The 54,745-nt window shown below is 61.7% G+C and carries 58 protein-coding genes and 1 pseudogene (2 of these 59 only partly in view); 25 read left to right on the forward strand and 34 right to left on the reverse strand.

Translation table 11 applies throughout. The features are described from left to right. Nucleotides 1-351: the 5' portion of an ABC transporter ATP-binding protein/permease gene (locus tag DZG07_RS22820; protein WP_119821047.1), read on the reverse strand. 1,485 nt of this gene lie to the left of the window's left edge; the window shows 351 of its 1,836 coding nt (coding positions 1-351); it begins with the start codon at nt 349-351; its stop codon lies off the left edge, out of view. 178 nt (nt 352-529) lie between these two features. Here DZG07_RS22820 and DZG07_RS22825 point away from each other — a divergent pair, with 178 nt between their 5' ends. The 3 genes and pseudogenes from DZG07_RS22825 (at nt 530) to DZG07_RS22835 (ending at nt 2,202) form a co-directional block, all read left to right on the forward strand. Further along, nucleotides 530-838: a hypothetical protein gene (locus tag DZG07_RS22825; RefSeq protein WP_091916582.1), complete on the forward strand. Its 309-nt coding sequence runs from the start codon at nt 530-532 to the stop codon at nt 836-838. 106 nt (nt 839-944) lie between these two features. Then, nucleotides 945-1,722, forward strand: a pseudogene (locus DZG07_RS22830) (ABC transporter substrate-binding protein). Between the two features lie 72 nt (nt 1,723-1,794). Beyond that, entirely contained in the window at nt 1,795-2,202 is a 408-nt protein-coding gene (locus tag DZG07_RS22835; RefSeq protein ID WP_119821049.1) for a hypothetical protein, read from the forward strand. 13 nt (nt 2,203-2,215) lie between these two features. Here DZG07_RS22835 and DZG07_RS22840 read toward each other — a convergent pair whose 3' ends face one another. From DZG07_RS22840 to DZG07_RS22850, 3 genes are all read right to left on the reverse strand, one after another. Further along, nucleotides 2,216-2,770, reverse strand: a complete 555-nt coding sequence (locus DZG07_RS22840; protein WP_119821051.1) for a GreA/GreB family elongation factor — start codon at nt 2,768-2,770, stop codon at nt 2,216-2,218. Between the two features lie 149 nt (nt 2,771-2,919). Then, on the reverse strand, nt 2,920-3,375 hold the full coding sequence (rnk, locus tag DZG07_RS22845; protein ID WP_119821053.1) for a nucleoside diphosphate kinase regulator: 456 nt from the start codon (nt 3,373-3,375) through the stop codon (nt 2,920-2,922). 325 nt (nt 3,376-3,700) lie between these two features. Continuing rightward, entirely contained in the window at nt 3,701-4,237 is a 537-nt protein-coding gene (locus tag DZG07_RS22850) for a GNAT family N-acetyltransferase (protein ID WP_119821055.1), read from the reverse strand. Nucleotides 4,238-4,584: 347 nt separating this feature from the next. On the opposite strand from DZG07_RS22850, the gene DZG07_RS22855 reads away from it, so the two are divergent. Further along, a complete protein-coding gene (locus DZG07_RS22855) occupies nt 4,585-5,040 on the forward strand; it encodes a DUF2214 family protein (RefSeq protein ID WP_119821057.1) in 456 nt (151 codons plus the stop codon). Here the strand turns inward: DZG07_RS22855 and nth are convergent. Next, the gene (gene nth / locus DZG07_RS22860) at nt 5,034-5,807 is read right to left on the reverse strand and encodes an endonuclease III (RefSeq protein WP_119821059.1); all 774 of its coding nucleotides are present in this window, start codon (nt 5,805-5,807) and stop codon (nt 5,034-5,036) included. The genes DZG07_RS22855 and nth overlap by 7 nt on opposite strands. 22 nt (nt 5,808-5,829) lie before the next feature. Here nth and DZG07_RS22865 point away from each other — a divergent pair, with 22 nt between their 5' ends. Beyond that, on the forward strand, nt 5,830-6,324 hold the full coding sequence (locus tag DZG07_RS22865; protein WP_091916566.1) for a DUF2244 domain-containing protein: 495 nt from the start codon (nt 5,830-5,832) through the stop codon (nt 6,322-6,324). 9 nt (nt 6,325-6,333) lie between these two features. On the opposite strand, the gene DZG07_RS22870 is transcribed toward DZG07_RS22865, so the two are convergent. Continuing rightward, on the reverse strand, nt 6,334-7,149 hold the full coding sequence (locus DZG07_RS22870) for a class I SAM-dependent methyltransferase (protein ID WP_119821061.1): 816 nt from the start codon (nt 7,147-7,149) through the stop codon (nt 6,334-6,336). A gap of 114 nt (nt 7,150-7,263) precedes the next feature. Here DZG07_RS22870 and DZG07_RS22875 point away from each other — a divergent pair, with 114 nt between their 5' ends. From DZG07_RS22875 to DZG07_RS22890, 4 genes are all read left to right on the forward strand, one after another. Then, on the forward strand, nt 7,264-8,154 hold the full coding sequence (locus DZG07_RS22875) for a bifunctional helix-turn-helix domain-containing protein/methylated-DNA--[protein]-cysteine S-methyltransferase (RefSeq protein ID WP_119821062.1): 891 nt from the start codon (nt 7,264-7,266) through the stop codon (nt 8,152-8,154). An 84-nt stretch (nt 8,155-8,238) separates the two neighbouring features. Next, nucleotides 8,239-9,150, forward strand: coding sequence for a ribokinase (locus DZG07_RS22880; RefSeq protein ID WP_119821064.1), 912 nt, complete (start codon nt 8,239-8,241; stop codon nt 9,148-9,150). Nucleotides 9,151-9,163: 13 nt separating this feature from the next. Further along, nucleotides 9,164-10,615: an amidase gene (locus DZG07_RS22885; protein WP_119821066.1), complete on the forward strand. Its 1,452-nt coding sequence runs from the start codon at nt 9,164-9,166 to the stop codon at nt 10,613-10,615. Between the two features lie 44 nt (nt 10,616-10,659). Continuing rightward, the gene (locus tag DZG07_RS22890; RefSeq protein WP_119821068.1) at nt 10,660-11,070 is read left to right on the forward strand and encodes a hypothetical protein; all 411 of its coding nucleotides are present in this window, start codon (nt 10,660-10,662) and stop codon (nt 11,068-11,070) included. Between the two features lie 27 nt (nt 11,071-11,097). Here the strand turns inward: DZG07_RS22890 and DZG07_RS22895 are convergent, their stop codons facing one another. Continuing rightward, complete coding sequence (locus DZG07_RS22895) at nt 11,098-11,565, reverse strand: YbaK/EbsC family protein (RefSeq protein WP_162931702.1); 468 nt, start codon at nt 11,563-11,565, stop codon at nt 11,098-11,100. A gap of 84 nt (nt 11,566-11,649) precedes the next feature. On the opposite strand from DZG07_RS22895, the gene DZG07_RS22900 reads away from it, so the two are divergent. Further along, complete coding sequence (locus tag DZG07_RS22900) at nt 11,650-12,264, forward strand: LysE family translocator (RefSeq protein WP_091916624.1); 615 nt, start codon at nt 11,650-11,652, stop codon at nt 12,262-12,264. A gap of 40 nt (nt 12,265-12,304) precedes the next feature. Here the strand turns inward: DZG07_RS22900 and DZG07_RS22905 are convergent, their stop codons facing one another. From DZG07_RS22905 to DZG07_RS22915, 3 genes are all read right to left on the reverse strand, one after another. Next, complete coding sequence (locus DZG07_RS22905; RefSeq protein ID WP_119821072.1) at nt 12,305-12,592, reverse strand: GIY-YIG nuclease family protein; 288 nt, start codon at nt 12,590-12,592, stop codon at nt 12,305-12,307. Between the two features lie 309 nt (nt 12,593-12,901). After that, nucleotides 12,902-13,174 (reverse strand): hypothetical protein, encoded by a 273-nt coding sequence (locus DZG07_RS22910; RefSeq protein ID WP_162931703.1) that lies wholly within the window; start codon nt 13,172-13,174, stop codon nt 12,902-12,904. A gap of 567 nt (nt 13,175-13,741) precedes the next feature. Next, the gene (locus DZG07_RS22915; protein WP_119821076.1) at nt 13,742-14,683 is read right to left on the reverse strand and encodes a nucleoside hydrolase; all 942 of its coding nucleotides are present in this window, start codon (nt 14,681-14,683) and stop codon (nt 13,742-13,744) included. A 125-nt stretch (nt 14,684-14,808) separates the two neighbouring features. Between DZG07_RS22915 and DZG07_RS22920 the strand changes: the two genes are divergently transcribed. Together DZG07_RS22920 and DZG07_RS22925 are read left to right on the forward strand one after the other, a co-directional pair. Continuing rightward, on the forward strand, nt 14,809-15,234 hold the full coding sequence (locus DZG07_RS22920) for an Hsp20 family protein (protein WP_119821078.1): 426 nt from the start codon (nt 14,809-14,811) through the stop codon (nt 15,232-15,234). A gap of 71 nt (nt 15,235-15,305) precedes the next feature. Then, nucleotides 15,306-15,563, forward strand: coding sequence for a DUF1150 family protein (locus tag DZG07_RS22925; protein ID WP_119821080.1), 258 nt, complete (start codon nt 15,306-15,308; stop codon nt 15,561-15,563). Nucleotides 15,564-15,637: 74 nt separating this feature from the next. Here DZG07_RS22925 and ptsN read toward each other — a convergent pair whose 3' ends face one another. From ptsN to lptC, 6 genes are all read right to left on the reverse strand, one after another. Next, nucleotides 15,638-16,102 carry a PTS IIA-like nitrogen regulatory protein PtsN gene (gene ptsN / locus DZG07_RS22930; RefSeq protein ID WP_091916545.1) on the reverse strand — a complete coding sequence of 155 codons (465 nt, stop codon included), beginning with the start codon at nt 16,100-16,102 and terminating at the stop codon, nt 15,638-15,640. A 71-nt stretch (nt 16,103-16,173) separates the two neighbouring features. Further along, the gene (raiA, locus tag DZG07_RS22935) at nt 16,174-16,758 is read right to left on the reverse strand and encodes a ribosome-associated translation inhibitor RaiA (protein ID WP_091916543.1); all 585 of its coding nucleotides are present in this window, start codon (nt 16,756-16,758) and stop codon (nt 16,174-16,176) included. A gap of 244 nt (nt 16,759-17,002) precedes the next feature. Next, the gene (gene rpoN, locus DZG07_RS22940; protein ID WP_119821082.1) at nt 17,003-18,517 is read right to left on the reverse strand and encodes an RNA polymerase factor sigma-54; all 1,515 of its coding nucleotides are present in this window, start codon (nt 18,515-18,517) and stop codon (nt 17,003-17,005) included. 186 nt (nt 18,518-18,703) lie between these two features. Next, complete coding sequence (gene lptB, locus DZG07_RS22945; protein ID WP_091916539.1) at nt 18,704-19,516, reverse strand: LPS export ABC transporter ATP-binding protein; 813 nt, start codon at nt 19,514-19,516, stop codon at nt 18,704-18,706. Beyond that, complete coding sequence (locus DZG07_RS22950) at nt 19,516-20,055, reverse strand: LptA/OstA family protein (RefSeq protein WP_244537949.1); 540 nt, start codon at nt 20,053-20,055, stop codon at nt 19,516-19,518. Before DZG07_RS22950 ends, lptB begins: the two co-directional genes overlap by 1 nt. A gap of 40 nt (nt 20,056-20,095) precedes the next feature. Continuing rightward, the gene (lptC, locus tag DZG07_RS22955; protein ID WP_091916622.1) at nt 20,096-20,812 is read right to left on the reverse strand and encodes an LPS export ABC transporter periplasmic protein LptC; all 717 of its coding nucleotides are present in this window, start codon (nt 20,810-20,812) and stop codon (nt 20,096-20,098) included. 395 nt (nt 20,813-21,207) lie between these two features. Between lptC and sppA the strand changes: the two genes are divergently transcribed. From sppA to DZG07_RS23000, 9 genes are all read left to right on the forward strand, one after another. Beyond that, on the forward strand, nt 21,208-22,164 hold the full coding sequence (sppA, locus tag DZG07_RS22960; protein ID WP_091916535.1) for a signal peptide peptidase SppA: 957 nt from the start codon (nt 21,208-21,210) through the stop codon (nt 22,162-22,164). A gap of 75 nt (nt 22,165-22,239) precedes the next feature. Then, a complete protein-coding gene (locus tag DZG07_RS22965) occupies nt 22,240-22,524 on the forward strand; it encodes an integration host factor subunit beta (protein WP_091916534.1) in 285 nt (94 codons plus the stop codon). Between the two features lie 49 nt (nt 22,525-22,573). Next, nucleotides 22,574-22,894 (forward strand): DUF1049 domain-containing protein, encoded by a 321-nt coding sequence (locus DZG07_RS22970; protein ID WP_091916533.1) that lies wholly within the window; start codon nt 22,574-22,576, stop codon nt 22,892-22,894. Between the two features lie 45 nt (nt 22,895-22,939). Further along, a complete protein-coding gene (locus DZG07_RS22975; protein WP_119821084.1) occupies nt 22,940-23,905 on the forward strand; it encodes an ornithine cyclodeaminase family protein in 966 nt (321 codons plus the stop codon). A gap of 68 nt (nt 23,906-23,973) precedes the next feature. Next, nucleotides 23,974-25,047, forward strand: a complete 1,074-nt coding sequence (locus DZG07_RS22980; protein ID WP_119821086.1) for a class I SAM-dependent rRNA methyltransferase — start codon at nt 23,974-23,976, stop codon at nt 25,045-25,047. Beyond that, nucleotides 25,044-25,898 carry an RNA methyltransferase gene (locus DZG07_RS22985; RefSeq protein ID WP_119821088.1) on the forward strand — a complete coding sequence of 285 codons (855 nt, stop codon included), beginning with the start codon at nt 25,044-25,046 and terminating at the stop codon, nt 25,896-25,898. Before DZG07_RS22980 ends, DZG07_RS22985 begins: the two co-directional genes overlap by 4 nt. After that, complete coding sequence (gene lspA, locus DZG07_RS22990) at nt 25,895-26,389, forward strand: signal peptidase II (protein WP_119821090.1); 495 nt, start codon at nt 25,895-25,897, stop codon at nt 26,387-26,389. Before DZG07_RS22985 ends, lspA begins: the two co-directional genes overlap by 4 nt. A gap of 91 nt (nt 26,390-26,480) precedes the next feature. Continuing rightward, complete coding sequence (locus tag DZG07_RS22995; RefSeq protein ID WP_119821092.1) at nt 26,481-28,769, forward strand: response regulator; 2,289 nt, start codon at nt 26,481-26,483, stop codon at nt 28,767-28,769. A 217-nt stretch (nt 28,770-28,986) separates the two neighbouring features. Beyond that, a complete protein-coding gene (locus DZG07_RS23000; RefSeq protein WP_244537948.1) occupies nt 28,987-29,820 on the forward strand; it encodes a GNAT family N-acetyltransferase in 834 nt (277 codons plus the stop codon). A gap of 20 nt (nt 29,821-29,840) precedes the next feature. Here the strand turns inward: DZG07_RS23000 and DZG07_RS23005 are convergent, their stop codons facing one another. Both DZG07_RS23005 and grpE read right to left on the reverse strand, forming a co-directional pair. Next, a complete protein-coding gene (locus DZG07_RS23005; RefSeq protein ID WP_119821093.1) occupies nt 29,841-30,473 on the reverse strand; it encodes a trimeric intracellular cation channel family protein in 633 nt (210 codons plus the stop codon). A gap of 103 nt (nt 30,474-30,576) precedes the next feature. Continuing rightward, nucleotides 30,577-31,242 carry a nucleotide exchange factor GrpE gene (grpE, locus tag DZG07_RS23010; RefSeq protein WP_091916620.1) on the reverse strand — a complete coding sequence of 222 codons (666 nt, stop codon included), beginning with the start codon at nt 31,240-31,242 and terminating at the stop codon, nt 30,577-30,579. A 515-nt stretch (nt 31,243-31,757) separates the two neighbouring features. Between grpE and DZG07_RS23020 the strand changes: the two genes are divergently transcribed. Continuing rightward, complete coding sequence (locus DZG07_RS23020; protein ID WP_091916524.1) at nt 31,758-32,780, forward strand: fatty acid desaturase; 1,023 nt, start codon at nt 31,758-31,760, stop codon at nt 32,778-32,780. A gap of 59 nt (nt 32,781-32,839) precedes the next feature. Here the strand turns inward: DZG07_RS23020 and DZG07_RS23025 are convergent, their stop codons facing one another. The 7 genes from DZG07_RS23025 to cysG form a co-directional block, all read right to left on the reverse strand. Then, on the reverse strand, nt 32,840-33,460 hold the full coding sequence (locus DZG07_RS23025; protein WP_091916522.1) for a DJ-1/PfpI family protein: 621 nt from the start codon (nt 33,458-33,460) through the stop codon (nt 32,840-32,842). Between the two features lie 183 nt (nt 33,461-33,643). Next, nucleotides 33,644-35,251, reverse strand: a complete 1,608-nt coding sequence (locus DZG07_RS23030; RefSeq protein WP_119821097.1) for a GMC family oxidoreductase N-terminal domain-containing protein — start codon at nt 35,249-35,251, stop codon at nt 33,644-33,646. Between the two features lie 97 nt (nt 35,252-35,348). Next, the gene (locus DZG07_RS23035; protein ID WP_119821099.1) at nt 35,349-35,879 is read right to left on the reverse strand and encodes a DUF934 domain-containing protein; all 531 of its coding nucleotides are present in this window, start codon (nt 35,877-35,879) and stop codon (nt 35,349-35,351) included. An 11-nt stretch (nt 35,880-35,890) separates the two neighbouring features. Then, complete coding sequence (locus DZG07_RS23040) at nt 35,891-36,631, reverse strand: phosphoadenylyl-sulfate reductase (protein WP_119821100.1); 741 nt, start codon at nt 36,629-36,631, stop codon at nt 35,891-35,893. Further along, entirely contained in the window at nt 36,606-38,276 is a 1,671-nt protein-coding gene (locus DZG07_RS23045) for a nitrite/sulfite reductase (protein WP_119821101.1), read from the reverse strand. The genes DZG07_RS23040 and DZG07_RS23045 overlap by 26 nt, the downstream gene beginning before the upstream one ends. A 35-nt stretch (nt 38,277-38,311) precedes the next feature. Beyond that, the gene (locus tag DZG07_RS23050) at nt 38,312-38,620 is read right to left on the reverse strand and encodes a DUF2849 domain-containing protein (protein WP_091916512.1); all 309 of its coding nucleotides are present in this window, start codon (nt 38,618-38,620) and stop codon (nt 38,312-38,314) included. Further along, nucleotides 38,617-40,065, reverse strand: a complete 1,449-nt coding sequence (gene cysG / locus DZG07_RS23055; protein ID WP_119821102.1) for a siroheme synthase CysG — start codon at nt 40,063-40,065, stop codon at nt 38,617-38,619. The genes DZG07_RS23050 and cysG overlap by 4 nt, the downstream gene beginning before the upstream one ends. Nucleotides 40,066-40,655: 590 nt before the next feature. Between cysG and DZG07_RS23060 the strand changes: the two genes are divergently transcribed. Beyond that, the gene (locus DZG07_RS23060) at nt 40,656-42,566 is read left to right on the forward strand and encodes a cation:proton antiporter (protein WP_119821103.1); all 1,911 of its coding nucleotides are present in this window, start codon (nt 40,656-40,658) and stop codon (nt 42,564-42,566) included. Between the two features lie 19 nt (nt 42,567-42,585). Here the strand turns inward: DZG07_RS23060 and DZG07_RS23065 are convergent, their stop codons facing one another. The 5 genes from DZG07_RS23065 to DZG07_RS23085 form a co-directional block, all read right to left on the reverse strand. Beyond that, nucleotides 42,586-43,335, reverse strand: a complete 750-nt coding sequence (locus DZG07_RS23065; RefSeq protein WP_091916508.1) for an SDR family oxidoreductase — start codon at nt 43,333-43,335, stop codon at nt 42,586-42,588. A 90-nt stretch (nt 43,336-43,425) separates the two neighbouring features. Next, a complete protein-coding gene (locus DZG07_RS23070) occupies nt 43,426-45,678 on the reverse strand; it encodes a transglycosylase domain-containing protein (RefSeq protein WP_119821104.1) in 2,253 nt (750 codons plus the stop codon). 166 nt (nt 45,679-45,844) lie between these two features. After that, entirely contained in the window at nt 45,845-46,294 is a 450-nt protein-coding gene (locus DZG07_RS23075) for a universal stress protein (protein WP_119822003.1), read from the reverse strand. 130 nt (nt 46,295-46,424) lie between these two features. Beyond that, on the reverse strand, nt 46,425-47,042 hold the full coding sequence (locus tag DZG07_RS23080) for a ribonuclease D (protein WP_119821106.1): 618 nt from the start codon (nt 47,040-47,042) through the stop codon (nt 46,425-46,427). Nucleotides 47,043-47,058: 16 nt separating this feature from the next. After that, nucleotides 47,059-48,438, reverse strand: coding sequence for a M20/M25/M40 family metallo-hydrolase (locus tag DZG07_RS23085; protein WP_119821108.1), 1,380 nt, complete (start codon nt 48,436-48,438; stop codon nt 47,059-47,061). A gap of 397 nt (nt 48,439-48,835) precedes the next feature. Between DZG07_RS23085 and polA the strand changes: the two genes are divergently transcribed. Further along, nucleotides 48,836-51,802, forward strand: a complete 2,967-nt coding sequence (gene polA, locus DZG07_RS23090; RefSeq protein ID WP_119821110.1) for a DNA polymerase I — start codon at nt 48,836-48,838, stop codon at nt 51,800-51,802. Between the two features lie 116 nt (nt 51,803-51,918). Here polA and DZG07_RS23095 read toward each other — a convergent pair whose 3' ends face one another. Beyond that, a complete protein-coding gene (locus tag DZG07_RS23095) occupies nt 51,919-52,644 on the reverse strand; it encodes an alpha/beta hydrolase (RefSeq protein ID WP_245429668.1) in 726 nt (241 codons plus the stop codon). A 189-nt stretch (nt 52,645-52,833) separates the two neighbouring features. On the opposite strand from DZG07_RS23095, the gene DZG07_RS23100 reads away from it, so the two are divergent. After that, nucleotides 52,834-53,277 carry a MarR family transcriptional regulator gene (locus tag DZG07_RS23100; protein ID WP_119821114.1) on the forward strand — a complete coding sequence of 148 codons (444 nt, stop codon included), beginning with the start codon at nt 52,834-52,836 and terminating at the stop codon, nt 53,275-53,277. 22 nt (nt 53,278-53,299) lie between these two features. Here the strand turns inward: DZG07_RS23100 and DZG07_RS23105 are convergent, their stop codons facing one another. The 3 genes in view from DZG07_RS23105 to DZG07_RS23110 are tightly spaced (at most 58 nt apart) and all read right to left on the reverse strand, a layout consistent with a single transcriptional unit that may run on beyond the window. Then, nucleotides 53,300-53,704: a Fur family transcriptional regulator gene (locus tag DZG07_RS23105; RefSeq protein ID WP_091916618.1), complete on the reverse strand. Its 405-nt coding sequence runs from the start codon at nt 53,702-53,704 to the stop codon at nt 53,300-53,302. A gap of 58 nt (nt 53,705-53,762) precedes the next feature. Then, entirely contained in the window at nt 53,763-53,945 is a 183-nt protein-coding gene (locus DZG07_RS24070; protein ID WP_133304793.1) for a hypothetical protein, read from the reverse strand. Continuing rightward, on the reverse strand, nt 53,900-54,745 hold the 3' portion of the coding sequence (locus tag DZG07_RS23110; RefSeq protein ID WP_091916493.1) for a Gfo/Idh/MocA family oxidoreductase. Its footprint extends 327 nt past the window's final position; only the last 846 of its 1,173 coding nucleotides appear in the window; its start codon lies beyond the right edge, outside the window; its stop codon occupies nt 53,900-53,902. Before DZG07_RS23110 ends, DZG07_RS24070 begins: the two co-directional genes overlap by 46 nt.

Genomic DNA, 54,745 nt, shown 5'->3' on the forward strand with positions numbered 1-54,745 from the left:
CACCAGCCCTTCGCGCAGCTTGAGATGGATCATCTGGTTCAGCCAGGTCTGCCCGACATTGAGGATGAGCAGCACGGCGGCGATAACGGCGAAGATTTCGAGCTGATAAAAGAAGCCCTGGAGATCACGCCGCTCGAGCGCATCATAAAATGGCCGGTACCAGCGATTGAGCACGACCTGCCCTACCGCCGTGGCCACGATGACGGCAAAGATGGTGGCGCAGAGCCCCATTATAGTATTGCGCAGCGGCGACGAGCCGAACGCCCGCGTCATCATCATAAGCTGGTCGCGGAAACTTTCGTCGGCGGGCGTCGGTAAGGTCGCGGCCTCTTCTTGTATCTGGTCCGCCATCGTCGCAGATCCTTTCCTCGCAGCATCGGCTTTTGAACATAGTGCGTCGGCATCGCGACGCTATTCAATCCCGGTCTTCACACCGCGATGTGATTGCGCGGAGCCATGGCATCGCGTGGATCGGATCGACGGGCAAAGCGTTACGCCTTCTCCGATCACTCGATCACGGGATATCGCGATGAACACCGCAAATCTGCAACTCGAAGGCCTGTATCTGGCCATCGCTTCGATCAACAACCTGCTTGTCGCCAAGGGCATGGTGAGCGTCGAGGAGATCGACACTGCCCTTCGGCGCGCCGAAGCCAACGCCACCGGCGACGAGCGTGTCGTCGAGGACATGACGCCGGCCAACCGCGATGCCGTGTGTTTTCCGATCCGGCTTCTGCAGGCGGCCAACAACAGCCGGTCCGACCGCAACACGCCGACCTTCTCCGAACTCGCAAAAATGGTCGGGCAGACCAAGGAGCCTTACAACGATCAGATGTGAGGCAAGCTTTTTTCCTGCCAATCAACTTGCCCGACGCGAGGTGTGATGATTTGCTGGCAGTGTTTGGGAACACGAAGCGGCCGCAAGTGCCGCAGAGGAGAAAGCAATGCGTATTTCAGGACGTCTCGCCGGCATTCTTGCAGGTGCCGCAATCACGCTGGCGGCCGGATCGGCCTTCGCCGATGAGCCCATGAAGCTGAAGATCGGCACGGAAGGCGCCTACCCGCCCTTCAACAGCATCGCCGCCGACGGTTCGCTGATCGGCTTCGACATCGACATCTCCAATGCGCTGTGCGCGCAGATGAAGGCGCAGTGCGAAATCGTCACCCAGGATTGGGACGGCATGATCCCTGCCCTGCAGGCTGGCAAGTTCGACGCCATCATCGCGTCGATGAGCATCACGGAAGAGCGCAAGAAGCAGATTTCCTTCACCAACAAATATTATGTCACGCCGCTTTCGGTGGTGGCGCTGAAGGATTCCAGCCTCTCGACGACCGACCCTGCGGCCTATTCCGGCAAGACCGTCGGCGCAGGCCTCGACGACGCAGGCCACCTATGCCGACGAGGTCTACGGCAAGGCCGGTGCCGAGGCGAAGCTCTATCCCTCGCAGGATGAGGCGATGGCCGATCTCGCCAATGGGCGGCTCGACGCGGTGGTGGCCGATAAGTTCGTGCTGGTCGACTGGATGGACAAGACGGGCAAGGATTGCTGCAAGATGGTCGGCGATATCGAGGGCACCAATGCGCCGGCAGGCATCGGCGTGCGCCAGGCGGACAATGAGCTGCGCGAAAAGCTGAATGCCGCCATCGACGCGATTGTCGCCGACGGTACCTACGGCAAGATCGTCCAGAAGTATTTCACTTTCGACATCTATGGCGGTTAGGATTGCTGGCATCTACGGTGTGCGCCGGAGCGGGCACCGTAAACGGACAAAGCGCGGATAAACATTCGAAGCATGACGACATCCAGAAGCGCCAACTTCGCCTGCACCCTGCTGCTTGCCGCCACGGTCTCCGGCCAGGCACGCGCCGAGCCGGTGCAATTGCAGCGCACGATGGCCGACGGCGTCTATCATTGCGAAGTCTATGCGCTCGGGATGTTCATCCATCTCGGCGACATCATTATAAAGGGCCCCACCTATCGCGGTCCGGCATGGTTCGAACCCTTTGCCGGACCGTATAGATATGAAGTGACGCCCTTCGACGAGATCAACTGGTTTGGGCCGCTCGGCGGCTTCACCTCGGGCGGAAACTCCGTCGACCTGACGCAGGTCACCGTCAACACGGAGGAGAAGGCCTCGTTCGACATCATCATGCGTGAGGCGAGCGGTAGTTTTTCCGCCACGACCTGCGAGAAGCGGTAGTCGACGACTGCGCTTATGCGGCGGACGGCCCCGGATCGTCATCAAAGGGTGCAAGAACCCTTTCGATGGGCGTTGCCGGCAATCCCTCGGCGGAATGAACCAGCCGCAATATGGCGCCGCGTGGCTTTGGCACCGAACCGCCAAGGCCTAGCTTCAAACCTTCCGCCTCGCGCTTGGCAGCCTCGGGCTGATAGACGACTTCCTGAACGGTCAGCTTTTCCTCGGTCCCGTCCGCCCTACGGATGGTCATGGACTGCCCTTCGGCAAGGCCCATCAGGGCAAGGCCGCGCGGATTGGTGATCGATAGCACCGAACCGACCAGCCCGCGCAGCTCGTCATGGGCGATGATGCGTGTTTCGGCCGGGCCGTCATCGACGCGGTAGCTGACACGGCTCGACAGCGTGACGACCATCGGTGGGATATCGTCCCGGAACATGACGCTCGCGCCGTCGATCTTGCGCTTGAGGATTTCGGCGATCGGCTCGTCACGCCCGAGGCAGCGCTCCAGCATGACTTCGAGGATCGTGTAATCCTTGGTCGTCAGCAGGCAGGTTTCTCCATTCGACATGGCAAATCTCCAGCCGAACCGTTTTCACCCGGTTTCGGCTTCAAGTGTTGTGCTTGAGTTCGAAAGACGCTCCCCTGGACCGGACGCGATTTGTCCGGAGCAGGGGCTAGAATCCTGCGACGAGATTGCCTGAGCGGTGGATCATGCCGTCACGCCCGGTCCGACGCCGCGGCCAGCGCCGCCGTTTCGGAAGGAGCCGGCGCACCGGGTTTTCTCACGTCGAGCACTTCGAGTTCGTGCGTGCGCCCGTCGCGGGCCGTCCACGAGATCGACTGCCCGGGCGAAAGCCCGATCAGCGCCGTGCCGATCGGGGTGAGGATGGAGATTTTGCCCTGCGCGATGTCGGCATCGCCGGGGAATACCAACGTCACCGTCTTTGCCTCGCCGGTGTCCGGCTTGAACGTCACGGCCGAGCCCATGCGGGCGACGTCGTCGGGAATGGAGCCGTCGGCCACGACGCGCGCGCGGTCGAGTTCAAGCAGCAATTCCTCCGAGACTTCCGGATTGCGCTCTGCCATCGCATTGGCAAAAGCGATGAGCTTAGAATGATCGGAGGCGCCGATCCTGATATTGGGCTTGCGCCGCGCCCTGGTCTTTTCCTGCATTTTATTACCTGTGCTTGTGACCGCGACGGAATCCGGCTCTCGGACTTCGACGTGCGGTGCCGATTTCCGGCAGTATCAATGATGTTGGAAGCGCCGATGCCGCAGATTCAGAAAATGGGATGCTGCGGAAAAGTGTCGTACCGCCCCGCGGCTCGGGGGCGCATGGCAGCCGAGCCGGGGGTCAGCGTCCCGCGATGGGGCACACCCGCTGAAAAAACTTGAATCGTGTTTCGGCTGCGATCGACATGCCACGATAGTCCCGAAACTTCTCATGTAAGTCAAGCAACCGTCCAATCCCTCATTCGACGGGTGCTTGAAAAGGCCCTCACCCTCTTTCGAAGAGCAGCGTCGGCGAGCCCTTGTAAGTCGTCCTCGCCGCCTCGCGATAACCGAATTTTTGCGCGATGCGGATCGACGCGACATTTTCGGGATCGATGATGCAGACGGTTTTCGCCCCGCCGAAATGCCGGTCGGCCCATTCATGCATGGCGCCGACGACCTCCGTCGCAAAACCCTTGCCATGCACGTCGGACACGAAACCCCAGCCGGCTTCGGGCAGGCCTTCGATCGAAGGCTCCATCTTGCGCTTGGCATCCTGGAAGCCCGCCCCGCCGAGAAAACGGCCGGTTCCCTTTTCCTCGACCACCCAATAGCCGAAGCCGAGCAACTGCCAGTGCCCAAGATAGCGCAGCATGCGCGCCCACACGTCTTCGCGCGGCAGCGGCTGGCCGGTGATGAAGCGCGTATGGAGCGGATCGGTCCACATCGCCACGAAACCGTCGAAGTCCGACAGCCTGTGCCCGCGCAGGATGGTGCGGGGTGTTTCGATGACGGGGATTTCGGTGGCGGGCAGATCGGTCATGTCGATTCCGGATGTTTGTAGGGGAAGCCGTAGCATGGGTCGTGGCGACTGAATGAGGCCACGGTGGCGATCAGTTTTCTTCCAGCGGTTACAATAGCGGGCCATCGAGTGACGGCTACACCCCCACCCCTAACCCCTCCCCACAAGGGGGAGGGGGACGATTTCGTCGCCGTTGCCACCAGAAACGGTGAAGATTGGCGCTAAGCGGCGATGCAGCAAATTCCCCTCCCCCTTGTGGGGAGGGGTTAGGGGTGGGGGTCGTCCCGCCAAGCCCGCTTGACCCCACCCTCAATTTCCGTACCTGTACGCAGCAGGCAAATCTCTCCCGGCACCGGAAAGAACCACCCATGGAAACCACCGACCTGCTTCTCGCTATCGTCCATCACATCCTGGTCTTCTCGGTCGCGGCGCTGATTGCGTGCGAATCCGTTCTGACGCGTGGCGAACTGTCCGCCGCTGCCATCAAGCGGCTCGCCGGGCTCGACCGTCATTATGGCATCCTCGCCATGCTGGTCATCATCGTCGGCGTAGGCCGCGTCTTTTACGGCATGAAAGGTTGGGAGTTCTACGTCTACAACTGGGTCTTCTGGGCCAAGATGGTTTCGTTCCTCGCGGTCGGCCTCTTGTCGATCATCCCGACCATGCGCTTCCTGTCATGGAACAGGCAGGCGAGCGCTAACGCGAATTTCACCGTGCCGGCGGCCGAACTCTCCTCGGTGCGATTCTACCTGCGCGCGGAGATGGTCGGCATCGTCCTGATCCTGATCTTCGCCGCTGCCATGGCGCGCGGCTACGGCTACTGAGCAGCCGCCAGCGGCTCGATCGGCACCAGCGGCGCGGGAATATCAGTCGTCTTTTCCGCCGACTTGCAGATGTCGGCGATGACGCACATCGGGCAATCCGGCTTGCGCGCCTTGCAGACATAGCGCCCATGCAGGATCAGCCAGTGATGGGCGTGGCGCATATATTCGTCCGGAATGACCTTCATAAGCCCCGCCTCGACCTGTTCCGGCGTCTTGCCGGGAGCCAGGCCGATCCGGTTGCCGATGCGGAAAATATGCGTGTCGACCGCCATTGTGTGCTGGCCGAAAGCCATGTTGAGCACGACATTGGCGGTCTTTCGCCCTACCCCCGGCAGCTCGACAAGCTGGTCGCGGTTATCGGGAACCTCGCCGCCATGATCGCGAATCAGCGCCTGCGAAAGCGCGATCACATTCTTGGCCTTGTTGCGCCAAAGCCCGATGGTGCGGATGTATTCACCCACCCTCGCCTCGCCCAGCGCCAGCATCTTCTGCGGCGTATCGGCGATTGCAAACAGCGCCCGCGTCGCCTTGTTGACGCCGATATCGGTCGCCTGCGCCGAAAGCACCACCGCCACCAGCAGCGTGAAGGCATTCACATGCTCAAGCTCGCCCTTGGGCTCCGGGCGCTGCACGGCAAAGCGCCGGAAAATCTCGTGCACTTCAGCCGGTGAATAAATACAGGCAGGTTTTCTTGAGGCGCGGCGCGGCTTCGCGCCCGGCTGCGGCTTTTTGGGCTTAACCTGATCTTTGGGCTTGGGGTTCGTCATCGTCTTCCTATAATCTGGAGCGATGAGCGAGACAAACGCCATATCCGCCGCCGATCAGCCCTTCTTTCAGGCGCTGCTGATGCCGCACCGGTCGCTCGGCCGCACCGGCTTCCTGATCCTTATGGGCGCGCTGTCCTTCGGCTGGCTTGCCACCGGCGCCTTCTTCCTGTCCCGAGGCGCATGGCCGGTCTTCGGCTTTTTCGGCCTCGACATTCTCGCCGTCTACATCGCCTTCAAGTTGAACTACCGCGCCGCCCGCGCCCGCGAAGAGGTGACGGTTTCGCGCACCAGCCTCGATATCCGCAAGACAGCACCCTCCGGCCGCATCGAAGACCACCACTTCAACCCGTTCTGGGCGCGATTCTCGGTCGCCCGTCACGACGAGATCGGCATCACCGGCATGGCAGTCGATGGCCAGGGGCAGCATGTGCCGATCGGCAGTTTTCTCAACCCCGACGACCGCGAGAGTTTTGCTAGCGCCTTTTCGCGGGCCTTGGCGAAAGCCAAGGGGCGGTAGCTGCCCGAATCAAAACCGGTACCGCAGCAGCCTGCCGACCCGCCGCAGCGGCGGAAAGAAGTTCCAGAGGAAGATGATCCATTGGGACGACCAGCTCATACGAGAGACATGTTCGGGCTTGTAGGCAGAAACCTCCTCGATCAGCTCGAGACCGGGCGCTGCCTTTTCCAGATCGCGCGGATCGTTGATCGCCCAATGGAGTTCGGCTCCGGTAAGGCGAACCGAAGGCGTGAGGCTCACCAGCTTGAGGCCGAGATCGCTATAGGCGTCGCCGATGATCTCACCGCTCGCCAGATGCGAAACCAGCCGCGTGAACAGTTTTGGTCCCTCCTCGGCCGGCAGATAAGGCGTGATCCCCTCGGCCACCACCATGGCCGGACGGTCGCGGGGCACCTGATCCAGCCAGGCCGGGTCTGTCACTGACGAGGCGACCAGATGGTAGTTTTTGCGTGAGGGATAAAGCTTGCGCCGAAGCGCGATCACTTCCGGGTAATCCACATCGTACCATTCGATCCCGGCGGGTGGATCGATGCGGAAGACGCGCGTATCGAGGCCGCAGCCGATATGCAGCACGATCGCATTCGGGGTTTTGGCCGTGAAATCCATGACCCACTCGTCCAGCGTCTTGGCCCGGATCGCCAGCCCTACGCCGAGATCGTGGTCGACCTTCAGCCTGGCAAAGTCATAGTCGATCTTGCCGACCGCCTCGTCGGCAAAACGGTCCTGAAGCAGCGAATCGGGCTGCCTGCTTTCCAGCGCCTTGCCGTACAAGGTGATGAGCAGGGTTTCCTTTTCCTTCGTCAGGGTGACTTTTTCGCGTCCCATCTTTCCTCCCGATGTCGCGGCCAGTGTTATCTGGCCCCGGCAAGGCACCACGGCAAGTTTCGGGTGGTGCGACGGCCCCGTCTGCACGATATTCACCGGCAAGGAGACAATGTCATGAACGCTCAGACATCGATGAAACTTTCGCCGGTTCTTCAGCGCGAAATCACGCCAGAAGGCAGCGATTACGAGACCGTTCGCCGGGTGATCGAGAAGATCAGCCTCGACTATCGCGACCAGCCGTCGCTGGAAACGCTGGCGGAAGAAGTCGGCGAGACGCCGCCCGGCCTGCAAAAGCTGTTCACCCGCTGGGCCGGCCTGTCGCCAAAGGGCTTTCTGCAGGCGGTGACGCTGGACCATGCGCGCCGGTTGCTCGATTCGGGCATGCCGCTGCTCGAAACAGCCTTCGAAGTCGGCATGTCCGGCCCCAGCCGGCTGCACGATCTGTTCGTCACCCATGAGGCGATGTCGCCCGGCGACTACAAGACCCGCGGTGCCGGCCTCACCATCCGCTACGGCCACCACATCTCGCCCTTCGGCGTGGCACTCATCATGGTCACCGACCGTGGCCTCGCCGGCCTGGCCTTCAACGACGCCGGCAATGAGCGGGCAGCCTTCGTCGACATGTCGAGCCGCTGGCCGAACGCCACATATATAGAAGACATGTCCGCCACCGCGCCCTATGCCGCGCGCATCTTCGACCCGGCGCAGTGGCGGGCGGAAAACCCGCTGCGCGTCGTCATGATCGGCACGGACTTCCAGCTCCGCGTCTGGGACGCGCTGTTGAAAATCCCGATGGGCAAGGCATGCAGCTATTCCGACATCGCATCAGGCATCGGCACGCCGGCGGCCAGCCGCGCTGTGGGTGCTGCGGTTGGTGCCAACCCGCTGTCCTTCGTCGTGCCCTGCCACCGCGTCGTCGGCAAGTCCGGCGCGCTGACCGGCTATCACTGGGGCCTCACCCGCAAGCGGGCGATCCTCGGCTGGGAGGTGGGGCAGCTTTCGTGAAAGGCGTGAGATAGCCCCAGCCTGCGTATTTCAATATCCTTCCAAACGGATTAGCTTCCCGCGAAATTCGCAGGAGGCTTTTTCGTGATCACTGTCATCGGTTCCATCAATCTCGACCTCATCGCCACGGTCGATCGCCTGCCTGCCCCCGGCGAAACCGTGATGGGCAGCGCGTTCAAGACCGCGCCCGGCGGCAAGGGTGCGAACCAGGCGCTGGCCGCGGCGCGTGCCGGCGCGCAGGTGCGCATGATCGGAGCCGTCGGCAAGGACAGCTTCGCCAATGATGCGCTCGCCTGCCTGAAGGCTGGCCAGGTCGAGCTTTCCGGCGTGCGCGAGGTTCATGCAGCCACCGGCACCGCACATATTCTGGTCGAGGCCGCCGGCGAAAACGTCATCGCGGTGGTGCCGGGCGCCAATGCGGCGGTGCTGCCGGGCGACCTTTCAAACGCGGCCCTGCAAAAGGGCGAGATCATCCTTCTCCAGCACGAAATCCCGCTGGCCACCGTCGAAGCCGCGCTCGATGCGGCCCGCGCTGCCGGCAGCATAACCGTGCTCAACACCGCGCCCTTCAACGGCGCGGCTGCGCCGTTCCTCGAAAAGGCCGACTACATTGTCGCCAACGAGACCGAATTCGACCTCTATGGCGAGGTGCTGAAGCTGCAGGGACGCGACCGGCCCGCGCGCATGAAGAATTTTGCCGAAAAGACCGGCCGCACCGTCATCGTCACGCTTGGCGGCGAAGGCGTTCTGGCGGCGACGCCCGACGGGCTCATCCAGGTGCCGGCGCTGAAGATCAAGCCGGTCGACACAGTCGGCGCGGGAGACACTTTCTGCGGCTATCTCGGAGCCGGTCTTGGCTCGGGGCTCAGCCTTGAGGATGCATTGCGCCGCGCTGCAGCTGCCGGTTCGCTCGCCTGCCTGAAGCCCGGCGCGCAGCCGGCGATCCCGCTCAAGGCCGAAGTCGACGCTGCCCTTGCCGGCAACATGCCATCCTGACCGGGAGACCAGATTGAACCGCCCCACAACCAAGCACGCCATTCCACCCGCAGGCGAAATCTGCCGCATGTCCGCCGTCGAACTGACTGAAAAGATCAGGACGCGAAAACTTTCGGTGCGCGAGGTCGTCACCGCCTTTCTCGACCGCATCGACGCGGTCAACCCGCTCGTCAACGCCATCGTTTCGCTGCGCGACCGCGCCGACATTCTGGCCGAGGCCGACGCCGCCGACGCGGCACTGGCGAAGGGCATCACGCCCGGCCCGCTGCTCGGCCTGCCCGTTGCGATCAAGGACCTTGCCCTGACCAAGGGCCTGAAAACGACCTTCGGCTCGCCGATCTTTGCCGATTTCGTGCCCGACGAGGACGATTTCTTCGTCGAGCGCATGCGCAAGGCCGGCGCGATCTTCATCGGCAAGACCAATGTCCCGGAATTCGGCCTCGGCTCCAACACCTACAATCCCGTCTTCGGCCCCACCCTCAACGCCTTCGATCCGGCGCTGACCGCCGGCGGCTCCAGCGGCGGCGCGGCGGTGGCGCTGGCACTGAACATGGTTCCGGTCGCAGACGGCAGCGATTTCGGCGGCTCGCTGCGCAATCCTGCTGCCTATAACAATGTCTTCGGCTTCCGCCCGTCACAGGGGCTGGTTCCTGCCGGGCCGTCAAACGAGGTTTTCCATTCGCAGATCGGCATCGAGGGCCCGATGGCCCGCAATGTCGGCGACATGGCGCTGCTGCTTGGCGTGCAGGCCGGCTATCATCCGAGCGCGCCGCTGTCGCATGACGGCGAAAGCTCCTATCTCGCAGGCCTGCAAAACGGCGCGAAAAGCGGCCGAATCGCATGGCTCGGCGATCTCGGCGGCCGCCTGCCCATCGAAGCCGGCGTTCTCGACCTGTGCGAGTCCGCCTTGCAACGATTTGGTGAAGCCGGCTTCACATCGGAATCGCTGGTGCCGGCGTTCGATTTCGAAGCCCTCTGGCGCGCCTTCGTGACGCTGCGCCAGGCGACCAGCGGCTGCGAACTCAAGCTCCACTATGACGACCCGGCCAAGCGCGCCAGGCTGAAGCCCGAGGCGATCTGGGAGGCCGAGGGCGCAGAGCGCCTTACCGCGCCGCAGGTCCACGCCGCCTCCACCGTCCGTTCGGCCTGGTACAAAACCGTGCTGAACCTGTTCGAGCGCTTCGATTTGCTAGTGCTGCCGACCGCGCAAGTCTTCCCCTTCGACGTCACCACCCACTGGCCAGATAAAGTCGCCGGCCGCGCGATGGACAGCTACCATCGCTGGATGGAGGTTTCGGCTTTCGCCTCGCTCGCCGGCTGCCCTGCCGTCAACGTGCCGGTCGGCTTCGACGATCGCGGCCGCCCCATGGGCATGCAACTGATCGGCCGCCCGCGCGGCGACCTCGCCGTCTTGCAAGCGGCAGCCGCCTATGAGACCACTATGACGTGGGAAAGCGGGGCATAGACGGTTGGCGGCAAAGCCGGCCAGCCCCCGGCCGAAAGGGGGTCATGGCGAAATCTTCGAAGCAGACCCGGCGCCCCAGCGGCACTTTCTGGCAGCGCATGCATGTCAGGCTGGAACTGTTTCGATGGTCCGCCAGCCAAATCGCCGCCGGCCTCGGCGTCCTGGCGTTCATCGGCATTTTCGTGCTGCTTCCGCTTCGTTTCAATAGCCCAGTGGTCAAGCGCGAACAGACCGGCGCAGTCATAACATCGATCGCGGCGATTCCAGACAGGCCTAACCGTTTCGGAAACGGGGTTTCCTATAGATATGCGATCAAGTTGAACGGCACAGACGCGATCGCATTTGTAACCGATGACGCATTACGTCCGCATTCGATCGGTGCAATTGTGGAGGTAGAGCGCCGCACAAGGGCAAACGGCTGGGTGACGTATCATATGTTGCCGATGGGCCTCTGACCGTATCGTGGTGAATACGTAACCACCTCACGCTTGTTTGGAAAAATCCCCGATCTCGCCCTGCGCGGCGCGCAGCCATTCGTCGCGTGAGATCACCAGTGTCGCGGTATTCCTGCCGGTTCCGCAGACGATCTCGTCGCGCTCGAGCACGGCGCGATCGATCAGAACGCGTGTTCCGTTGATCGGCAGGGGGACGATCCCGCCGATTTCCATGTCTATCTTTCGCGCCACATCGGCAGGTTCGGCCATTTTGAGATCGGCGCGGCGCATGCCGAGCGCATCGGCGATCTTCTTGTAGTCGGCCTTGTCCTTCGCCCTCAAGGCGACGATGGCCAGGCCACAGTCGGAGTGCGAAAATGTCAGGCCCTTGACCATGTCCTCCGGATCGTGCGGCAGGATCTCCTTCGCATCGTCGAAGGAGATGAGCGGGGTGTGATTGTGAACCGAAAACACCGCGCCGGCCGTTTCGAGGAATTCCTTGACCAAGGGGCTCATGCGATTCTGCTCCTTCGACTGCGAGACACTGGACATTCCTCGATGCTGATGCTTGTTTTCAAGCAATCGGAGAGGAATACAAAAATGTCGCTCGAAGTCTATGCCGCCTATGTCGTCGCCTGCATCGTCATCATCCTGATACCCGGCCCGACCGTCACGCTGATCATCGCCACCAGCATGCGCCATGGCACGCGCGCCGGGCTGGCCAATGTCGCCGGCACTCAGGCCGGCATCGCCGTCATGATCGCCATCGTCGGCATCGGCCTCACCTCGATGATCGAGGGCATGGGCCACTGGTTCGAGTGGGTGCGCCTGCTGGGTGCCGCCTATCTGATCTGGATGGGCATCCAGATGTTTCGCTCCACCGGCAGGCTTGATGCCAACGGCGTCCCCCAGGCACCGCGCGGCGGCTTCTTCCTGCAGGGTTTTCTCGTCGCCATCAGCAATCCCAAGACGCTGATCTTCTTCGGCGCCTTCATCCCGCAATTCCTCGATCCCACCGGCAACTACGCGCTTCAGATCGTCATCATGGGCACCACCGCCCTGATTTTCGCAGCGATGTCCGATTCCACCTACGCCATCGTCGCCGGCAGGGCCAGCCGCGCGCTGTCAGCCAGCCGCATCAAGCTCCTGTCGCGCATCAGCGGCAGTTTCCTCATCGGCGGCGGGCTGTGGCTGGCGTTCTCGCGGGCGAAGTGAGGGGCTACGCGGTGCATTCCGCTTAACCTGCTGGCAAGCATCAGCCGTTCAGCACTTCATATAGATCGTCCCATTCCGGGTTCATCGCCTCGATCAGTTCGAGCTTCCATTTGCGCCGCCATTTCTTGATGCGTTTCTCGTCCACGATGGCGTCGCCTATGTCGACATAATCGCGATACCAGACCAGCCGCCTGACACCGTATTTCTTCGTGAAGCCGTCCGTCAGCCCCTCGCGATGCTCCCAGACGCGCCGCTCAAGATCCCCGGTCACACCGGTGTAAAGCGTTCCGTTCTTTCTCGACGCCAAAATGTAGACATAGCCGGTCATAGGTAAGGATGTGGCAGAACGAGCGTGCCAGGCAAGAAAATTCTATCAATGATTGCAGGAAATTAGCACACTTACCCGCCGCATCATCCTGGAAGCTGCCCCACCAACATTGACAACTAGCGAAGGCGGAACATGCCGTTCGTCGACCTTGGCGATTAGCGCTGACAACCGTGAAATCGTCATCCCGGGAACCGGAGCGAAGCGCAGGTTATCCGGGATCCATTGGCCGCAGCATCGTCAAGCATGGCCCGGCCCTCGTCTTGGCGCGCTTCAATACTGCAGCGCGAACTCAGTACCCGGCCGTGCTCATCAATAGATCCCGGCTCGCAGTCGCTTCGCTCCCTTGGCCGGGATGACGAAAGGGGAGACGCTTCCAACATTAACCTTGACGATTAACGATGTCAGACCATTCCGTTCGTCATCCTCGGGGCCGGAGCCGAACGAAGTTCGGCGGAGGAACCCGGGGATCCATGCCGGAACCTCGGTGGAATGTGCCGCGGTGCAGAACTGCCAAAGCTGAAGCTTGCGAACTGTGGGAAAGATTTTCGCCTGGTTTTCCGCCAACCCATTGATTTCACTCACGCCACACATTTTTTCACGCCCGCTTTTTCCACACCCATTGAGCATCTTTCATACTCCCAACCAGTTCCTCCCATGGGAACATCGGTCGCGACGGTGATCTGTGGGGAGGAACCGGCGCTTCCGGTTCGTCGCAAACGTAGCGATGAGCCCGGGGAGGTTCCGTCCGAGGGTTCCCCTGCGGGTATTACGGCCCGCGCGTGCTGGACGAGCACATAGGCCCTGCAAACCAAAAGGTTTGCAGGGAGCAGCGGAACGGACGGGAACAGAAATCGCCGGCGGGGCGCGGAAGCTGCGCCACTTACTTTACATTAGGAAGGCACGGCCATGCGCCCCGCTTCCCACCCTCGTAAAGGGAGTTCTTTGACAATGGCCAGACGGTGAAAACCGGGCGTGGCGATGATGAAGCGCGCCCGCGTTTTCTCCCCCTTGAGGGGGAGATGGCGCGAAGCGCCAGAGGGGGTCGTTCATGTAGTACTCGGCGCAAAAGGAGCGTCGGAGCACTGCCGCAGCGACCCCACCCGGCCCTACGGGCCACCCTCCCCTCGAGGGGGAGGGGAAAAGCTGGCGCTACAGCCGCCCCAGCCGCTCAACCAGCAGCGCAAAGAAACCATCATGGTCAATGTCGCGCATGACGGTGGCGTTCTTTTCGCGCTTGGTGACGCCCCACCAGTCGACGACCGTCATGCCCATGGTGAGTTCCGACGCCGTCTCGACCGTGACGTTGCAATGCCGGCCCTTGAAAAGCTCGGGCTTCAGAAGATAGGCAATGACGCAGGGGTCGTGCAGCGGGCCGCCATCTGTGCCGTATTTCTCCTCGTCGAAGCGCTCGAAGAATTCCAGCATCTCGGCGGTGGCGATGCCGACCTTGGTGCCGAGATCGCGGAAGGCGGCGATGCGCTTGCCGGTCGTCAGCGCCTTGTGGGTGACGTCGAGCGGCATCATGACGATCGGCACGCCGGAGCGCAGCACCACGTCGGCTGCCTGCGGGTCGACATAGATGTTGAACTCGGCCGCCGGCGTGACATTGCCGCCCTCGAAGAAGCCGCCGCCCATCAGCACGATCTCCTTGATGCGCGGGGCGATCTTCGGCTCGCGAATCAGCGCCAGCGCAATGTTGGTCAGGGGCCCAAGCGGGCACAGCGTGACGGTGCCGCTGTCTTCCTTCATCAGCGTCTCAACGATGAAGTCGACGGCATATTGCGCCTGCAGCGGCATGGTCGGCTCCGGCAGCTCCGGGCCGTTGAGCCCGCTCTGGCCGTGAACCTCTTCCGCCGTGACCAGCGTGCGCGCCAGCGGGCGGATGGCGCCGGCGAAAACCTTGGTTTCAGGCTTGCCAGCGAGTTCGCAGATCTTGCGCGCGTTCTTCTCGGTCAGCTTCAGCGGAACATTGCCGGCAACGGCGGTGATGCCGAGGATATCCAGTTCAGGGCTTGCCAGCGCAAGCAGTATGGCGACGGCGTCGTCCTGGCCGGGATCGGTGTCGATAATGATCTTTCTTGTGGCGGACATTTCCGTCTTCCCTCATGTCAATGATTGCAGGCTTGAACTTGTTTGCGCGGCGGACCATATCAGGATCATCGGGAAAAATGCCATCCGGGTTTTTCCCTTTTAGGTCGCTCTTAGAGGACACGAAAATGAGTCGCATGACGCCCTTTTCGAGCCCGCTTCTGCTTGGGTTCGATGCCATGGAAAAAACGCTGGAACGCTTGGCCAAATCTGGCGACAGCTATCCCCCCTACAATATCGAGCGCGTTCGCGGGGAAGAAGGCAAGGGCGAGACTTTGCGCATAACGCTGGCGGTTGCCGGCTTCTGCGATGAAAATCTGGAAGTCACAACCGAGGAAAACCAGCTCGTCGTGCGCGGCAGGCAGAACGACGACACGGAACGCGAGTTCCTGCATCGCGGCATCGCCGCGCGGCAGTTCCAGCGGACCTTCGTGCTCGCCGATGGAATGCGGGTGACCGGGGCCGAACTGAAGAACGGTCTTCTGTCGATAGACCTCGACCGCCCGGAGGCCGAAAGACTGGTACGGAAAATAAACATTTCGGTGAAAGACTGATTGTCGCCCGCCGGAACAAACAGCTCTAGAGCGGGTTGGTCACTAGGACGCCCCGCATACAGGAGGCTAATATGACATCTCTTGATCACAGACACGTTCTGACGCAGGCCGAACTCGCCCATCTGGGCGAAGGCACGGTGGCGTATCTGCGCGAAATCGACAGCGACGAGCTGAAGGGCAAGTTTCCGGGTCTTCCGGAAATCGCCTCGGGCACGACGCTTTGGGCGCTTTTCGCCGCCAACGGCCAGCCAATCCTGCTGTCTGACGAGCGCGACCGCGCCCTTGCCGGTGCGATGGAAAACGACCTGACCCCGGTCGCCATCCACTAACCGGCGTCTACGGAATTGCAAAGGGCGGCTGAAAAGCCGCCCCGAGCCAAATTTCACCGAAATGATTTCACGCTTCAGGCAGCGTGCGAGGCCTGCGTATCCGAAAGAAGCGCATGAATGGCCGTCGCATCGCGGGTGCCACGAATCTTGGCAACCGTATCGCCATCGCGCAGGACACGCGCAATCCGAGACAGCGCCTTCAGGTGATCCGCCCCTGCCCCCTCGGGAGCTAGCAGCAGAAACACCAGGTCGACGGGCTGGTCGTCCAGCGCCTCGAATTCCACCGGCGATTCCAGCCGCGCGAAAACGCCGGTAATGCGCTTCACGCCGGCGAGCTTGCCGTGCGGGATGGCGATGCCATTGCCCACACCGGTCGATCCCAGCCGCTCACGCTGCAGGATCGTGTCGAAGACTTCGCGCTCGGGAAGACCGGTAATGCTGGCGGCTCTTTCGGCTAGCAATTGCAGAAGCTGCTTCTTGGAATTCGCTTTCAAGGCCGGCATGATTGCCTGAACCTCGATCAGATCACTCAGATCCATTGCCAAATATCCTTTTCGCTGTCCGCACTGCCGGCAATCCCATAACCGGCAGCGCAGCCAGAAGACGTTGCCTATCCCTGCGCGACTTTTGTCGTCGAGGGGTCGATCCACCCGATATTTCCGTCCGGCCTCCGATAGACGATGTTGACCTGCTCGTTCCCGGCGTTGCGGAAAACAAAGACAGGGCTGTCCTTGGTGTCGAGCTCGATGACGGCGGATGCCACCGACATGGTCTTCAGCGCCACGGTCGATTCGGCGACGATCGCCGGCGCGTAGTCTTCCGGAAGCTCCTCCTCGTCGTCCCCCAGCGGCGCCATGACCGTATAGGCAACATCAGTGACGATGCCATTGGTCGCGCCGGGATTGTGGGACTTCAGCCGGCGCTTGTAGCGCCGCAAGCGCTTCTCGAAACGCTCGGCCGCAGCGTCGAAGGCTGCCGTGGGCTCCTGCGCTTCTCCGGCTGCCTGAAGGGCAATGCCGGTGTCTAGGCGGATCATGCAGTCGGCCGAAAAGCGCGAGCCGGACTTCACCACCGTCACATGTCCGGAAAAGCCGCCATCGAAATATTTATCGATGGCTTCGCCAATCCGTCCTTCGATGCGCGTGCGAAACGCCTCACCGATATCCATGTGCTTTCCCGATATGCGTAAATTCATCTGAAAACTGACCTTCCCTGTTCAGACTTCAAATTTGTTCGAGTTTATACCCGTAGTCGACGCGCACAAGCTACAGGGCGGGTTTCACGCCGAATTTAAGTCCGAACTTTCCGGTTAATCACAAGCCGTCTCCCGACGGAGCATTTTGTCTGCGGGCAACAGCCCGTCCCATGCGGGCGGGCTTCTAGTCACTTCATCAACACTTGTCAATGAAGGCAAAGTCAACGGCAAAAACGGCTGTGAATTAGCGGCCCGCGCTGGCCATGGCGCGCTTTTCGCGCCGCCGCTGCACCGACGAAGGAATATTCATACCTTCCCGATACTTGGCTACAGTTCGCCGAGCGATATCAACACCATCGCGCTGCAAGATATCCACAATGGCGTCGTCGGAAAGAACTTCCGCCGAGGCCTCCTCATCGATCAACTGCTTTATGCGGTCACGCACCGCCTCGGAGGAGTGAGCGTCGCCTCCGCCTGCCGAGGCAATGGCCGCGGTGAAGAAATAACGCAGTTCGAAGACCCCACGAGGGGTCAGCATATATTTGTTGGCGGTGACCCGGCTGACCGTCGATTCATGCATGCCGATCGCGTCTGCGACAGTGCGCAGGTTGAGCGGGCGCAATTGCCTGACGCCGTGAACCAGAAAAGCGTCCTGCTGGCGCACGATTTCGGAAGCGACCTTCAGGATCGTCTTGGCGCGCTGGTCGAGACTGCGGGTCAGCCAGTTGGCGTTCTGCAGGCATTCGGCGAGAAAATCCTTTTCCGCCTGATTCTTTGTCAGCGTCGAAACCTGGGTAAAATAGATTTGATCGACCAGAACCCGCGGCAATGTCTCGGGATTGAGTTCGACCGTCCAGCTTCCGTCGCTCGCAGCGCGTACCTCGACATCCGGCACGATCGTATCGGTGTTTCCGCCGGAAAAGGCAGCACCGGGCCGTGGATCGAGACGGCGGATTTCGGCCAGCATGTCGAGAAGATCCTCCTCGTCGACGGCGCAGAGCTTCTTCAACGTCTGGAAATCGCGGCGGGCCAGAAGATCGAGATTGTTGACGAGTGCCTTCATCGCCGGATCGAGCCGGTCGCGCCGGGCAAGCTGAAGCGCCAGGCATTCGGCGAGATCGCGGGCAAAAATGCCTGCCGGCTCAAAGGTTTGACACTTGCGGAGAACCTCGAGGACATCCGCCTCGCCGACACCCAGCCGCTCGGCTATTTCCTCGACATCGCCGCGCATATAGCCGATCTCATCGAGCGCGTCGGTAAGGTCGTAGGCGATCAGACGGTCAGCGGGATTGACGAAGGCAAAGGAAATCTGTTCGCCGACATGGTCGCGCAGCGTCAACGCCGCAGCTGCCATGTCCTCCATGTCGAACCCTTCGGACGCGCCAAGCGACCCGCTGCTGCCGGAAGCGGATTTCCATTGTGCGGCAAGATCCGGGCCTACCCGATCGCTTACACCAGGGTCGTCTGGGAAGACATTTTCGAGCGAGGTATCGAGCTTTTCCGACATGGCCTCGGCGCTCCATGCCGTATCCGCCTCGGCCCACTCCTCGCCGGCAGAATCATTCTTCTCCAGCCGGTCTCCCGCCGCGTCATCGCGCGGCTCGACGCGGTCGAGCAGAGGATTTCGCTCGATCTCCTCATCGACAAAATGATCGAGCTCGATATGGGTCATCTGCAGCAGTTTTATCGACTGCATCAGTTGCGGTGTCATCACCAGCGACTGTGATTGCCGAAGCTGCAATTTGGCTGCAAGGGCCATTGTTACTCACGCACTCCCGTATCCGTCGAATACGCCCACGACGAATTTCCCCGAACGCATAAAACTGGCCCGGCTTTTGCATGTCAAGGAAAAGGGGAAAGGAAGCCTATTTATTATGCAGCTTGCGGAAGCCGGAGCCGCCTGAAAAAGCAACGTCTCGCGGGATCACGCAAAAAGCACAGAAATTTAGAGCGTGAAGCCTTCGCCGAGATAAAGCCGCCGCACGTCCGGATCGGCGACGATGTCGGCCGCGGAGCCATGCTTCAGGATTTCGCCGGCGTGAATGATGTAGGCCCGGTCGATCAGCCCAAGCGTCTCGCGCACATTGTGGTCGGTGATCAGGACGCCGATGCCGCGCTTGGTCAGGTGGCGCACGAGCTGCTGGATGTCGGAGACGGCGATCGGATCGACGCCGGCGAACGGCTCGTCGAGCAGCATGTAGTTCGGACGGCTGGCCAGAGCCCGGGCAATTTCGAGACGGCGACGCTCGCCGCCGGAGAGCGAAATGGCCGGGGCCTTGCGCAAATGAGCGATATGGAACTCGTCCAAGAGCGCATCGAGATTTTTGTCGCGCTCCTTACGGCTCTTCTCGACCACTTCGAGCACCGCGCGGATATTGTTCTCGACGGTCAGGCCGCGAAAAATCGAGGCTTCCTGCGGAAGATAGCCGACGCCAAGCCTTGCACGACGATACATCGGCATGGAGGAGACGTCGAAGCCATCGATCTCGATGGTGCCCTTGTCCACCGGCACCAAGCCGGTGACCATGTAAAAGCATGTCGTCTTGCCCGCACCATTCGGACCCAAGAGCCCGACAGCCTCGCCGGCCCGAACGCCGAGCGACACGCTGTTGACCACGGTTCGTCCCTTGTAGGCCTTGGTCAGGCCCTGCGCGATCAAGGTGCCCTTGAAGCTCGCAGCATCCTTGCGCAAGGCAGGAGCAGCCGGCGCCGACCGACGCCCCGACAGGCGCGACAAGAGCGATGCAGATTGCGGCATTACTGTTTCTTGGTTCCGGTGGTGGCTCCAGGGGTCGATCCAGGAGTGATCGACATCATGACGCGACCGCTGCCCGAATTACCCTTCTTGCAGCCGTCGACATTGGCTTCGCCGGTCTTCATCTGCACCGTGAGCTTGCAGCCGACGAGCACATTGGGGCCGTCGGACATGACCACCTCGTCGCCCGACAAAACAAGAATCTCGGTCTTCATGTCGAACGTACCGCGATCGCCGGTGGCGACCTGCGTGTTGGATTTGACGTAAACCTTGTCCTCGACCTCGAGCCGGTCGATGTTCGAAGAACCGGTTGCGGCAGAACCGCCATCCTTGGCATAGAAAACCGTCATCTTGCCTGATTTCAGGAGTGTAGGCCCCTGCACGACGGTGACGTTGCCGCTGAAAATCGCCTTGTTTTCGGATTCGCGAACTTCCAGCTTGTCGCTTTCGATCTGAATCGGGTCTTTGCCCGACAGATTCAGGCCGGACAGGCGGCTCTGCGCGCTGTCTTGCGCGAAAACCTGACCCGGAGCCAACGTCATCACCGCAAGGCCCAACACCGCCCCCAGCGGCAGCCTCATTTTATTGCCCCACATTCTGGTCTCCGCTCGCGTTCTCTGCCGTCTTCAACCGGCTGGAATCGATGTTCATGCGCACCCGCTTCTCGAATATTAAAACCTTGCCATTTTCAAGGATCGTCATCGAGTCCGAGTTGATCTTGGCGCCTTTGAGCTGAATATCGACGGGGTCGTCCGTCTTCATTCCACCCTTGCCAATATCCAGATACGCCGATTTGAGCTTCGCCACCATACCGTCAGAGGTGGTAATCGTCATGGCGTCGGTGATCTCGAGCGTGTTCTTGTCGCGGTCATATGTGCCGTGCGGGGCAACCACGGTTGCCCAGTTTTCGGCATCGACCGGCAATTTCGCGTCAATGCCTTCGAGCTTGACGATGCCTTCATTCTGGAATTCCTGAATGGCACGCGCCGCAGTCATCTTGTAAGGCCGGTTGTCCTTGGTGAAGCCATCGAGCTTTGGATTGGCCATCACCAGCTTACCATCGGAATAGGCCGAACCGTCGGCACTGACCGCAACTTTCGCCGGTGTCGCCATGTAGGAATAGCCGACAAATCCCGCAGCCATCAGGACAGCGAGAAGCGGCAATGCGGTCTTGAGAAAGCGCACCCTGTAGGAATGCCGTTGGGCACTCTCAAACGCTCCGCGCCGGGGCTGGGATGGCCCAGATGCCTTAAGCGTGGACGCCGGATGGCTGTCGGTTTCTGTCGGTCGCGCCAACATATTGCCTTCTTGTTTTCCGGTTCGAAGCCGGGCCTTGCCGTATCGCGAATATCCTGCGCGAAGCAGGAAGCATCAAACGATTGAAAACCACGGAATTGTGGCACTAAACTTAAAATCTTCTCCGCATCAACCGGAAGGAAGGGTATCCGGAAATGTGCAAATCTTCGTGAAACTATAGCAAATCCGGGCCTGGAAGCCCATTGAAACGCATAGCCACCACCCGCCGAAAGGCAGCGCCTCTCAGACCTACACAGCAATATGGTTACTTTAATGTGAAATGCCAGCCCATTCGGCTAACCAAAGCAAGACAAGCCGATCCGCCGCAGCGATGAAACCGGTAGCCCTTGCAGGCCGGTTGGATTAAAACGACGCTTTCCCGCTAACACGAGGCTAGCATGGCAACGAGAGCCGACGATCTGATCGACCGCCGTCATTTGCGGCGCAAGCTGACCTTCTGGCGCGTTGCGGCGATTGCCATTGCCGCGATCTGCATCGCGGCAGCGTCGATGTGGTTCTACGACGACGAGTTCGGCGGCACTGCGGCCAACCACATAGCCAAGGTGAAGATCGAGGGAACGATCACCGAGGACGAGGAGCTGCTCGAACGCCTCGAAAAGATCCGCAAGGCAAAATCGGTGAAGGGCGTCATACTGTCGATCGATTCGCCGGGCGGCACCACGGCCGGCGGCGAAGCGATCTTCGACGCCGTCCGCGCGCTTGCCAAGGAAAAGCCGGTCGTCGCGCAGGTCGGCACGCTTGCCGCATCCGCGGGTTACATGATCGCTTCGGCTACCGATCACATTGTCGCGCGCAAATCGTCGATCGTCGGCTCGATCGGCGTCCTGATCCAGTATCCCGATGTCAGCGGCCTGATGGACAAGCTCGGAATCAAGCTGGAAGAAGTCAAATCCTCGCCGCTGAAGGCGGCACCGTCGCCGTTCAGGCCGACCACGGAAGAAGAGCGCACGATGGTTCGCTCGATGATCCTCGACAGCTACGACTGGTTCGTCGGCCTGGTGGAAGAGCGCCGTTCGATGACGCGCGAGCAGGTTATTGCGCTTGCGGATGGCTCGATCTTCACGGGCAGACAGGCGCTGCAGAACAAGCTGATCGATGAGGTCGGCGGCGAGAACGAAGCAATCGACTGGCTCGGTACCAAGGGGGTCGACGTCGATCTCAAGGTCGTTGAATGGAAGCCGAAGGGCAGCGGCTCAAGCCTGTTCTTCAGCAGTTCCATGATGCAGGCGGCCAGCCGCGCCCTCGGCCTGCCCGACGGTGGCGAAGAATTCCTGCGCAAGATTGGTGCGGATCGCTTGTTCCTTGACGGTCTCGTGTCGGTCTGGCAACCTTGAGACTCCGGCGGGCCGGCTTAAAAACGAATAAAATCATCCGCATACCATTACAAACCATTGGCGGGGACCGCGCTCATGATCAAATCCGAACTCGTGCAGATTATTGCCACACGCAATCCGCATCTCTTCCTGCGGGACGTGGAAAACATCGTCAGCGCCATCTTTGACGAAATCACCGATGCCCTGGCGGATGGAAACCGGGTGGAACTGCGCGGTTTCGGCGCATTTTCGGTAAAAAACCGCCCTGCTCGCACCGGCCGCAACCCGCGCACCGGCGATTCGGTCGAGGTCGAGGAGAAGTGGGTTCCCTTCTTCAAGACTGGCAAGGAACTGCGCGAGCGGCTAAACGCCGGCAAGTAAGGCAAAGGCCGTTTCAATCGAAAAAGGCCGGCCTGCACCGGGAATAGATATGCTCAATCGCTTCATGCTCATCGTGGTGTTCGTGCCGATCGCCATCATCCTGATCGCACTGGCGGTGGCCAATCGTGCGCCCACCGCCTTCACGCTGGACCCGTTCAATCCGGGCAATCCAGCGCTGACGCTGCAACTGCCGCTGTTTTTCCTGCTCTTTGCGGCAATTGCCGTTGGCATGATTGTCGGCAGCCTCGCCACATGGCTCAAGCAGGGGCGCTACCGCAAGCTGGCGCGCGTGCGCGGTCAGGAATTGCAGACGATGGCCGATCCGCGACCCATATCCGGCCAAACGAACCTGCCGGCAACAAAGCACTAGACGCGGCAGAGCCCGCGTCGCAGACCCACCACGCAAGGACCAGCAATGCAGATGATTTCGGCGGGCGATGTCGACCGCGCCCTCACCTTTTCCGGACTTGTGGAAACACTGCGCAAGGCCTTTCATGACGGCGCGATCCAGCCGGTGCGTCATCACCACACGGTGGAGCGCCCGACAGGTGCGGCCTCCACACTGCTTCTGATGCCGGCCTGGAGCGACTTCAATGCCGGGGGCGTTTCCGACGGCGGCCATATCGGCGTGAAGATCGTCACCGTTTCGCCTGACAACAATGCAATCGCCAAGCCGGCGGTGATGGGGCTTTACCTGCTTCTCGACGGCACGACCGGCGAACCGCAGGCGCTGATCGACGGGCAGCGCCTGACGCAATGGCGCACGGCCTGCGCTTCCGCGCTGGCCGCCAGCTATCTCGCCCGCGAGGATGCGTCGAAGCTACTGATCGTCGGCGCCGGCGCGCTGGCGCCATTCCTGGCCAAGGCGCATGCGGCGGTTCGGCCGATCAAGCAGGTCAGGATCTGGAATCGCACGCCCGCCAATGCCGAAAAGGTTGCAGCAGATTTGCGCGCTGAAGGCATTGATGCTGCGGCGAGTGCCGACCTGGATGCCGATCTGGGTTGGGCCGACATCGTTTCCTCGGCGACGATCTCGACGACTCCCTTGATCAAGGGCGCGTTGCTGAAGCCCGGCACGCATGTCGATCTGGTCGGCGGATTTACGCCAACCATGCGCGAGAGCGACGACGACGCCATTCGCCGTGCCCGCGTCTATGTCGATACCCGTGCCGGCGCGACCAAGGAGGCCGGCGATATCGTCCAACCACTGGCATCGGGCGTCCTGAAGGCAGAAGACATCGTGGCCGACCTGCACGAACTTGCCCGAGACCAGAAGCGCGGTCGCGAAACCGCCGATGAAATCACGCTGTTCAAGTCGGTGGGGGCCGCGCTGGAAGACCTGGCGGCGGGAATCGCGGTTTATGAGCGCAGCAAGGGCTGAGCGGACGCCATTTCTTGCGATGCGCCGGATGCTGTGGCAGAAGCGCGGCTGCCGCATCTGGAGTGTGCATGAAACCTTCGCGTGACAAACGCCGCGACAAGCGCCCGCAGGCCGATCGCTCTTCGCCGCAGGCCGGCCGAAGCGAACGCCCGGTCGCGCCGCGTCGCAACCCTGACGCTCCCGACGCCAAGCCTGTTCCCGAGCCGAAGGCAGCACCCCGCGTGCTGAAGCGCCGCGAAGGCGCACTGCCGGCCGAACGGCTGCCGGTTATTCTGGAAGTGTCTCCCAACGCCGACTACGCGCTGCTCGACAGCGGCGAAGGCGAAAAGCTGGAGCAATACGGCCCTTATCGCATCGTTCGTCCCGAAGGCCAGGCGATCTGGCAGAAGGCGCTGCCGGCGAAGGAATGGGCCAACGTCGATGCCGTCTTCACCGGCGATACCGACGAGGAAGGCATGGGCCGCTGGCGCTTTCCCAAGACGCCGCTCGGTGAAACATGGCCGATGAGCCATGACGGCATTTCATATCTTGGCCGCTTCACCTCGTTTCGCCATGTCGGCGTCTTTCCAGAACAGGCCTCACACTGGGACCATATGGCAAGCCTGATCCGCAACGCCGGACGCCCGGTCAAGGTGCTAAATTTGTTCGGCTATACCGGGCTCGCTTCGCTGGTGGCAGCACGCGCCGGCGCGGAAGTCACCCATGTCGATGCCTCGAAAAAGGCGATCGGCTGGGCACGCGAAAACCAGCTCATGGCCGGTCTCGGCGAAAAGCCGATCCGCTGGATCTGCGAAGACGCGATGAAATTCGCCGAGCGCGAAGAACGCCGAGGCAATGGCTACGACATCATCCTGTTCGACCCGCCGGCTTATGGGCGTGGGCCCAAGGGCGAAGTCTGGCAGTTGTTCGAGGATTTGCCGGCCTTGACCGATATCTGTCGGTCCATCCTGACGCCGAAACCGCTGGCCGTGGTGCTGACGGCCTATTCCATCCGCGCCTCGTTCTTCGCAATCCACGCACTGATGCGCGACACCTTCGCCGGCATGGGCGGCACCATCGAATCCGGCGAGTTGATCATTCGCGAAAAGGCAGCAGGCCGGGCATTGTCGACATCACTGTTTTCGCGCTGGGTGGCTTCATGAGCGAGCATCGCACCGGCGCGCCGGGTCAGGTCAAGGAAGTCACCAGCCTCGCCAACCCCTTGGTGAAGGACATCAAGGCGCTGGCGCTGAAGAAATTCCGCGACCAACAGAATGCCTTCATGGCCGAGGGCCTGAAGCTCGTCATCGACGCGCTCGATCTCGGCTGGTCGATCAAGACGCTGGTGTTCGCCAAGGCCGGGCTCGGCAACCCGACGATCGAGAAGGTCGCGGCGCGCACGGTAGCTGCCGGCGGGACCGTTCTGGAAGTCTCCGAAAAAGTGCTTTCGGCAATCACCCGGCGCGACAATCCGCAAATGGTGGTCGGTGTGTTTTCGCAGCGCTACCTGCCACTCAAGGACGTTCGCCCCAGGGATGGCGACGTCTGGGTGGCGCTGGATCGCGTGCGCGATCCCGGCAATCTCGGCACGGTGATCCGCACGGTGGACGCCGTCGGCGCCAAGGGCATCATTCTGGTCGGCGAGACGACCGACCCCTTCTCCGTCGAAACAGTCCGCGCCACTATGGGCTCGGTCTTCGCCGTGCCTGTGGCGCGCGCCACGACCGAGGCATTTCTGGCCTGGCGCAAAGGGTTTCCCGGCCTTGTCGCCGGCACGCATCTGAAAGGCGCGGTGGACTATCGTTCAGTCGATTTTTCCGGCCGTCCCGTTCTCTTGCTGATGGGCAACGAACAGCAGGGCCTTCCCGACAGCCTGGCCGAAAGCTGCGACAGGCTCCTGCGCATACCGCAGGCCGGCCGCGCGGATTCGCTCAATCTGGCCGTGGCCACCGGGGTAATGCTTTTTGAAATCAGGCGCGGCGCGCTGACACTCGGCGCGGAGGGCAATGCGTGAGCTGGAAATCCTTGGCTCTCTACGGCTTGCTCAGCGCCGTCGCCGTGGCGTTCGACCAGTGGATCAAGTTTCTGGTCGAAACCGAGCTCTTCATGCACGACCAGATCAACATTCTTCCTTTCCTGGCGCTCTATCGCACCTATAACACCGGTGTTGCCTTCTCGATGTTTTCGTCGATCGGCGACAAGGGGCTGATCCTGCTTTCGCTGGCGGTGGTCGCCTTCGTGCTCTATCTGGCGTTTCGGACGGGACCAGGCCAGGTTCTGGCAAGAATCGGCTTCGCGCTGATTATCGGCGGGGCAATCGGAAACCTCATCGACCGCACGGTCTATGGCCACGTCATCGACTACATATTGTTCCACACGCCGGTCTGGTCGTTCGCGATCTTCAACCTGGCCGATGCGTTCATCACCGTCGGTGCAGGGCTCGTTTTGATCGATGAGTTTTTCAGCTGGCGGCGCATGAAATCGGCGCCACCGTCGAGTGACTGATTTCGCGCAATACGCGTATTTTCGCGGCGACCGCTAAAATTAGAACGATCCGCCAAAAGCTTCCCTAAGGCTTCCCGTCTACGGTCGACGCATGAGCGTGGATTCCGTCGAAACCGAATTGCGAAGCATCGAGCGCGGCGCGGAAACCGAACCGTCGCAGGCGTTGCGGCGGCGGCAGATCGTATCGCCGCCGATCGCCCCGGAACTGCCCCGCCGCGCTTCCCGTGTGCTGATCTATGCGACGCTCGCAGTCGTGCTCGTATTCGCGGCACTCGCCAAGCTGGAGGGCGCGTCGGATTTCATCAGCGCCGGACTTCTCGTCACCGGTGCCGTTGGCCTCGCCATCCTCACCAGGGCTTTTCGAAACGAACGCAGGGCGGTTTCGCTGATCCGGGAAAGCACGGCCCGCAGCCGCGCCGAAATCGAGACCCTCGCCGACCGGATGTGGGAGCTTCAGGAAAGCGAGGAGCGCTTTCATGGGCTTATCGACGCTCTCGGCGATCTCGTCGTCCATCGCGATCGCGAGGGACACATCGTCTACGCCAACAAGGTTTTCGCCGAACTGATCGGCTCGGATCTGCGTAAAATCTCCGGCCGCACGCTTTCGGAGCTCGGCATCGAGGTCGGCATCGTGCCGGATGCGGCCTTCTCCGACGGTGAATGCCTGAGTTCGACCGATGTCGCCATTCGCGCGCCGGGCGGACCGCGCTGGTTTTCGTGGATCGAGCTTTCGGTGCGCGACAAGGAAACCGGCACCGTATCCCACCGGGCTATCGCACGCGACATCACCGCCCGCAAACGCGCCGAGACGGCACTCATCAACGCACGCGAGCGCGCGGAATATGCCAGCCAGGCCAAGTCCCGGTTTCTGGCGACCGTCAGCCACGAAATCCGCACGCCGATGAACGGCATCATGGGCATGGCCAAACTTCTTGCCGACACGGGGCTTACGCCGGAACAGCGAACCTATGTCGGCGCAGTCTCCACGTCGGCCAGCGCGCTTTTGGCGCTGATCGAGGATCTGCTCGATTACTCGAAGATCGAGGCCGGGCGGTTTGACCCGGAACCGCAGCCGACATCTCCGCGCGAGATTGCCGACAATGTCGTCGAACTGCTGGCTTCCCGCGCATTCGCAAAGAACATCGGGCTGGGGTGTCATGTCGCACCGGAAGTGCCGCAGATGATCACCGCCGATCCAGGCCGGGTTCGTCAGGTGCTGCTCAATCTCATCGGCAATGCGATCAAATTCACCGATGCGGGCGGCGTCCTCGTCGTCGTCACGCGGGTGACCGACGAGAATTCCGACATGATCCGCTTCTCGATTGCAGACAGCGGCCAGGGCCTTCGCAAAGGCGACCTCGAGCGCATTTTCGACGAGTTCGAGCAGGCCGACGGCACTTCCACGCGAACCCATGGCGGTGCAGGACTGGGGCTGGCGATCTCCAAGCGCATCGTGCAGTCGATGGGCGGGACGATTTCGGTCGAAAGCAGCTACGGCAAGGGATCGGAGTTTTCCTTCGCCATTCCGGCTGCCGACGCAATCGACGGCGGTAATATTCGCGGCATGGTTCTCACCGGACGCCGGGCCGTCATCCTGTCGTCAAATCGGGCGGAGGCCGAGGCCATCGCCCGCTCGATCAGGGCGCATGGCGGCATGGTCGAGATCGCCGAGACACAATCGCAGGCGATCGCGCTGGCCAAGGGCTGCGACACGCTGCTGATCGATGCCGCACTCGAGAGGAACGACGGGCGCTTGCTCAGGCGGCTGCGTCAGGCCGGTTTTGATACCTGCCAGGCCGTCACGCTGATTGCGCCGACCGATCGCGGCATGCTCGGCGATTTCAGAAGCAGCGGTTATTCGACATTCCTCGCGCGTCCCGTTCGCGGCGAAACCTTGCTGCGCGTTCTGCTGACTGCCGGCTCGGGCGCGCTTCAGACAGTGGAGGCCCCGAAACGCCGGGCGCCGTCCAAACCGGGAAACAAGCGTCAGATCGGACTGTCCATCCTGATCGCCGAGGACAATGATATCAACGCCATGCTGGCGCGCGCCGCCTTGCTGAAGGCCGGCCATCGCGTCGATGTAGTCGGAAATGGTAAGGCCGCCGTCGAAGCAGTGACCGGCAGCACACGAAAACGACGCTACGACGCGGTGTTGATGGACCTTCATATGCCCGTCATGGACGGGCTCGACGCGATCGCCGCTATCCGACGCCATGAAGAGGAAACCGGAACGACGCCGGTGCCGATCATGGTGCTTTCGGCGGATAGCCAGGAAAAAACCCGTCATGCGGTTCTGGCCCATGGCGCCAGCGGCTTCGTCACAAAGCCACTCGATCCGGCGGCGTTGGTACAGGCGGTGAGCGAACACGCCGCAGTCTGACCGCGCCGGGATTTGGCCACACCAACACAATCGCTTAGCCGGCTTTGCTGTTTCTGAACGCACGGCAATGATTGCCCTGGAGAATGGTTCAAGCTACAGTCACAATCCTGTTGCACTCCCCCTTTATCCCGCACATGTGGGATGGCTCGAAGGAGAATCACCCGTGCAGACAGCGTTGCCGGAGCGGGATACATTTCTGAACGCCAATGGCGCCGCGATCATCGCGCGGCTGGCCGATGACGTTTTTCGAAGCGAAGCCTTGGGCCGAATAGGCAATCTCGAAGTTCGCCTTGCGCGCGATCCGGCAGAAATAGCCGCTGCGCAGGAAGTGCGTTATCGCGTTTTCTACGACGAACTTGGCGCCAAGCAGAGCCTCGCACATTCGCTGGACAGGCGTGACGCCGACCGTTTCGACGCGATTTGCGATCACCTCCTGGTGCTCGACATGTCGCTTGCTGGCCCCGCCCATAGCCGAATCGTCGGAACTTACCGGCTGTTGAGGCAGGAAAGTGCCGTTGCGGCCGGTGGCTTCTATTCCGAAGACGAATTCGAGCTGAAAAAGCTCATTGCCCGCCATCCCGGCCAGCGCTTTCTCGAGCTCGGGCGCTCCTGCGTGTTGCCTGAATATCGCTCCAAGCGCACCATAGAGGTGCTCTGGCAAGGCATCTGGGCCTACATCAATCACTATGACGTCGGCGTGATGGCCGGTTGCGCTTCGTTCCACGGCACGGTGCCTGCGGCCCACAGCGAAGCACTTTCCTATCTGGCTCACAATTGCCGGACCAGCAGCGCCTGGGATGTTCGTGCCATTCCGAGCCGCTATTGCGACATGGACCTGATGCCGGCCGAGGCGATCAACATCAAATCGGCAATCGCGGCTATGCCGCCGCTGATCAAGGGCTATCTGCGGATCGGAGCCCGGATCGGCGATGGTTGCGTGATCGATGAGGATTTCGGCACCGTCGACGTTTTCATCGTCATGCCGGTGAAGGAAATCAGCGCCCGCTACGTCAATTATTACGGCGGCGAGGGCCAGCGCTTCGCTGCCTGATCACCCGTGACCGCCTTTGATCAGGGAATGTCTTCCGGGCGGCGTCCGGGACGGCTTTTGTAGGCAGGGAAGGCCCAGCCAAATTTGAGTGCCCCTGCCCGCACGATGAAGGCGGTCGCAAACGCTGCCAGCGCAGAGACGGGCAGTGGCGCACCCGCGACATCGGCAAGCGTGAAGACAGCCGCCCCCGCCATCGCCGCCGTCACGTAGATTTCCGGGCGCAAAAGTACTGATGGTTCACCGGCAAGAAGGTCGCGCAGGATGCCGCCCAAGGTGGCCGTGAGCATGCCGGTGACGACTGCGACAGTCGGAGAGCCGGTAATTGCCATGCCCTTGGCGGCTCCCATCGCCGAATAGGCGGACAGGCCGAGCGCATCCAGCCAGAGCAGGAGCTTGTAGCGGGATTCGACCATGTGCGCGGTGAAGAAGATGAGAACAGCTATGACGGCGCAGATCAGCACATAATCGGGATTGCGGACCCAGAAGACGGGCGCGCCGAGTATCAGGTCGCGGAACGTGCCGCCGCCTATGCCGGTGACACTCGCCAGGAAGAGAAAACCGATGATATCGAGCTGCTTGCGGGATGCTGCGAGCGCGCCGGTGGCCGCAAAGACAGCCACGCCGGCATAGTCGAGAAGCAGAATCGGGTTCATCGCCACCGCCGCCAATATTTTGCCGGAGCATGGTCGATCCCGAAACGCCATGCAACGTCCGCGCCGACTTATGTCATTGCGGCGCGCCCGTCGAAGGCTAGGATCAGGCGTCCTTTTCGGCCTGCTCGTTGATGGGACCGGGCTCAGCCTGCCCGTCCGCCGAACCGGTTGCGGTCGAAGCTTCGGCCGGAGCCGCCTGCTTGGGACCACCCTTGGCAACACCGACCATGGCGGGGCGCAGTACGCGCTCGCCGATCGAATAGCCCGGCTGCACGACCTGAACCACGGTGTTGGCCGGCACGTCGGGGTTCGGCACCTCGAACATCGCCTGATGGAAATGCGGATCGAACTTGGCGCCCTGCGGCTCCAGCTTCTTCACGCCGTGGCGTTCGAGAGCCGAAAGCATGGCGCGCTCGGTCATCTCGACGCCTTCGATCAAGGCCATGAAGCCCGCGTCTCCAGCTGCTTTGGCTTCGGCCGGAATGGCTTCCAGCGCGCGATTGAGGTTGTCCGAAACCGACAGCATATCGCGCGCGAAGTTGGCCACGGAATAGGCTCGCGCATCCTGCACGTCGCGCGCGGTGCGCCGGCGCAGGTTCTCCATGTCAGCTGCAATCCGCAGAGCCCGCTCCTTGAGCTCTTCATTTTCCTTCATCAGCCGGACAAGCGCTTCATAGTCGCCCTCATTGGCAGCGTCGCGCGCTTCGGCAGCAGCCTCGAGGGCCTCGTTCTCTTCGGGCGCGCGTTCTTGTTTTTCCTGCTCGTTCATCGCCATGTCCCGTCATTCTCATAGGTTCGGAAGTTGGGCCCGATATCGAGGTTTGACGGGCAAAAATCAAGGGGTAAGGCGGTTGGACGACACCCTGGAAGCGGTTTCGCCGGATATTCCAAGTCAGTCCTTCCATTGATTCCATTTTAATTAAACCTTTACCCTAACGACCAACGGCGGTTGCATAAGACCATCGATGGAGGAACCATTCCAACGCACAGGGAGTTCTTCACCCAACAAAAGGTATTGGGACGATGCCCCGCAGTGACAATGAAAAATACAGCGCCTTAGCTTTGGAGATCAGACGCCAGCTTGGAACCGAACCGGTGAAAAGGTTCGTGCGGTCCCTGCCGGCGTTTGCACCTGAACAGGAGGCTCCGCGCAAGCTGCGTGATCTCTTGGGCAAGCTGGAGCGGGCAGAGGCGCTGGCCAGCACCGCGACACGCCGCCGCTAGGGTCATCGCGCGCCACTTAAACTTCTTGCAACCGGCGCGGTGGCCTGTCTATGGTCGCCGATGAACATTGCCCCCGATCTCCACACTCGCTCCGGCGAACGCGCCTGGCTGAAAATTCTCGCACGCTACCGAAAACCCAACCGGGGCCGAAGTGCGCTTGAACTTGCCATAACTGTTGTTCCTTTTGCCGGTTTATGGGCGCTTTCCTGGGCCGCTGTGCATTACGGCCATTGGTGGGGCCTCATTTTCATTGTGCCGGCCGCCGGTTTCCTGCTTCGGCTTTTCATGATCCAGCATGATTGCGGGCACGGCTCCTTCTTCGCCCATCGCTCCTCGGACGACTGGACAGGCCGGGCGATCGGTGTCCTGACGCTCACGCCCTATGACTACTGGCGCCGCGCGCATGCCGCGCATCATGCCACTGCCGGCAACCTGGACGAGCGCGGCGTCGGCGACATAACGACGCTGACCGTTGCCGAATATCGTGCCCTTTCGCCAAGAGGCCGTCTCGCCTACCGGCTGTACCGCCATCCAATCGTGATGTTCGGTATCGGCCCCATCTGGCTTTTCCTGTTCAAGCAGCGGCTGCCCTTCGGCATGATGCGCGCCGGCATGCTGCCCTGGGTTTCGACCATGGCGACCAATTTTGCGATCGCCGCCCTATCGGTGGGCCTGATCTGGCTTATCGGCATCGTGCCGTTCCTGATCGTGCATCTGCCTATCGTCGTATTGGCGGGTGCTGCAGGCATATGGCTGTTCTACGTCCAGCACCAGTTCGAGGACACCCACTGGTCTGAAGGCCAGGACTGGGAATTCCAATACGCCGCGCTGCATGGCTCGTCGCATTACGACCTGCCGCGCGTCTTGCGCTGGCTCACCGGCAATATCGGCATCCACCATGTCCATCATCTGTCCAGCAAAGTGCCGTGCTACCGGCTTCCCGAGGTGCTGCGGGATTTTCCGGAGCTGCAAAACGTTGGACGCATCACGATCATGGAAAGCTTTCGCTGCGTGAAACTGGTGCTCTGGGACGAGAACCGGAAGAAGCTGATTTCCTTCCGGGAAGCGCGCGCGATCGCCTGAAACAGCAAGGCAAAAGGCCGCTGCGGATTACACGTAGCGGCCTTGGAATCAGAACCAATTCAAGCCGCTTGCCGCGTCTCGCGCATCATGGTCTTGCCATGGGTGACTTCGCTCCCGAGAACTTTCAGACATTCGCGCATGAAGGCTGCGAGCCCCGGCCAGCCCTTGGCTGACACGAGATTGCCATCGACATGCGCGCCATTCGGCGCGACGTCGATATAGATGCCGCCGGCCAGGGTCACTTCCGGCTCACAATACTGCAGCGCCGCCACCTCCCTGCCGCGCACGACGCCGTCCACGGCAATCAGTATTTGCACACCATGGCAGATGGTGAAAATCGGCTTCCCGGTTTCGTGGAAATGCCGGACCATCGCCTGCACGCGCTTGTCGATGCGGATATATTCCGGGCCGCGGCCACCAGCGGCATAGACCGCGTCGTATTCGTCGAGCTTCACTTCCGAAAACGTCTTGTTGAGAATGTAATCGTGGCCGAGTTTTTCGGTGTAGGTCTGGTTGCCTTCGAAATCGTGAAGCGAAGTCTTTATCGCCTCACCGGCTTTCTTGTCGGGGCACACGACATGCACCGTGTGGCCGACCGCATGCATCGCCTGCTCGAAAACAAAGATTTCGTATTCCTCGGAGAACTCTCCGACCAGCATCAATATCTTCTTGCCCGGCATTGGTTTCCTCCCTGTGCCATCGATTTATTTCGTTGCTCGAAATAATGCAGGCATCTTAAGACGCGAGTGGCGAAAGGAAAAGCCCAAATCGCCAAACTGGTCGGACCAATATGCGAGAAAGTGGGCGATCCTTTTGCTCATTCGACCAAGGTGGCTGGAAGTAAACTCAGGTGGTAAGGCCAATCAGACGCCGGCCTTGATCATGTCTGCCGCTTTCTCGGCAATCATGATGGTCGGGGCATTGGTGTTGCCGCCGATGAGCGTCGGCATCACTGAGGCATCGACGACACGCAGGCCCTGGAGGCCGCGCACCCGCAATTGCGAATCGACCACCGCCATGTCGCCCTTGCCCATGCGGCACGTTCCGACCGGATGATAGATGGTGTCGGCACGGCTTCTGATCTGCTTCATCAGCTCCGCATCGTCATCGTTATCGCCCGCATGGAGCGGCCTGTGCCGGTATCGCGCGAGCGCAGGCGATCCGAGGATTTTCTGCATCATCCTGGTGCCCTTGAGGAGAAGCGCTGCATCGCGCTCATCCGATAGGAAACGCGGATCGATGCGCGGCGCGGCCGTTGGATCGACGCTGGCCAGCCCGACCTCACCGCGCGAATGCGGCCTGAGCACACAGACATGGCAGGAGAAACCAAAGCCGTAATGCAGCGTGCGGGCATGGTTTTCGACGAGCGCGACGACGAACTGCAATTGCAGGTCAGGCCGATCCAGTGAGGGATCCGACTTAAGGAATGCGCCGCCTTCGGCACCTGGAGAGGCGATCATGCCGGTTCCGTCACGACGCCATTGCAGCATGTGCCGGATAAAACTCACTGCGCCGCGAGGGCTCAAGCCGAGCATGTCGGTTTCCCGCGACCGCCAGCCGACGACAAAATCGAGATGGTCCTGAAGGTTCCTGCCGACGCCCGGCAATTCGTGGACCGTCTTAATGCCGTGAAGGGCGAGTTCGTTGGCCGGTCCGACACCGGACAGAAGCAGAAGCTGCGGCGAACCGAAGGCCCCGGCTGAAAGAATGACTTCCCGCCTTGCCGAGGCGACTTCCTCGCGGCCTTTGACGCGATAGCGAAGACCGGTGGCGCGCTTGCCGTCGAACACGATGCCGGTCGCATGGGCGTGCGTGATGACCGTGAGGTTGGGCCGGTCCATGGCCGGATGCAGATAGGCCGCCGCCGCCGAGCAGCGTTCGCCATTGCGGGCGCCACCGGCGAACTGCGTTACCTGAAAGACGCCCGCGCCCTCCTGCTCGGCACCATTGAAATCGTCATTGGTGCGAATCTGGTTCTCGGCGCAGGCTTCGATGAAGGCGCTGGTGATCGGGCGCGGCGAACGCTGATCCGACACTTTGAGCGGGCCGTCACCGCCATGCAAGGCATCGCCGCCACGCTCATTGCCCTCGGAGCGCCGGAAATAGGGAAGCACTTCGTCCCAGGACCAGCCGTCGCAGCCAAGCTCGGCCCATTCGTCGTAGTCGCGGCGATGCCCGCGAATGTAGAGCATGGCATTGATGGCACTTGAGCCGCCAAGCGCCTTGCCGCGCGGCTGATAGCCCTTGCGTCCGCCAAGCCCTTCCTGCGGCACGGTCTCGAATGCCCAGTTGTTGATCTTCGGCCTTCCGGGCAGCAGGGCAACGATGCCGGCAGGGGCGCGAACGAGAATGTCGTTGCCGGCACCACCTGCCTCGATGAGGCATACCTTGATCGACGGGTTTTCGCTCAATCGCGCCGCAAGCGTCGCGCCGGCGGAGCCGCCGCCGGCGATGACGTAGTCAAAGCCCATGGTGTTCTCCCTCGCATCCGGCGGATGTTTCCGTCCGGCGACGAAAGAGAATGCCTAATCATCAAGGTTGTAAAGACCGCGCAGGACTACCGCAGCGTCAGTTGGCAGGCACGCGCCGCCAGGAATATTTGGGGCCCTTTTCGGCCGGCTTTGCAGTCGGCTGGTAGTAAAGCGGGATGCCGCCCGTCTGCCCGGCTTCAAGCCGCGCGATCAAGGTCGGGTGCGACACCTCGAATTCATTGAAGCCAAGCCGCAGCATATGCGGCAGCTGGTCGATCAGCACCTGACCGGTGGCGCGGACAGCGCCTTCGAACTGATAGCGGCTTCTCAGCAGTTCGGCCTTGGAAAAGCTACGGCCATCGGTGAAGGCCGGAAAGGCCAGCGCCACCAGCGAAAGCTGGTCGAGCAGATCGACGATCGTCTCGACGGCATCACCGGGCTGCAGCAGCACGCCAAGGCGCTCCCTGGCCGATTTGCGCACTTCCGGATCGAGATCGAGAAAGACTTGAAGCGGCAGGATGAAACGGCCATTGCCTGACAGCGCTTCCGCACCTTCGGCATGGGTCCATTCTTCCTCGCGAAAGCCTTCAGGCGTCCACAGGCGCGTTTGCGCGTTGGTTTCGGTCATTCAGGCGGTTCCTAAAGCGAAGAATTGTTCAGCGTCTGGTCGAGGCCAGGCAAATGAATGCCACATTCGGTTTTTGCCTGTCCAGCCCAGCGGCCGCTACGTGCATCCTCGCCCGGCTTGACGGGCTGCGTGCAGGGAAAGCAGCCGATCGACAAATAGCCATAGGCGACGAGCGGGTTCTCGCGCAGCTTGTGGCTGCGCATGTAGTCGGCCAGATCGCCGGTGGTCCAGCGTGCAAGCGGGTTAATGCGGATGCGCGGGCCGACGGCCTCGAAGGCGGGCAGCGCCTGCCGGGTCGCCGCCTGGAACCGCTTTCGCCCGGTGAACCAGGCCCGGAAAGGCTCGACACCCCGCGCCATCGGCTCAACCTTGCGGATGGCGCAACAGGCCTCGGTGTCCGTCTGGTGAAGCAGCCCGGTAGGGTCATGACTGTCGAGCGCTGCCTGCTCCGGCGTGATGATGCGCACGTCGGTCAAGCCGAAGTCGGCAACCAGGGCGTCGCGATAGTCCAGCGTCTCGCCGAAATGCTTGCCTGTATCCAAGAAGATGATCGGAACGGTGCGGTCGACAGCGGCAATCATGTGCAGAAGCACTGCCGAATCCGCGCCAAACGACGACACCGCCGCAACGCCGCGCGCAAAATGGTCGATCACCGAATGCTCGATGATCTCCAGCGGGGTCAGTTCGCCATAGAGCCTTTCAAGCGAGGCAGCCGTGGCTTCCGCGTCAAGCGGCCTTGGCTTCGCTGCCATAGAGCGCCTCCTTGAACGGCGCGGCACCGACACGGCGATAGGCGTCGATGAACTTCTCAGTCCGGTCGTTCCGTATGCGCAGATAGGTGTCCACCACCGTTTCGATAGCGTCGGTGATCTCCTCCGGGCCGAAGCCACGGCCGACGATCTCGCCGATCGAGGTGTGCTCGTCACCCGAGCCGCCAAGCGTAACCTGATAGAGCTCCGCGCCCTTCTTCTCGACGCCGAGGATGCCGATATGGCCGACATGGTGATGGCCGCAGGCGTTGATGCAACCGGAAATCTTGAGCTTCAGCTCACCGATGTCGCGCTGGCGTTCCAGCGAGGCGAAGCGCCGCGAAATCTCCTGCGCGACCGGGATCGAACGGGCGTTGGCAAGCGCGCAATAGTCGAGGCCCGGGCACGCGATGATATCGGTGATAAGGTTCGAGTTGGCGGTCGCCAGATCGATCTCGACCAGCGCATCATAGACGGCCTTCAAGTCGGCGCGGGCGACATGCGGCAGGATCAGGTTCTGCTCATGGCTGACACGCAGTTCGTCGAAAGCATATTTTTCGGCGATGTCGGCAACGGCTTCCATCTGGCTGTCGGTCGCATCGCCCGGAGCTTCGCCGATACCTTTCAGCGAGATCGTGACGGCGGCATAATCCGGGTTCTTGTGGGTAAGCACGTTCTGATCGAGCCACTCGCCGAAGCTGCGGCTGTCGAGGCGCGCGGTCTTCACCGCCTCGTCGCCTTCCGGGCGCGCAACGAGCGCCGGCGGAGCGAAATAGGCCTCGATGGCGCGGACATCAGCTTCCGGCAGCTTGAGTTCGCCGTCCTTCAGCGCTTCCCACTCGGCCTCGACCTGGCGGGTCAGTTCCTCGACGCCGGTCTCGTGGACGAGGATTTTGATGCGCGCCTTGTATTTGTTGTCGCGGCGGCCGTTGAGGTTGTAAACGCGCAGGATCGCGGTCGTGTAGGACAGCAGATGCTCTTCCGGCAGGAAGTCGCGGATCTTCTTGGCGATCATCGGCGTGCGGCCCTGCCCGCCACCGACATAGACGGCAAAGCCGAGTTCGCCCTTCTCGTTCTTCTTCAGATGCAGGCCGATGTCGTGCACTTGGATGGCGGCGCGATCACGCTCGGCGCCCGTCACCGCAATCTTGAACTTGCGCGGCAGATAAGAAAACTCAGGATGCACCGAGGACCATTGGCGCAGGATTTCCGCATAGGGGCGCGGATCGGCGACCTCGTCGGCGGCAGCGGCGGCGAAGTGGTCGGCCGTCACATTGCGAATGCAGTTGCCCGAGGTCTGGATCGCATGCATCTCCACGCTTGCGAGATCGGCAAGGATCGCCGGCATGTCGGACAGAGCCGGCCAGTTGTACTGGATGTTCTGGCGCGTGGTGAAGTGGCCGTAGCCCTTGTCATATTTGCGCGCGATGTGAGCCAGCATGCGCAGCTGGCGCGAATTCAGCGTACCGTAAGGGATCGCCACGCGCAGCATATAGGCGTGGAGCTGGAGATAGACGCCGTTCATCAGCCGCAGCGGCCGGAACTGATCCTCGGTGATCTCACCAGCCAGACGCCGCTCCACCTGGTCGGTGAACTCGGCGACCCGGGCTTTTACGAAATCGTGGTCGAACTCGTCGTAGCGATACATCGTCTTCGTCTTTCAGGGCCCGTCGGCCCGTTCCATCATGCCGCGCGGGAAACCGCCGGGCGTGCCTGCTTGCCAAGATCGTTGCGGTTTGTCGGGCCGGCGGCCCTGATCTGCTCGCGCAGGCGTGTCGGGCGGATTTCGCCGTCGATCAACTGCACGTCGATGAGATTGACATCGACCACCTCATTGTTGGCGAGGCCGGCATGACCGATGGCTTCAAGCCTCTCCTCGCCCGCCTTGTCGCTGGCGATCTCGGAATGATCGATCGTCTCGGCCCAGCGATGGTCGGTCGAGAACCACACGGCCTCGCCGTCGGTGAGGCGATTTGCGGTGAGTATCTTCATGCTACGGTCTCCCCGGTTCTTGCGGCCGCGCCGATATGGCGCTGGGCGGCGAGCGGTTCAGATTTCTCGAAATTGGCGCCAGCAACGGCATCGCCGATGATGGTCATGACCGGCCCGGTCAGATCGGTGCGATCTTCCAGTGACGGCAGATCGGCCAGCGTGCCGTGAAATTTGCGGCGGCTGGTGAGGCTGGCATTTTCCACCACGGCAACGGCGGTGTCGGGCGAAAGCCCGGCGGCGATCAGGCGCGATGCAACATCGGCAGCGACCGAACGGCCCATATAGACGGCGACGGTCGCACCGGAGATCGCAAGCTTCGCCCAATCCGGCAGGGACTTGCCCTTGAGATCGTGACCGGTGGTGAAGACCATCGACGAGGTGACACCGCGCAGCGTCAGCGGCAGTTCGAAATCGGCGGCGGCGGCAAAGGCGGCGGTGACGCCCGGAACGACCTCATAGGAGATTCCGGCGTCGCGCAGGGCCTGCATCTCCTCGCCGGCGCGGCCGAACACAAGCGGATCGCCGGACTTCAGCCGCACGACGCGTTTGCCCTCACGGCCGAGACTGACCAGCAGATCGTTGATCTCGGCCTGCGACTTGGAATGGCAGCCCTTGCGCTTGCCGACCGGCAGGCGCTCGGCGTCACGGCGGCCCATGGCGACCACAGCTTCCGGAACCAGCGCGTCGTAGACGATGACGTCGGCTTCCATCAGGTGGCGATGCGCGCGCAGCGTCAGCAAATCTTCAGCGCCGGGGCCGGCGCCGACCAGGGCGATATGGCCTTCGATTGGCTCCTGACGGCGGAGCAGCGCGGAGGCAACCTCTCGCGCTTCTTCAGGCTGTCCGTTTTCGAGAGCGCGCGCAGGTGCGCCGGAAAAGAACTCATTCCAGAAACGGCGGCGCGGACTGCCCTTCGGCAGGAATTTTTCTGCGCCCTCGCGAAACGAAGCTGCCAGCACCGCCAGCGAACCAAGCGAGGGCGACAGCATGCGGTCGATCTTCGAGCGCACCATCTGGGCAAGCACAGGCCCGGCGCCTTCCGTGCCGATCGCCACCGCAAGCGGTGCGCGGTTGACAAGAGCGGGTGTGAAGAAATCGCAAAGCTCCGGGCGGTCGACGGCATTGACCGGGATGCCAAAACGACGCGCGTCATCGGAAATCAGCCGGTCCTGATCGGCATCGCCCGTGGCGGCGAAGACAAGAACCGCGCCGTCGAGATAAGCAGGATCGTAGAGCGCGTTTATGTGCCCGGCATTGTTGGCGGCTGTCCAGTCGGCCAGCTCTGGCTCGACATGATCCGAAACGATCACCAGCCTGGCGCTCGACTGGCCTAGCAAGCGCGCCTTGGCCAGCGCCTCGTCACCGCCGCCGACGATGACCACAGCTTCGCCCTCGACCCGCATGAAAACGGGGAACGCGTTGAGCTTGGCAGACGGCTGCGACATGGTGAGCGGGGTTCCTGAATTGTGCCTTAGATATTTAGCGCTCAGGCCCGAAATTCAGAAGGAATGCACTCGCGCGGCCATTCGACAGAAGCAATCTCTTTTCTGCCAACCTGCAGATCGAAAGAAAAATAATCCTCATCTTTCGGGCGGCATCACCGGCGGCGAAGACTTTGCTGCACGGCAAGCTTCGTGCTCACACCGCGGTCTTCTCCGTCGGATATTGGAAAATCAATCTTGAGTGCTCGATTTTCCGGAAGATTTTTTCCAAGGGGACCACGCCAGAAGGCACTGGATCTGACGTACCTCCGCCAACAAATGAAATGGCTACATTCTAAATTCTACCTTTTTTATAGAATTTAGAGAGCCGTCGCGACGGTGTGGTTGGTTCTTCGAACCGCTCCAAGATTCCAACATGCTTTTCACCCCAGCGCAGCTTGTCCTTCATTTTCATCGAAAAGTTGGATTTCAAAGAAGATTCATGGACTTGTGGGGTTGCGAGAAAGGCACCCACTCACCCATATTGAAATCGGAGCGGCTTTCGCCGGTCCGATCCCATTTTGTTTAGTTTTTTGGAAGGCGACCCCCGAACAATGCCGCATGACACGCCCCTCATCGCAACTATCGTCGCCGGTCTGGGGCTGGCTTTTGTTTTCGGCGCATTGGCAAATCGATTTCGCATCCCACCGCTGGTCGGCTACCTGATCGCGGGCGTACTGGTTGGCCCGAACACACCCGGCTTCGTCGCCGACCAGAGCCTGGCACTGGAACTCGCCGAGATCGGCGTCATCCTGCTGATGTTCGGCGTCGGCCTGCATTTTTCGCTGAAAGACCTTCTCTCTGTCCGCGCCATCGCCGTGCCCGGCGCAATCGTGCAGATTGCTTTCGCAACAGCACTCGGCGCGGCACTCTCGTGGCTGATGGGCTGGACACTCGGCGCCGGGCTTGTCTTCGGTCTGGCGCTATCTGTCGCCAGTACCGTCGTTCTGCTGCGTGCGCTGCAGGAACGGCGCATGATCGAGACGGAGCGCGGGCGCATCGCCGTCGGCTGGCTCATCGTCGAGGATCTGGCGATGGTGCTGGCGCTAGTGTTGCTGCCAGCACTTGCGGGCGTGCTGGGCGGGCAGGAACAGGCGGCTGAACACGCCAGCAGCCTTCTCTCATTGCAGTTCGATCTCGGGCTGTGGGGCGTGGTCGGTGTGACACTGGCCAAGGTTGCGGCCTTCGTGCTGGTCATGGTCATCGTCGGACGCCGGGTCATTCCCTGGATCCTGCATTACGTCGCCCATACCGGCTCGCGCGAACTGTTCCGGCTAGCGGTGCTGGCCATCGCGCTGGGTGTTGCCTTCGGTGCCGCAAAGCTGTTCGGCGTCTCGCTGGCGCTCGGCGCGTTCTTCGCCGGCATGATCATGAGCGAATCCGAACTCAGCCATCAGGCAGCCGAAGAGTCGCTGCCGCTGCGCGACGCGTTCTCGGTGCTGTTCTTCGTCTCGGTCGGCATGCTGTTCGACCCGGCCAGCCTGATCGAGAACACCTGGCCCATTCTGGCGACGCTGTTCATCATCGTCATCGGCAAGTCGGTGGCCGCCTACCTCATCGTCATCGCTTTCGGCTATCCGATCGCAACGGCGCTCATAATCTCGGCAAGCCTGGCGCAGATAGGCGAGTTCTCCTTCATCCTTGCCGAACTCGGCGTCGGGCTGGACCTCCTGCCTGAGCAAGGACGAGACCTGATCCTGGCCGGCGCGATCCTGTCCATCGTGCTGAACCCGCTGGTCTTTGCCGGCGTGGAAAGACTGAAACCCTGGCTCGAAAAACGTTCCGGCAAGACTCCAGCTGCACCTGAAACCAAGCCGATTGGTCCGGCGACGGAACCCGGTGTCGTTGCCACTGCTGCGCCAGTTTCAGCCAAGGCGGATGCGGACCTGCCGCCCGCAACCAAGCTTACTGACCATACGATCCTGATCGGCTACGGCCGTGTCGGCAGCCTTGTCGGCAAATCCCTGAAGGAGGCGGGCCTGCCGTTCCTCGTCATCGAGGATGCGGACAAGACATTGGCCAAGCTCCACGCCGAGGGCATCGAAACCGTTGCAGGCAATGCCGCAAACAGCAACGTCTTCGCTTCGGCCAATGCCGCTGGTGCAACACGGCTGATCCTGGCCATTCCCAACGCTTTCGAAGCGGGTCAGATCATCCTGCGCGCTCGCGCTGCAAATCCGGAAATCCGGATCATCTCGCGCGCGCACTCCGACGCCGAGGTCGATCATCTGACCGGATTGGGTGCCGATGTCGTCATCATGGGCGAGCGCGAGGTCGCGCGCGGCATCGTCGAGCAGGTCGTGAAGGACTCGACCAAGGACGATCCGCGCCCGCCGCTCGCCGGGCCGTTGACGTCGGATAGTCCTTTGACCGAGTTGAAAGGTTTTAAGCCGAGCGACGACGCCAAAACGGATGAAATCCAGACCGGCGAAGAGCCGGTTGCCGAGGACAAGCCGAAGGATTAATTGCGGTTAGCGATGGCGGTCAGACGTGCTGGCCGCCATTGATGTGGATTTCCGAACCGGTCACGTAGGACGCCTGGGTCGAGCACAGGAAGAAGATGATGTCGGCGATTTCCGATGTCGAGCCGAGCCGGCGCAACGGGATCGTCTCGACGATCTTCTCGGTGCCGGGCGACAGGATCGCCGTGTCGATTTCGCCCGGTGCGATGGCATTGACGCGAATGCCGTGCGGGCCGAAGTCGTGCGCCATCTCACGCGTCAGCGAGCCAAGCGCGGCCTTCGACGTGGCGTAGGACGTTCCCGCGAAGGGGTGCACGCGTGTACCGGCGATCGAGGTGACATTGACGATCGAACCCTTGGCCGCCGCCAATTCCCTAAACAGGCCGCGCGCCAACATGATTGGCGCGAAGAAATTCACCTGAAAGACATCGCGCCAGACATGCATCGGCGTGTCGATGGAGTTCATGCGGCTGCCGTCTTTCAGCTTGGGCGAGATACCGGCATTGTTGACCAGCGCATGAAGCTGCCCACCATGGGCCTCGAGCCGGTGGCGGATTTCGGATACGGCAATGCCAACGTCTTCCTGGTCGGCGAGGTCAACCTTGATGTGGTCTTCAGGCCCAGCCGGCCATGGACAATCCTCGGCAAAGGCCTGGCGCGAACAGGTGATGACGCGCCAGCCCTCGCGGGAAAAGCGCTTGACGGTGGCATGCCCAATCCCGCGGCTGGCGCCGGTGAGAACGATCGTCTTTCGTGTATCGGCTACAGCCATTGCGTGATCTCCAAGCCCGCTATGTAATGGATGAAGATCGCGCTGGCCAGCGGCGACGTGGCCGCAGGGCAGACGAATAATCGGCGAAGATCAGTTACCCATGATCACGTCGAGGATCGACGTCTGCCGCCTGACCACCGGCCCACCCACGTCAGCCTGCGGAACAGGTCGGCGGCCGATCGAAGCGGTCGGCGGTTCCTGCGGCATGGGTACGAAGCCTGTGTCGCCATCGGCAGCACCGACATCATCCATGGGAAGGTTCCGGCTGACGGGCGAAGGCGCCGGCGCAGCCGCCGGATGGTCTGGCTCCTCGACGCTCGCCATCGGCACGGAACCAGGTTCTGCCTGTGGCACGGATTTCCATGTTCCCGGCAGCGGCGCGACAGGCACACCCTCATGCGCGGCCACCATGAATTCGTGCCATGCCTGAGCGGGCAGCGCACCGCCGGTCACCTTCTTCATCGGCTTGCCGTCGTCATTGCCGAACCACACGCCGGTCGTCAGGTTGGCGGTGTAGCCGACGAACCAGGCATCGCGCGAGTTCTGGCTGGTTCCGGTCTTGCCGGCAGACGGCCAGTTGAAGGCAGCCTTTTTGGCGGTGCCGACCTCGACCGTTCCGGTCATCATCGAATTCATCATGCCAACGATTTCGGGGCGAACGACGCGCGGTGCGTTGCCGCCGGCGCCTTCGTAAAGCACTTCGCCGGCAGTCGTGGTGATGCGCTGGATGAAATGGACCTCGGGCTTGTAACCGCCATTGGCAAAGGGCACATAGGCGGCCGTCAGTTCCAGCGGCGTGACCTCGGAAGTGCCGAGCGCGATCGAGGTGTTCGCCTGAAGCTGCGATTCGATGCCCATGCGATGGGCGACTTCGATCACCGCATCAGGTCCGACTTCCATGGTCAGCTGGGCGGCAACCGAATTCAGCGATTTCGCCAGCGCGGTTGCCAGCGTGACGCGGCCAAAATATTTGCCGTTGTAATTATCGGGCTTCCATTTGCCGATGCTGATCGGCGCATCGTTGCGGATGCTGTCGGGCGTGCGGCCTGCCTCAAGGGCGGCCAGATAGACGAACGGCTTGAAGGCCGAGCCGGGCTGACGGCGCGCTTCTGCGGCACGGTCGAACTGGCTGTTGGCATAGTCGTAGCCGCCGACCATCGCACGCACCGCACCTGAGTTGTCGATCGACACAAGTGCGCCCTGGCTGACGCTCAGCTTCTCGCCGTTCTCGTCGATCAGGCGGCGGATGGATTTCTCCGCGAGATCCTGCAAGGTCAGGTCGATCGTGGAATCGACAATGATATCCGAGCGCACCTCGCCGATGAGGTTCGGCAGTTCTTCCATGATGCGGTCGGCGACATAATGTTCGGAACCGGTCCAGTAGGATGCGGCGCGGGTTGCCGGCGCGCTCATCGCGGTCGCCAGTTCCTTCTCGCCGATCATGTTTTCGTCACGCATGGCGGCCAGCACCAGCTGTGCCCGCGCCTCGGCGGCCTTGGGATCACGCGCCGGCGAAAGCCGGGACGGCGCCTTCAGCAGGCCGGCAAGCAGTGCCGCTTCCGACAAGGTCACGTCGCGAGCCGACTTGCCGAAGTAGCGCCGAGATGCAGCTTCCACGCCATAGGCGCCCGAGCCGAAATAGACCCGGTTGAGATACATTTCGAGGATCTGGTCCTTGGTATGCTTCTGCTCCAGCCACAGCGCCAGGAGCACCTCCTGCACCTTGCGCTCGATGGTGCGGTCAGGCTTGAGGAACAGGTTCTTGGCAAGCTGCTGCGTCAGCGTCGAGCCGCCTTGCGAAAAGCGGCCGCTGGTGAGGTTGCCCAGCAGCGCACGGCCAAGGCCCATCGGGTCTATGCCGAAATGCGAGTAAAAGCGGCGATCCTCGATCGCCATCACCGCCTGCGGAATATAGGGCGACATTTCATGCAGGCCGACCGCTTCGCCGCCGGTCATGCCTCGGTTGGCGAGCAGTTTGCCGTCGACGGAGACGATCTTCACATTGGGTGGGCGATCCGGAATGGCCCATGTCGTGGCGCTCGGCATCTGCGCGCCGTAGTAGACGACGATGCCGGCAGCGGCGATACCACCCCACAGCGCCAGCACGAAGCACCAGTAGACTGCGCGCGTCAGCCCGCCAAAAAATCCGCGCCTCGGCTTTTTCCGGCTGCGACGCGACGGCTGGCCCCTCTCCGCCTTCTCAGCCTTGCGCTTTGCGGCTGGCTGCTTCTTGGCTGAGGGCATGACACGGTCATCTTCGCTGACGGAGAAACCGCCCGAAGCCTTGTGCTCGGCGGGTCCGTCAAAAGTCGGTTCGATGCGTGTCGTCGTTCTTTTCGCCATGCCGTCCGCTGCTGCCCATTCCCCAATTGCGCGTGGGCTTCGAGTGAACAGTAAATGCGGCGATTTAAGGAGGGATTAAGCGGCTTTCCCGGAAGTCCTTGAATAAGCAGCTTGTTGCGGCATTGCGTCTGCCGCAACCTGCTCGTCTGCCTGTGCTGCCAGTGGTTTATCGCACGACCAGAACCGGAACGGTGCTGTGAGTCAGAACCTCGGAGGTCTGGCTGCCAAGCAGCAGGCGGCCGATGCCGCGGCGGCCGTGTGACGCCATGACGATGAGGTCATTGCCGCGCTCCTTGGCGATCGCGACGATGGCGTCGGCCGGGGTGCTGTCGTCGACATGCAGGACTTCAGCCTTCACGCCTGCCTTATCGGCAGCAGCCTTGGCGGCTGAAAGAACTTTCTGGGCGAATTCCTTGCTGCCGTTCTTGTAGCTTTCCACATCGGCCGGGCTGCCGACCCAGCCGAATTCGCCGGCCATGCCGTAAACCGGAAAGGGTTCGGTCACGGTGATGATCGTGACCTTGCTGCCGAGACTTTTCGCCAGCGCGAGGCCATGCCCGAGACCCTTCTGCGCCAGTTCGGAACCATCGGTGGCGATGAGGATGTGCTTGTACATTTCGGCGTCCCTTTCTGCTTCGGCATTGCTGAGATGACTCAACGAAAACAAGCCATCTTTGATCCTGTCAGTACCTACATGGGAACGGATGGAAGGCCGGTCATTATGCCAAGCCGGGCTGGAAGCCGGTTCAGCTGTGGGCGAAAATATCGTCTTCGGGCCAGCCGAGAAGATCGAGCTTGGCCCGCGTCGGCAGGAATTTGAAGCAGGCATCCGCCTCGCTGGTACGGTTCTCGCGGGCAAGCCGGCCAACCAGAACATCACGCAGCCGGTGCAGATAGAGAACGTCCGAAGCTGCATATTCCAGCTGCTCGGGCGACAGTGTCTCCGCAGCCCAATCCGAAGATTGCTGCGCTTTCGACAGGCTGACGCCGAGCAGCTCGTTGCAAATGTCCTTCAACCCATGCCGGTCGGTATAGGTGCGGGTCAGGCGCGAGGCGATCTTGGTGCAGAATACCGGCTCGGGCATGACGCCGAACGCATGATAGAGGACGGCCAGGTCGAAGCGGCCGAAGTGGAACAGCTTCGTGATCTTGTCGTCACCCAGCAGCTTGACCAGATTGGGGGCCGTTTTCTGGCCCTGCGCGATCTGGATAACGTCGGCCGTACCGTCGCCCGGCGATATCTGCACGACGCAGAGCCGATCGCGATGCGGGTTCAGGCCAAGCGTCTCGGTGTCGATGGCGACGGCGTCGACATTGTAGTTCGAAAGGTCCGGCAGATCGTTCTTGTGAAAGCGGATGGTCATTGCGTTTGCCCCGGAATTAGCGTGTCAGCGCGTCGAGAATGCGCGCCCAGGAGCGCTGCCCCTTGTGGAATGACGACAGGTCGTATTTTTCGTTCGGCGAGTGGATGCGGTCGTCGACCAGCGCGAAGCCGGCCAGCAGCGATTCCATGCCGAGGAATGTCTGGAAATCACCGACGATCGGGATCGAGCCACCCATCGCAAGCATGACCGCAGGCTTCGGCCATTCGTCGGACAGCGCCTGCTTGGCCTTGATGAGAAACGGCGAGTCATAGGAAAGCTGGATCGCAGGCGAGCCGCCATGCTCGTGGAACTCGACAGAACAATCGGCCGGAATACGAGCGCGCACGAAATCGCGGAAAGCGGCGCGTATCTTGACCGGGTCCTGCTTGTGGACGAGGCGGAACGACACCTTCGCGGAGGCCTCGGCGGCGATGACCGTCTTGAAACCCTTGCCAGTATAGCCGCCATTGATGCCGTTGAATTCGGCGGTCGGACGCGCCCAGGTGAGTTCCAGCACCGAGCGTCCCTTTTCACCCGACGGAATGGACAGGCCGACCACGCCGAGGAAATTTTCATCCGTTTCGCCAAGCGCTTCCCATGACTTCAGTATCTGCGACGGTGTCTCCTCGACGCCATCGTAGAAACCGGGGATGGTGACGCGGCCGATGTCGTCATGCATGTCGGCCAGCACCCTGGCCAGGATGCGGACGGGATTTGCGGCAGCTCCGCCGAATTCGCCGGAATGCAAATCGCGGTCGGCGGCATGGATGGTAATCTCTTCACCCACCAGGCCGCGCAGGCCGACGCAGATGGCCGGCGTATCCCGGTCCCACATGCCGGTGTCGCAGACCATGGCGAAATCCGCCTTCAGCTCGGCAGCGTTGGCTTCGAGGAAGGGCTTCAGCGACGGCGAGCCGGATTCTTCCTCGCCTTCGAACAGGATCGTCACCTTGCAAGGCAGCTTGCCATGCACCTGCTTGTAGGCGCGGCAGGCTTCGACAAAGAGCATCAACTGGCCCTTGTCGTCCGAAGACCCACGCCCGGTGATGACCTTGCGGCCGGGTTCTATTTCTTTCAGCGCCGGATCGAACGGGTCATTTTCCCACAGGTTCAGCGGATCGACGGGCTGAACGTCGTAGTGACCGTAAAACAATACGTGAGGACCTTCCCCATCGTGATGCGCGACGACCATCGGGTGGCCGGGTGTGTCGCGAACGCTCGCCTCGAAGCCGATCGACTTCAGGTCTTCGACCAGCCATTCCGCAGCCTTGCGGCAATCGGCCTTGAAGGCCGGATCAGTCGAGATCGACTTGATGCGCAGAAGCTCGAACAGGCGTTCGATACTCTGGTCGAGATTGGCGTCGAGTTTGTCGAGGACGGGTGTGAGAGCGGACATTGGGGAAGCCTTTCGAATCTGCGGCGCCACCCTAAAGCCCCGGCGAAAAAAGGAAACCCCGGCAATGTTGGACCAGACGCCGGGCGTGGCACAAAAAAATGCCGCCGTGGCTGGAGGGGACCACGGCGGCGGTACTTTCAAAAGGGGGCGGCAGCCCGGAGAGGGGGATTAGGCTGCCGCTTGGTCCGGTCTAGGCGGGGGACGGGCCTTAATCCGGACTCGGCTATGATGCCGATGAGTGTCATTTGGATATGCGAACGTGGCGATTCAAGGGCACGAAAATTACAGTTTTGTAACAAACGCGTGAGCGGCATTTCTGTCAGGTATCGGCAAGACAAGCCCGGCCCTTGCCTGTTTGCAATGGACAGTTTCGGACCTCCGCGTTAGGGCTTACGCCATGAAAAAAGGCGATCACCTCTTCCTTGTCGACGGCTCCGGCTACATCTTCCGCGCGTACCATGCGCTGCCCCCGCTGAACCGCAAGTCGGACGGGCTGCCGACGGGCGCGGTTCTCGGCTTCTGCAACATGGTCTGGAAGCTGATGCAGGATTCGCGAAATACCGATGTCGGCATCACGCCGACGCATTTCGCCGTCATCTTCGACTATTCCTCAAAGACCTTCCGCAACGACCTCTATCCCGAATACAAGGCCAATCGCTCCGCCCCGCCGGAAGATCTGATCCCGCAATTCGGGCTCATTCGCGAGGCAACGCGTGCCTTCGACCTGCCCTGTATCGAGATGGAAGGTTTTGAGGCCGACGACCTGATTGCCACCTATGCGCGGCTGGCCCGCGAGGCCGGCGGCGACGCCACCATCATCTCGTCGGACAAGGACCTGATGCAGCTCGTCGGCCCGAGCGTCGGCATGTACGACCCGATGAAGGACCGCCAGATCGGCGTTCCCGAGGTCATCGAGAAATGGGGCGTGCCGCCGGAAAAGATGATCGACCTGCAGGCGCTGACCGGCGATTCCGTCGACAATGTGCCGGGCGTGCCGGGCATCGGCCCGAAGACCGCCGCGCAGCTTCTGGAACAGTTCGGCGACCTCGACACGCTTCTGGCGCGTGCTTCCGAAATCAAGCAGGACAAGCGGCGCCAGTCGATTATCGACAACGCCGACAAGGCCCGCATCTCACGCGATCTGGTGACGTTGAAGATTGACGTGCCGGTCAAGGAAGGGCTGGATGATTTTGTTCTCCAGCCGCCAAATGGACCAAGGCTGATCGGCTTCCTCAAGGCGATGGAATTCTCGACGCTGACCCGCCGTGTCGCCGAAGCGACCAGCACCGAGGCTGCGGAAGTGGATGCTACAGCACTCGTGATCGAGCGCGCCGACACAGCCCATGGACCGGATGTCGGATTTCCGTCCGCGCCTGCCACCAGACCGTCGGCGGCAGGGGCTTCCGGGGACGGCGGCGCAGAGCCTGCCGGAGGACCGAACGAGGCCAAGAAGGATGGCACCACGCCGTCGTTGCTCTCGGCTCTTCGCGCCGAGGCTGCCGTTGCCGAGAAGATCAATACCGATGCCTATACCTGCATCCTCGATCTGCCGACATTGCAGGCCTGGGTTGCTGAGGCCAAAGAGGCCGGCCTCGTTGCCTTCGATACGGAGACGACCTCCCTAGACCCGATGCAGGCGGAGCTGATCGGCTTCTCGCTGGCGACGGCCCCGGGCCGGGCTGCCTATGTGCCGCTCGGCCACAAGAGCGGGCGCGGCGATCTGCTTGGCGGCGGGCTGCTGGAAGGGCAAATCCCCGTCCGCGATGCTCTTGCAGCACTCAAGCCGCTGCTGGAGGACAAGTCCGTCCTGAAGATCGCGCAGAATCTGAAATACGATCTCGTGGTGATGAACCGGCACGGGATCGACGTCGTTTCCTATGACGACACCATGCTGATCTCCTACGTGCTCGACGCCGGCACGACTGGCGGCCACGGCATGGATGACCTGTCCGAAAAGTGGCTCGGCCACAAGACGCTGAAGTTCAAGGATATCGCAGGCTCCGGCAAGCGTTTCGTAGGCTTCGATCAAGCCGATCTCAAGCAGGCCACTGCCTATGCGGCCGAGGATGCCGATGTCACGCTGCGGCTCTGGCGGGTGCTGAAGCCACGCCTTGCCGCCAAGGGCCTTGCGTCCGTCTATGAGCGGCTGGAACGGCCGCTCGTGCCGGTGCTGGCCCAGATGGAGCAGCGTGGCATTTCCGTCGACCGCCAGATTCTGTCCCGGCTGTCGGGCGAACTGGCCCAGGGCGCCGGACGGCTGGAAGACGAGATTTTCCAGCTCGCCGGCAGCCGCTTCACCATCGGCTCGCCCAAGCAGCTCGGCGACATCTTGTTCGGCCGCATGGGACTACCGGGTGGCTCCAAGACCAAGACCGGCCAGTGGTCTACCTCGGCGCAGGTGCTGGAAGAACTGGCAGCCGAAGGCCACGAACTGCCGCGCAAGATCGTTGACTGGCGTCAGCTCACCAAGCTGAAGTCGACTTATACCGACGCCCTGCCCGGCTACATCCACCCCGAGACAAAGCGCGTTCATACGTCATACGCGCTGGCCGCCACGTCCACCGGGCGGCTGTCGTCGTCGGAACCGAACCTGCAGAACATTCCTATCCGCACCGCGGAAGGCCGCAAGATCCGCACCGCCTTCATCGCCGACAAGGGCAACAAGCTGGTCTCGGCCGACTACAGCCAGATCGAGCTGCGCGTGCTCGCCCACATGGCCGACATTCCGCAATTGCGGCAGGCCTTTGCCGACGGCATCGACATTCATGCGATGACGGCTTCGGAAATGTTCAGCGTGCCGGTCGAAGGTATGCCCTCGGACGTGCGCCGCCGCGCCAAGGCGATCAATTTCGGCATCATCTACGGCATTTCGGCCTTTGGCCTCGCCAACCAGCTTTCGATCCCGCGCGAAGAAGCCAGCGATTACATCAAGCGCTATTTCGAGCGCTTCCCCGGCATTCGGGATTACATGGACAGCACCAAGGCTTTTGCCCGCGAGAACGGCTATGTCGAGACGATCTTCGGCCGGCGCGCCCATTATCCGGAAATCCGCTCATCCAACCCGCAGCACCGCGCCTTCAACGAGCGCGCGGCAATCAACGCGCCGATCCAAGGATCGGCCGCCGACATCATCCGTCGCGCCATGGTGCGAATGGACGGGGCGCTGACGGAAGCCAAGCTTTCGGCACGCATGCTGTTGCAGGTGCATGACGAACTGATCTTCGAGACGCCCGAAGGCGAAGTCGAGGCGACGCTGCCGGTGGTGCGCTCGGTGATGGAAAATGCGGCCATGCCGGCGGTGTCGCTGAAGGTGCCGCTGCAGGTCGACGCGCGCGCTGCTCATAATTGGGACGAGGCGCACTAGGCCTCCGCCGACGCGCGGCTTTTTCCCTGCTGGTCTTGGTCACCGGGCCTTCGCTGGTCCCGACAAGAAAATACCGGAGCGTCCGGGACGCTCCGGTATCATAACGCCCCCGTCCTTCACTTGGCGTTCGCTGCCTGCTCGATGAGGGCGGCGACGGCCTGCGGATTGGAAACGTAGACAGCGTGGCTGCCGGCCGTTTCCACGACAGTCGATCCGGCGCGTTCAGCCATCATGCGCTGGGCGGGCGGCGGGATCATGTGGTCGTCCGATGCAACGAGGTAGAAGCTCGGCTTGGTCTTCCAGGCAGGCTCGGTGACAGCGCCAGCCAGAGCTTCGACGCCCCAGGGAACCTGCGAATCGGCCATGAAAGCTGCGGTGGCTGCATCGACGTCGGCCGCGAAGGATTCTGCGAACTTGGCCTTGTCGAGGAACAGGAAGCCATCAACCGGCGGCAGGATCGGGGGCACGGGTGCGCCGGCAGGCGGATTGGCGATCAGGGACGACACGGACTCACCTTTGTCGGGTGCGAATGCTGCGATGTAGACGACGGCCTTCACCTTCTCGTCGGTGCCGGCTTCGCTGACGACGACACCGCCATAGGAATGACCGACCAGGACAACGGGACCATCCTGCTGGGCAATCGTCCGCTTGGTGACGGCGACGTCATCGGCAAGCGAGGTGGTCGGGTTCTGGACGATGCTGACATTGTAGCCGTTCTTCTTCAGGATGTTGTAGACGCCTTGCCAGCCGGAGCCATCGACGAAGCCGCCGTGGACAAGAACGATGTTCTTGGCGCCGACAGGTGCGGCGTGAGCGGGGGTGAGTGCGGTTGCGGCGGCCATTGCGAGGGTGGCGGCGGCAATCAGGGTGTTGGTCATTTGGGCATCTCCTCTTGGGTTATTCGCGATAATCATTATCGCGATAATCATGTTGTACACCCCACCCTAGGCCTTGTAAAGCACTTTCTTTATCGCGATATCATTTTTTGTGGTAAGGGTTATCCACCCTACCGAATCAAGGAGACTTCGACCATGACCGACGCCCCGACATTGCCGCTCGACAGCCAGCTCTGTTTTTCGATCTATTCAGCGTCGATCGCCATCCACCGCGTCTACAAGCCGATGCTCGATGATCTCGGCGTTACCTATACGCAGTATATCGTGCTGAGCACGCTTTGGGAGAGGGACGGCCTGACCATCTCGGCAATTGCCGACAGGCTGGCGCTCGAGCCAAGCACCATCACGCCCGCTGTGAAGCGACTGGAGAGCGCCGGGTTTGTGACACGCCAGCGCAGCACTACTGATGAACGTCAGGTCCAGGTCCATCTGAGCCCGAAAGGCGCCGAGCTTCATGCAAAGACCGGCTGCCTGACGGAAACGCTGTTGCGCCGCTCCGGATTCACCGTGTCGGAGATGATCGATCTCAATCGCAAGGTCCAGTTGCTGCGCGACGGTATGACCACTGCGGAGGTTTGATTGCGCTACAGCAGCCGGAACCCTAAGCCGCGATCGCCGCGCATTTGGCGCAGGTGCCGCGAAACTCGATGACGGCCTTCTTGGCGGCAAAGCCAGTTGAGCCGACCCATTGGTCGAGCTGCTTGCCGACAACCTCGTCGGAAAATTCCGACACCTGTCCGCATTTGTCGCAGATGGCGAAGGCGATCATGCGGTGGCTGTGGTCGTGCGGCTCGGCGCAGGCGACAAAGGCGTTCATGCTTTCGAGCCGATGGACGAAGCCGGCATTCATCAAGCCATCGAGCGCACGATAGACCTGCAAGGGCGCGCGAAAACCCTGCTCGCGCAGGAGATCCAGCAAAGTGTAGGCGCTGAGCGGCCCGGTCGACGCCTCGAGTTTTTCGAGCACGCGCAACTGGTTCTTCGTCAGCGTATCCCTTGCCGCCATGATGGTGCCTTCAATCCGTTTGCCTTGCCTGGTATCTTCGCCTGAAACGCCGGCAATGTCATTCATCAGACATCAAATAGCGATCGGCCACGGATTTTGCCACTGCTTCGGTGAGCAGGGCGACCGTGATGAACCCCACATCACGAAAAACGGCGGCGGGATCGCTCCCGCCACCGCCTGTTGGTCCGTGCTCAGCTACAGCTTTGTCCAGGCCGCGTTTTTCTTCGACGATTTCACGCAAGCCTCGACGAAGGCAACGCCTTCCACGCCGTCCTGCACCGTCGGGTAGACGACATCCTTCGCCGGCTTGCCGTTCTTCTTGCGCGCGGCGCGAATGGCGCGGGCGGCTTCGGCATATATGGTGGCAAAGCCTTCGAGATAACCTTCGGGATGGCCGGGCGGCACGCGGCTGACGCGGGCCGCAGCAGGGCCGGCCCCGGCGCCACCGCGCGTAATCAGCCGCTTCGGCTCGCCGAAGGGCGTGAACCAGAGATAGTTGGGATCGGCCTGCACCCATTCGATGCCGCCCTTGGTGCCGTAGACGCGCAGCTTCAGCCCGTTCTCGTTGCCGGGCGCGACCTGGCTCGCCCAGATCATGCCTTTCGCACCGCTCTTGAAGCGCAGCATGACATGGGCGTTGTCGTCGAGCACGCGTCCCTTCACGAAAGCATCGAGATCGGCTGACAGGCTGTCGAGTTCCAGCCCGGTGACGAAGCGGGCGAGGTTGTAGGCATGGGTGCCGATATCGCCGGTAGAGCCGCCGACGCCGGACTGTTTCGGGTCGACCCGCCAAGCAGCCTGCTTGGAGCCCGTGTCCTCCGCCTTTTCGGTCAGCCAGTCCTGCGGATACTCGGCCTGCACCACGCGTATATCACCAAGCTGGCCCTTCTGGATCATCTCGCGGGCCTGCCGGATCATCGGGTAGCCGGTGTAATTGTGGGTCAGCACGAAAACCTTGCCGGACTTTTCGACCAATGCTGCAAGCTTTTTTGCATCAGCCAGTGTCGAGGTTAGCGGCTTGTCACAGATGACATGGATGCC

It is taken from the genome of Mesorhizobium sp. DCY119 (genome assembly GCF_003590645.1).
GTDB lineage: Bacteria > Pseudomonadota > Alphaproteobacteria > Rhizobiales > Rhizobiaceae > Mesorhizobium_M.

Excerpts from the sequence above, each read along its gene's own strand:
- DZG07_RS22825 (WP_091916582.1), top strand. The coding sequence starts at position 530 with ATGAACACCGCAAATCTGCAACTCGAAGGCCTGTATCTGGCCATCGCT.
- DZG07_RS22835 (WP_119821049.1), top strand. The coding sequence starts at position 1,795 with ATGACGACATCCAGAAGCGCCAACTTCGCCTGCACCCTGCTGCTTGCC.
- DZG07_RS22840 (WP_119821051.1), bottom strand. The coding sequence starts at position 2,770 with ATGTCGAATGGAGAAACCTGCCTGCTGACGACCAAGGATTACACGATC.
- rnk (WP_119821053.1), bottom strand. The coding sequence starts at position 3,375 with ATGCAGGAAAAGACCAGGGCGCGGCGCAAGCCCAATATCAGGATCGGC.
- DZG07_RS22850 (WP_119821055.1), bottom strand. The coding sequence starts at position 4,237 with ATGACCGATCTGCCCGCCACCGAAATCCCCGTCATCGAAACACCCCGC.
- DZG07_RS22855 (WP_119821057.1), top strand. The coding sequence starts at position 4,585 with ATGGAAACCACCGACCTGCTTCTCGCTATCGTCCATCACATCCTGGTC.
- nth (WP_119821059.1), bottom strand. The coding sequence starts at position 5,807 with ATGACGAACCCCAAGCCCAAAGATCAGGTTAAGCCCAAAAAGCCGCAG.
- DZG07_RS22865 (WP_091916566.1), top strand. The coding sequence starts at position 5,830 with ATGAGCGAGACAAACGCCATATCCGCCGCCGATCAGCCCTTCTTTCAG.
- DZG07_RS22870 (WP_119821061.1), bottom strand. The coding sequence starts at position 7,149 with ATGGGACGCGAAAAAGTCACCCTGACGAAGGAAAAGGAAACCCTGCTC.
- DZG07_RS22875 (WP_119821062.1), top strand. The coding sequence starts at position 7,264 with ATGAACGCTCAGACATCGATGAAACTTTCGCCGGTTCTTCAGCGCGAA.
- DZG07_RS22890 (WP_119821068.1), top strand. The coding sequence starts at position 10,660 with ATGGCGAAATCTTCGAAGCAGACCCGGCGCCCCAGCGGCACTTTCTGG.
- DZG07_RS22895 (WP_162931702.1), bottom strand. The coding sequence starts at position 11,565 with ATGAGCCCCTTGGTCAAGGAATTCCTCGAAACGGCCGGCGCGGTGTTT.
- DZG07_RS22900 (WP_091916624.1), top strand. The coding sequence starts at position 11,650 with ATGTCGCTCGAAGTCTATGCCGCCTATGTCGTCGCCTGCATCGTCATC.
- DZG07_RS22905 (WP_119821072.1), bottom strand. The coding sequence starts at position 12,592 with ATGACCGGCTATGTCTACATTTTGGCGTCGAGAAAGAACGGAACGCTT.
- DZG07_RS22915 (WP_119821076.1), bottom strand. The coding sequence starts at position 14,683 with ATGTCCGCCACAAGAAAGATCATTATCGACACCGATCCCGGCCAGGAC.
- DZG07_RS22920 (WP_119821078.1), top strand. The coding sequence starts at position 14,809 with ATGAGTCGCATGACGCCCTTTTCGAGCCCGCTTCTGCTTGGGTTCGAT.
- DZG07_RS22925 (WP_119821080.1), top strand. The coding sequence starts at position 15,306 with ATGACATCTCTTGATCACAGACACGTTCTGACGCAGGCCGAACTCGCC.
- ptsN (WP_091916545.1), bottom strand. The coding sequence starts at position 16,102 with ATGGATCTGAGTGATCTGATCGAGGTTCAGGCAATCATGCCGGCCTTG.
- raiA (WP_091916543.1), bottom strand. The coding sequence starts at position 16,758 with ATGAATTTACGCATATCGGGAAAGCACATGGATATCGGTGAGGCGTTT.
- rpoN (WP_119821082.1), bottom strand. The coding sequence starts at position 18,517 with ATGGCCCTTGCAGCCAAATTGCAGCTTCGGCAATCACAGTCGCTGGTG.
- lptB (WP_091916539.1), bottom strand. The coding sequence starts at position 19,516 with ATGCCGCAATCTGCATCGCTCTTGTCGCGCCTGTCGGGGCGTCGGTCG.
- DZG07_RS22950 (WP_244537949.1), bottom strand. The coding sequence starts at position 20,055 with ATGACGTTGGCTCCGGGTCAGGTTTTCGCGCAAGACAGCGCGCAGAGC.
- lptC (WP_091916622.1), bottom strand. The coding sequence starts at position 20,812 with ATGTTGGCGCGACCGACAGAAACCGACAGCCATCCGGCGTCCACGCTT.
- sppA (WP_091916535.1), top strand. The coding sequence starts at position 21,208 with ATGGCAACGAGAGCCGACGATCTGATCGACCGCCGTCATTTGCGGCGC.
- DZG07_RS22965 (WP_091916534.1), top strand. The coding sequence starts at position 22,240 with ATGATCAAATCCGAACTCGTGCAGATTATTGCCACACGCAATCCGCAT.
- DZG07_RS22970 (WP_091916533.1), top strand. The coding sequence starts at position 22,574 with ATGCTCAATCGCTTCATGCTCATCGTGGTGTTCGTGCCGATCGCCATC.
- DZG07_RS22975 (WP_119821084.1), top strand. The coding sequence starts at position 22,940 with ATGCAGATGATTTCGGCGGGCGATGTCGACCGCGCCCTCACCTTTTCC.
- DZG07_RS22980 (WP_119821086.1), top strand. The coding sequence starts at position 23,974 with ATGAAACCTTCGCGTGACAAACGCCGCGACAAGCGCCCGCAGGCCGAT.
- DZG07_RS22985 (WP_119821088.1), top strand. The coding sequence starts at position 25,044 with ATGAGCGAGCATCGCACCGGCGCGCCGGGTCAGGTCAAGGAAGTCACC.
- DZG07_RS22995 (WP_119821092.1), top strand. The coding sequence starts at position 26,481 with ATGAGCGTGGATTCCGTCGAAACCGAATTGCGAAGCATCGAGCGCGGC.
- DZG07_RS23005 (WP_119821093.1), bottom strand. The coding sequence starts at position 30,473 with ATGAACCCGATTCTGCTTCTCGACTATGCCGGCGTGGCTGTCTTTGCG.
- grpE (WP_091916620.1), bottom strand. The coding sequence starts at position 31,242 with ATGAACGAGCAGGAAAAACAAGAACGCGCGCCCGAAGAGAACGAGGCC.
- DZG07_RS23020 (WP_091916524.1), top strand. The coding sequence starts at position 31,758 with ATGAACATTGCCCCCGATCTCCACACTCGCTCCGGCGAACGCGCCTGG.
- DZG07_RS23025 (WP_091916522.1), bottom strand. The coding sequence starts at position 33,460 with ATGCCGGGCAAGAAGATATTGATGCTGGTCGGAGAGTTCTCCGAGGAA.
- DZG07_RS23030 (WP_119821097.1), bottom strand. The coding sequence starts at position 35,251 with ATGGGCTTTGACTACGTCATCGCCGGCGGCGGCTCCGCCGGCGCGACG.
- DZG07_RS23035 (WP_119821099.1), bottom strand. The coding sequence starts at position 35,879 with ATGACCGAAACCAACGCGCAAACGCGCCTGTGGACGCCTGAAGGCTTT.
- DZG07_RS23040 (WP_119821100.1), bottom strand. The coding sequence starts at position 36,631 with ATGGCAGCGAAGCCAAGGCCGCTTGACGCGGAAGCCACGGCTGCCTCG.
- DZG07_RS23045 (WP_119821101.1), bottom strand. The coding sequence starts at position 38,276 with ATGTATCGCTACGACGAGTTCGACCACGATTTCGTAAAAGCCCGGGTC.
- DZG07_RS23050 (WP_091916512.1), bottom strand. The coding sequence starts at position 38,620 with ATGAAGATACTCACCGCAAATCGCCTCACCGACGGCGAGGCCGTGTGG.
- cysG (WP_119821102.1), bottom strand. The coding sequence starts at position 40,065 with ATGTCGCAGCCGTCTGCCAAGCTCAACGCGTTCCCCGTTTTCATGCGG.
- DZG07_RS23060 (WP_119821103.1), top strand. The coding sequence starts at position 40,656 with ATGCCGCATGACACGCCCCTCATCGCAACTATCGTCGCCGGTCTGGGG.
- DZG07_RS23065 (WP_091916508.1), bottom strand. The coding sequence starts at position 43,335 with ATGGCTGTAGCCGATACACGAAAGACGATCGTTCTCACCGGCGCCAGC.
- DZG07_RS23070 (WP_119821104.1), bottom strand. The coding sequence starts at position 45,678 with ATGGCGAAAAGAACGACGACACGCATCGAACCGACTTTTGACGGACCC.
- DZG07_RS23075 (WP_119822003.1), bottom strand. The coding sequence starts at position 46,294 with ATGTACAAGCACATCCTCATCGCCACCGATGGTTCCGAACTGGCGCAG.
- DZG07_RS23080 (WP_119821106.1), bottom strand. The coding sequence starts at position 47,042 with ATGACCATCCGCTTTCACAAGAACGATCTGCCGGACCTTTCGAACTAC.
- DZG07_RS23085 (WP_119821108.1), bottom strand. The coding sequence starts at position 48,438 with ATGTCCGCTCTCACACCCGTCCTCGACAAACTCGACGCCAATCTCGAC.
- polA (WP_119821110.1), top strand. The coding sequence starts at position 48,836 with ATGAAAAAAGGCGATCACCTCTTCCTTGTCGACGGCTCCGGCTACATC.
- DZG07_RS23095 (WP_245429668.1), bottom strand. The coding sequence starts at position 52,644 with ATGGCCGCCGCAACCGCACTCACCCCCGCTCACGCCGCACCTGTCGGC.
- DZG07_RS23100 (WP_119821114.1), top strand. The coding sequence starts at position 52,834 with ATGACCGACGCCCCGACATTGCCGCTCGACAGCCAGCTCTGTTTTTCG.
- DZG07_RS23105 (WP_091916618.1), bottom strand. The coding sequence starts at position 53,704 with ATGGCGGCAAGGGATACGCTGACGAAGAACCAGTTGCGCGTGCTCGAA.